The following is a 57,671-nucleotide window of genomic DNA, read 5'->3' on the forward strand; positions in this document are numbered from 1 at the left end:
ATTGTAAAGTCATGCACAGCATCGATGAAATCAAATCATTAACAGACGCTGAGCCAAATAAAGAGTGGTTTGTTATTGGTGGAGAAGAAATCTTTCAACAGGTATTACCTTTTACTGATCGTATTTACATGACTTATATTGATCACGAATTTGAAGGGGATACTTTTTTCCCTAAGCTTAAGGAAGCAGAATGGAAGACTACAAAGAAGACAAAAGGTATCAGGGATGAACGAAATCGTTATGATTATTATTTCATGCAATATGACCGTATAAAAGACCAATAATTTTAGCATTATTTCAAGACAAGCCTTTTAAAACGTGATAAGATAGAAAAAGAGTGTTATTATCGTGTTAAAAGATACTATAAAGGTGGGGCAAAGATATGTTATCCTCAATTGGAATACCTGGCTTGATTTTAATTTTAATTATTGCATTAGTTATCTTCGGACCAAAAAAACTACCCGAAATCGGGAAAGCAACTGGTCAAACCTTACGAGAATTTAAGAAATCTGCCAGAGAAGATAAGCAAGACGATCAAAAATAGTCATACGCCAGAGGTGAGAGTATATGTTATCTAATATAGGATTTCCAGGTTTAATCCTCATATTAATTATTGCTTTAGTCATTTTTGGACCTTCAAAGCTTCCGGAAATTGGAAAGGCAGTCGGAAGTTCCTTGCGAGAATTTAAAAAGGCTACCAATGATTTAATGAACGAGGATAAAGAGGAAAAAAAAGATCCATCAAGCAAGTAAGGAAGGTGTAAAAGTGCATACTTTTACATCTTTTTCCTCTATAAGAGAAAGTTTGACGAAGTAGGACGAAAACCTATTCAATATATAGGTTAAATATGAAGGAGTTTTCTAATGAAAGAACAGGATAAATCGTTACCTAATGAAAAGGAGATGGGGTATCTCGACCATTTTGCTGAATTAAGGAAAAGGCTTATATGGACCGCTTTTTTCTTTATTCTCTTCTTTGGATTAGGGCTATATTATGTCAACGATATCCGTAATTTCTTTTTAAACGATATTGATATTACCTTAAATCTAATATCACCTGAAGAGATTATTTGGATCATCCTTACGATTGCATTCACTGTTGCTATTGCAGGCACCTTACCTTTTTTATGCTTACAAATTTGGTTATTTGTGAAACCTGGCTTAACAAAGCAGGAACAACGAGTGTCTTTAGCCTATATCCCGGCTGTTTTTCTATTGTTTGTGGTAGGAATGAGCTTTGGTTACTACATTTTTGTAAAATTAATCTTACCCTTTGTTTTATCATTAAATGATGGCGTATTTGACACCATGTTTACAGTCGAAAATTATTTTCGGTTTATTTTTCGTGTCACACTTCCTTTTGCTATCTTTTTTGAATTACCGATCATTATTATGTTCTTAACAAGCTTAGGGATTCTTACACCACGCTTCTTAAGTAAAACAAGAAAATATGGTTATTTTATTCTTGTGATTATTGGAACTATGATTTCACCACCTGATTTTATTTTGCAAATCGTTGTCGCTATTCCGTTAATTATTATCTATGAGATTAGTATAATGCTATCACGGTTCGTTTATCGAAAAAAACAAGAGAAACATCAAGATTTTATGGAAGATAATTTGACAGAAGGGGAATAGTGGATGAAATCTTTTTATCAATTTATGATGAGGTATCGCGGAAACAAACAATTAGATCATCAAAGGAAATTAGCAGACTGGATGTTTATCGATCATGATTTTCCAAAGCACTCAAGTAGTTATGATGAAATTAGTCGCTATTTAGAATGGAATATTCCTTTTCCAGAGGCTATTCAAACCTTTGATCAATTATGGGATTTATATCAAGAGGAGGGATAAACCATGAAAGGATATGGTTTATCTCTTGTACCGAAGACGCTAAATCTATTTTATTGCAACAATATCACGAATGGATAGATGCTTTTTCTTTTTTGAGCTATCCAGAACGATGGTAATTTGAGCTGTATATGGCTTCACGGTGTCTATCGTACCTTGAATGGAGTGAATCCTTCTATTTTGATAATAATCAATCGTTAGCTTCGTTTTGTTTAGAATAGCTTGTTGAATTTGATGTTCCATTTCCTCTAATATATCAGATTCTAAAAGCGGCTTGTTCACTAGATTATCCTCTTTCTCTAGTTGCTCTAACATGATCACATGCTCTGGTAACATAAGGGATGCCCACTTTTTATGCCCTCGATCATTAACCATTATCATCACCTCAAGTTCTATTATACACAAACAAACGTTCTTCATCCAGTTCTTTTAACTCGAGATCGAAATTACCAAGAAAGGATTAGTGATATTAATGAAAATTATTCATACTGCAGACTGGCATTTAGGCAAATTAGTACATGGAATCCATGCAACAGCAGATCAAGCCTATGTGTTAGAACAACTAACTTCATTAATAAAGGAGGAAAAACCAGACGTACTTATCATCGCAGGAGATTTATATGACCGTTCGATTCCACCAAAGGAAGCTGTCGAATTATTAAATCATGTTATTAGCGATTTATGTATGAATTTTAAAATCCCTATCCTAGCCATAGCAGGTAATCATGACAGTCCTGATCGCTTAGGATTCGGTACATCAATTTTCCGTTCACAGCAATTTTATTTACATACAACGGTAGAGGAGGCACTTCAACCAGTACCAATTGAGGATAACTATGGCATGATTTATTTTCATTTGATTCCATACTTGGAACCATCACAAATCAGCGCCTATTTCAAGGATGACACCATTGAGACACATCATCAAGCAATGGAAAAAATAATTCAAGAAATAAAAATGAGAACTCCTTTACACGAAGGGAGACACATTTTAGTAGGACATGCATTTGTTGCTGGTGGAATGGAAACAGACTCCGAGGAACGTCTTACCATGATTGGCGGAACTCCTTACGTTGGCGCCGATTTATTTGATGAGATTGACTATGTGGCTTTAGGCCATTTACATCGACCACAAAAAATAAAGAGGGAAACGATTAGATATAGTGGGTCCATTTTAAAATACTCCTTTTCAGAGGCGGACCATACTAAATCCGTTACGATGGTGGAAATGGATGAAACAGGAGCCTGTGAGATTGAGCAAAGGGCGCTTACTCCGATGAAAGATATGCGAATTATAAAGGGATATTTCGATGATTTAATTCAAGAAAAAATAATCCCGAGAACAGAGGATTATTTACAAATTCAGCTATTAGACGATGGTCAAATTATGGATCCAGTTTCTAAATTACGAAAACTATTTCCGAACATATTACGTTTAGAGCGAAAGCAATATATGGTAAACACCGTTCTTAAGGACAAAGAAAATATTCGCCAAAAACAGGAGATGTCCCATGAACAACTATTTCATGCTTTCTATCAGGAAATGAAGGGAGAAAAAATCCCAGAAACGAGAGCCCAGTATTTTAACAAAGTGATGCAATCGATTGTAACAGAAGAGAGGGGAAAATAGAATGCGAGTCATTTCTCTGGAACTAGCTGCCTTTGGTCCTTATCGTAAGAGACAGAGGATCGATTTTGATCGACTTGGTCAAGAAATGATTTTTTTAATAACAGGACCAACAGGTGCAGGAAAAACAACTTTGTTCGATGCGATTTGTTATAGTTTATATGGTAAGGCTAGTGGGACAGATCGTGATCATGATAGTTTTCGAAGTCATTTTGCCACAGAAGTAGAGTCCACCTTTGTTTCCTTAACATTCCAGCTTCACGAAAAGTTATATAAGGTAACAAGGACTCCTAGGCAGTTAAAGCCAAAAACAAAGGGGAAAGGATACACCGATGATCCAGCATCTGCCTCTCTGTACATCATGAAACAAAACGACGATTGGGAATTAATTGAATCCAAAATCAAAGAAGTCAATGAGACCATTCAGGCAATGATAGGTTTAGACTATGAGCAATTTCGAAAAATGATAATGATCCCACAGGGGGAATTTCGTAAGCTGATTTCAGAGAATAGTCGCGAACGAGAAGAAGTGCTTCAAAAAATATTCCGAACTTATTTTTATCGGGATATAACAGAAAAGCTAAAAGACGAAGCAAAACAACTGAAAAACTCCCTTATACAAATCGAATGGAAAATGGAACAAGAAATGGAACATTTAGATAGTAAATATATAAACAAAGAGAGCACTCAGTCGATAACAGATCAATTATCTAATGAACTCTACAGTTTAAAGAAGGAAAAAGAAGAAGTAATAAAAAGGATCGAGGAATTTGATCAAGCATATAAGAGTATGCAGGAGCAGATGTATCGAAAGCAAAAATTACTTGAATTATTTGATGAATATGATCAGAGAAAGATAGAAAAAGAAGAGTTAAAAAAGAAAGCACCACAAATGAAAGAAAAAGAAACAACATTCCAGCAAGCTGTGCAAGCAAAGGCTGTAGAACCATTCGAAGAACAGGTGCAGAGGCGAAAAAATGAATGGCAAGAACAACTAAAAAAATCGGAATATTTGAAGGAACAGCATAACCAAGTGAGTCAACAATTTCAACAAGCAGCAGATGCGTTAGAAAACAGTGAAAAAATGGAAACAGAGATGGATGAGCTACGCCTCCGATTAAAAGAATATGAAGCGACTTTAGAAAAACTCAATGACTTCCAAAAAGGTTTAGAACAATTTCAGACAGTCCAACAAAAATTAGCGGAGAAAGAATTACGGCTACGTCACCTAGAAGATAACTTAACAAAGGAACAGCAGAGAAAAGAAGATAGCTTTCAGGCACAAGAAAAGATTCATCAATTAAAACAATCAGTTCTCGTCAATAAGCATAAAGAAGAGCAACTCTCTCAACAAGTACAAACCTATGAAAAAATCTTAGAGGAAGGGGAACAAGAGCTAAAGTTACAGGAAAAATATCAGGTTCTTTTGTTAAAAGCTCAAAAACTCGAACTTGAATTAGACGAGCAAAAAACGAAATGGAAAAAAAACCAAGAAGAAAAACAGCTAAATATCATCGGGCACATAGTAGATGAACTTGTAGAAGGAGAGCCTTGTCCTGTATGCGGTTCTCCGCATCACCCTAATAAAGCAAAAAGCACTATAGCTTCTATCTCTGAGGAGTCCATTGCATTAGAGCAGAAAAAACTGCAGGAACTGGAAATAAGCTCTCAATCGCTTTCTTCAGAAATCAATCAATTATACAATGAAATGCATGTAAAAAAAGAAATGATCCATTATCTTTTCCAGTCCTTGAATATCGAAGTTACTAAACTCTCTCTACCTGAAATAAGAGGAAAAAGAAAAGAAGTAGCGGAAAAGCAAAAGCAACTAAATTTACAGGTAAGAGAAGAAACGGAACAAATAAAAGCAATAGAGGCTACCTATCAGGATCCAGCTAATGTTCAAACAGGCATTGATCAATTATTAAAGAAACAAAAAGAATGGAGAGCAGACCATGAACAAACGCTTCAGCAATTTCAACAAATACAAATTTCACTAGAAACCCTTAAAGAAAGATTACCGAAGGATTTTGATACGGTTGAACAATTTAAAGCAAAAGTCACGGCCATTAAAGAGGAACTAAAAGATAATCTAGCAAAATGGGAGGAACTGCAGAAACACTATGCAAAAATTAGAGATCAGAAAAATCAGATAGAAACCAAAATGATGCAAAGTGTGGAATTTCAGAAGCAGCTAGAAGCTAGTTATGACAAACAAAAAGAAATATTTTTAGTCAAATTGGAAAAGTATGGATTTCCTGATATTGCATCATACCAGAATGCTCGATTAAATGAGGAAAATATGAGGAAACTCGAAGCTGAAGTAATACAATTTAAGGAATATTACCAATTCACCAATCAACGAATGGAAGAATTAGAGGAATTACTACGAGGAAAAACAGCTCCTGACCTAACGCTATTAAGAGAAGAATTAAACAAACTTGAAGTAGAAAAGCATACAGTAATGCAACGTAAACAAGCAATTGAATTAGAATACCAACAGTTATTAAAGGTAAAAGATAAACTAATTGGATTGCAATCCGAGTATCAGAAAATAGCTAATCAATATTATGATATTGGTGAATTGGCAGATCTAGCTAGAGGGGAAAATTCGAAGAAACTATCCTTTGAACGATACGTTTTAGCCACTTTTCTTGATGAAATTTTATTACAGGCTAATGTGCGCTTAGATAGAATGACGGATCACCGCTTTCAGCTTTTGCGTAGTGAAGAATTGGCAAAACGTGGTGCACAAAGTGGCTTAGATTTAGAAGTGCTCGATCATTTTACTGGTCGTAAACGCTCGGTTCGCACACTATCTGGAGGTGAAGGATTTAAAGCTGCATTAAGCTTAGCATTAGGGATGGCAGATATAATTCAATCACATGCAGGTGGTGTGCAGCTTGATACGTTATTTATTGATGAAGGATTCGGAACACTTGATGAAGTATCTCTCGAGCAAGCCATCGAATGCTTAAAGGATTTACAACAGGATCACCGTGTGATTGGAGTCATTTCTCATGTTTCCCAATTAAAGGAGGAAATAAAAGCAAAACTCACCATTGACAGCTCGAATGAAGGCTCTATTGCTTCCTTTCACATTGGATAAAGATACTTCAACCAATAGTAGCCGAATATCGAGTAAAACTGTCATATCTCAACAAACGATTAGCGCGAATCGTTCATTTCCTGTCAGTTTCTGCGCTTGCCCAGGAAATATTATGAATGATATTTCCGAAGATGGTTAGAAAAACGCATTCGCTCGTCTTTTGGATGTGTTAGCTTTTCTTATACTTTGAACTTCATAATTTTAGCTTCGTCGCTTACTTCCTGCAAAAAACTTATATTTCCTAACGTATAAAAAAGAAGGCTCTCGTGAGTAGACCACGAAAAAGCCTTCTTTTTATCTACTTAGAAGCGATAAAAGCCTATACCACCTAACCTATAGAGACATATAGTGTTAGCAAGGGAGACTTTTACTAGCAGAGAGAGGATGTGAAATATGTTTCGACCAACTAATCATCAAACACCATTCATGAATCAGCAACCACCGTTTCAACAAGGTAATTTTTTATCTGGAGCACCTCAGCGCGGATTATTTCCACATGCACCAACAACTAACCCTACAGGATTGCAAGGTCTGATCCAACGCTTTTTACCTTCTTCAAGTGGAATGCAGGCAGGTGGAATAGCAAGTGGAGGAGGGGGATCGAATTTAATGGGAACACTAAATAATGTCCAACAAGTACTAAAAGTGGCCCAACAAGCGACACCACTTATTAAAGAATATGGACCAATGATCAAAAACGCCCCTAAATTAATCAATATGATGAAAGCAATTAACGAAATAAATAGTGAAGAGGAAGATAATACAGACGAGATTCAAGTAGATGATTCGAGCTTATCACCAGATGAGATAGAAGAAAATACAAGGGAAGAGCATGAAACACACAGATCCAGTCAACCAAAAAAATCACAACCTAAATTATTTATTTAGTCCAAACAGACCACTTGCAATTTTACAGTAGGAGAAGCAAAATAAGGGTAACACGTTTTTTTAGGAGGTTGTTTTGATGGAAAAACAATCAAAAGAAAGAGCTATATTTGCAGGTGGCTGTTTTTGGTGTATGGTAGAACCCTTCGATCAACAGCCAGGGATTATTCAAGTAGAATCAGGTTATACAGGTGGAGATAAGCCAAATCCAACCTATGAAGAAGTGTGTTCCAATACAACAGGACATCGGGAAGCGGTAGAGATTACCTTTGATCCAACGATATTTCCTTATGAAAAACTTTTACAAATATTTTGGCAACAAATTGATCCAACCGATTCAGGTGGTCAGTTTCATGATCGAGGCGAATCCTATAAAACAGCTATTTATTATACAAACGAGCGACAAAAAGAGCTTGCAGAGGCTTCAAAACAACAGTTAGAAGCATCAGGGAAATTTACTAAGCCTATTGTGACTGATATTCTTCCAGCAAAAACATTCTACCCGGCAGAAGAAAAGCATCAGGATTATTATAGAAAACAAACATTTCATTATCAGCTCTATAAAAAGGGTTCAGGTAGAGCTGATTTTATCAAAAAACATTGGAACAAGCAGCCAGACCAAACAGAATTAAAACGCAAATTAACTCCATTACAGTATCACGTCACACAGGAAAATGGCACAGAAAGACCGTTTGATAATGAATATTGGGACAACAATGAGGAAGGAATTTATGTTGATATTGTTAGTGGGGTACCTTTATTCTCTACCAAAGATCAATATGACGCAGGGTGTGGTTGGCCAAGCTTTACTAAACCTATCAATCGAAATGCCCTAAAAGAAAATCTCGATACTTCTCATGGCATGCGTAGAATAGAAATTCGAAGCGACCAGGCTGATTCACATTTAGGTCACGTATTTGATGATGGACCGAGGGACAAGGGTGGTATGCGATACTGTATTAATTCCGCTGCCTTGAAATTCATACCAAAAAGTGAGCTTGAGAAAGAGGGATTAAAGGAATATTTGGCTCTATTTGAGTAACTTTTAAGCAGCAAAAGCTTGGCCAAATGCCAGGCTTTTGCTTTCTAAATATGTTCAAGGGAGCTTTAAGCATGAAACAACTTGTCTTTCATTATATATGGATGTATCTTGTATCCTTACTGTCCACAATGATATTCCTATCTTTAGATCTTCCATTGCCTTGGATTTTAGGTCCATTATTAGCAGTATTTATTTTAAAGACGGTTCACGAAAGAGACTATCAATTACACCAATCCATTCGAAATGTAAGCTTTGCTATAACTGGTGTTCAAATCGGAATGACGTTTACTGCAGCAACTATAGGTAAGGTAGTGCCTTATTTTATTCCGTTTTTGCTTTTTACCTTTTTCATTATGATTATTTCGATAGCTAGTGGAATATTACTAGCTAGGATAGCAAAGATAAGTAAAAAAACAGGTGTACTTGGCAGTATACCCGGAGGATTATCCGTAATGGTTGCTATGAGCGATTCAATGGAGGCTAACACTGGGCTTGTAGCTATTTTTCATACGATTCGATTAATGGCGGTTCTCTTTATCGTACCAATTATTGCCTCTTTTTTATTTTCATCAAGCAGCAATAATGCCGGTAGTATAGTAGAGGAACCAATGATTTCTGGTCAATATTGGACCATTGCTATTTATGGATTGCTTTTTTACTTCGCTTATTTATTAAGACATAAAGTTCCGGCATCTTTTGTGCTTATACCTATGACTATCATCGCTATACTAAAAATTTTTTCGATACCAGTGATGGACTTACCTAGTTCGTTCTATCATTTTGCTCAGCTTTCTATTGGCATCCATTTAGGTTTATCTATCGATTATCGAGATGTGAAAAAAGCTGGTAAATATACTGGTTTGTTCTTTTTAATAACCTGTTTCATTATCTTATTATCGATCTTATTTGGTTATATTTTTGCTTCTTTTTCGAATTTGAGCTTTGCGACAGCCATGCTAAGTCTTGCGCCAGGAGGATTAGTAGAAATGGCACTGACAGCCCATGAAGTAGACGCAGACCCTGCAATTGTTGGTTCCTTACAATTAGTGAGGATGCTTATCATTATTTTATTATTACCTATAGTTTTAAGTAAATATTGGAAAACAAGAACATAAGTATACCATAAGTTTATTATGTAAACTAAACAGTTACTTGTATTTATCTACCAAAATGTTTATCATAGAAAGTAAGGAGGTTAGTTAGAATGATTCATCATACTTGGGAAAAAAATGAAACCATGAAACACATTAAATGTGTACATACAAACGCTAAAAAATATAAAGTGAATTCCGTTTTGACCGTTGGAAATGTATATGAAGTAAAAAACGAAACAGAGGAGTTTTACTTTGTTATAGATAACACGAAACGTATTGCTGGATTTAAAAAAGATTATTTTGAATTAGTCGAAAATGTTTAATTGAAATTCATATTGGATAAAATAAATGGTAGGCTTTTTCTGATATTCTATTAAAGATCTTTCAAAGATTCCGCCTAGGAGCTGATAAAATGAAAAGAATTCTATTGATACGTCACTGTCACGCAGTGGGACAACACAAGGATTCTCCTTTGTCTAAACAAGGAAATCTTCAGGCCTATGAATTAGCAAACCTATTAGAAAATCTTAGTTTTCCAATTGATCGGATCATCACAAGTCCTTTTTTACGTGCAAAGGAAACCATTAAACCATTTGCCAATCGTACTGGTTTACCAATTGAATGTGATGAAAGGTTAAAAGAAAGACTTTTAAGTGAACAGCCAATTGATGATTGGATGGATGTGTTGGAGGAATCTTTTCATAATGATCAGTTTAAATTACCTGGTGGGGAATCATCTAGAGATGCTTACGAACGAGCTGATCAACTCCTTACTGATTGTTTAAATAATGATGATTTTGAGAATACTATCATCGTAACACATGGAAACTTGCTAGCACTCATGCTAAAAAAATTCCAGATTGAATTTGGCTTTCATGAATGGAAAACCTTGACCAATCCGGATGTCTTTTTCGTTCAACGTGTTGGAGGCGAGTTCATAGTGGAAAGGCTTTGGAAGGATCGGGATTAGAGAGCTTATCAGTAGATCCATGCTAAGATGTTGACGTGCCATTCCTTGAATTTATTGTGAAATCATCGATATTGGCATGCGAAGTTTTTATAATTATGATAAAATATAGGTGAAATAGAGATACTTAGGAAATTGACCAAAGGAGGGGACAGTCATGGCGTTTGTAATAACTTCACCTTGTAAAGAAGAAAAAGCAGGCGAATGTGTTGAAGTTTGTCCTGTTGATTGTATAGAAGAAGGAAAAGATATGTTCTATATTGATCCAGATATCTGTATAGATTGTGGAGCTTGTGAAGCAGTTTGTCCAGTAGAAGCTATCTATATGGAAGACGAGGTTCCAGATAATGAGCATGAATATATTGCATTGAATCGTAAATTCTTCGAGGAAAACTAATACATATTAAAACCGCTATTTCGATAGCGGTTTTAATATTTTATCTCGAATCGTTGATAATCATGATCTTCTAATGGCAATTCTTCTATATCAATACTACTAACCTTTGCAAACATGGAAGGACCTTGTCTTATCTTTTGTAAAAACCTCTCAATATTACCCACATCACCTTTTGCTTTGATTTCAACAGATCCGTTTGAGAGATTTTTCACCCAACCAACAATTTGGTATTCTGCTGCGGTAGCTTGAGTGAAATACCGAAAACCAACTCCTTGTACTCTCCCATTCACGATAGCATGTATATGTCTCATCTGTTCATCACTCCCTTCTGTAAATGGTATCACGTGTAAAAATAGATCGCAAAGTAATCGCTAAAATCCAATTCATAAACTTTTATACAATGGGGAAGCTATACATAACAAAAACGTGAAGGTTTATGGAGGTATAATATGAAGCAAAAGCATTTTCCGATATGGCAAGAGGGAGATATAATGCCAGCCTTTCCTCAATTAAAAGAAAATATTAAAACAGAGGTAACAGTAGTTGGTGGGGGAATAACAGGGATCACCACTGCCTATTTATTAGCTAAAAAAGGGGTTAAAGTTGTGTTGATTGACCGTGGTAAATTGACGAATGCTACAACTGGCCATACAACAGCTAAAATAACCGCACAGCATGGTATCATCTATCATGAGTTCATGTCTCATTTTAGCCATGAAGAGGCAGCATTATATTACGAAAGTCAATCAGAAGCGTTAAAATCTATCCGAAATATTATCCAAGAAAATCAGATAGAGTGTCATTTCGAAGAGCAGGATGCTATCCTTTTAACAAACAATGATAAAAACCGAAGAAAATTGGAGCAAGAATTCGAAGCATATACTGCATTAAATATTGATGGGGAAGAGTTAACACAATTACCTGTAGCATTCCCTATGAAATATGCGATAAAGATGAAGAATCAAGCACAATTTCATCCGATCTCCTACTTAAAATCTTTAGTCGATGAAATTATCGAAAATGGCGGAGAAATTTATGAGAACACATCTGCCTATGATATTGAAAATGCTGATCATCGAATAGTGAGAACAAAGGATCAACACAGTATAATTTGTGATCAAGTGGTGATTGCTACACAATTTCCATTCTTTGAAGGAGAAGCTTTTTATAGTGCACGTATGTATCCTTCTCGTTCATATGCTGTTGCATTCACTTCTAAAAATCCATATCCAGGGGGGATGTATCTAGATGTAGATGAACCAGTTCATTCCTTACGTACCTTAAAGTTAGATGGAGAGGAATACTGGATATTTGGTGGACAAAATCATAAAACAGGTCAATACAAGCATGATGTAGCCCCTTTACAAAAATTAAAGGAGTTTGCTTCTAAACATCTAAAGTTGACAGATTGGCAATATGAATGGTCTGCCCAGGATTATACTACGTTAGATAAATTACCATATATAGGGAGACTTAATAAGAATCGTCCCGAGATTCTAGTTGCAACAGGTTATCGTAAATGGGGTATGACAAACAGTATGGTTGCGGCAAAAGTTCTAACAGACCTGATCTTAAATAAAGAAAATCCATATATCGACTTATACCGGCCTACGAGATTCCATGCAGATCCAGATTTAAAACAATTTATAAGTACAAATACAAATGTAGCCAAAGAGCTAGTATCTGGAAAGTTAATGCAAGACAAACATACACCAAAAGAAATTCCAGCAGGTTCAGCAATTAAAACGAAACAACATGGTCAGACTATTGGGATCTATAAGGATCATGAAGGAAAAGTTCATGCATTGGATACCACATGTACACATCTAGGCTGTGAGGTTACTTGGAATGACGAAGAAAAGACATGGGATTGTCCTTGTCATGGATCACGATTTGCTTGTGATGGTAAAGTGATCGAAGGCCCGGCATTAGAGGATCTAAAAAAGGTCGAGTATCGAAAATAATTTTTATCTCACTATCTTAAGTATACTTATATTTTGAGATAGTGAGCTTTTTTTATTTTACAACTTCCTATAATATATATTATGTTAACTAGAATCAAGTAAATAATATATGTAGATAATTTCTGTACTTATACTCTTCTTTTCCTGTTTCCTTTGATGTGAAAACCAAGGACATGCTGTGAACTTCATCAGATCTCACACATGCCCTTGTCTTGCTTTTGCTATTCCACCTCTAAAATGATCACATTCACTGAATTGGCATGTAATGTAACCACAGTATGATTATCTTGCCATTTAATCTCTTTTTTCTTTGGAACAACTTGTTCTGCGTTCTTTTTATTTACATTCGGTGTATGCACGATCGATTCTTCTCCTGTAACGGTGATCATGCTTGCAGTTTTACTCACATTTAAATTTTTCAAGGCAACTTCTGTTGTTTTTTCAAACGGATCGGCATTCACAAGCTTCACATATACATAGTTATCGTCCTTCGTTACCGAGTTGAAAATTTCACGATTATAAGCTTCTAGCTTGTAATCTAATGTTTTACTCGTGAATGATCCATCAGTGTAAGAGCAAATAAGTCGATCACCATTATCTCCACCATAATTAACGGAGATAGTATAAGGATTATTGTCTAATAGTGGCTCATAACAGCTTGCTCGCAAATTACCTGCTGCTGTACTGGAAGAATAATCTCCTAGCATATAACCCTCTATTCCTTGTTTATGCACCTTCACCCCAGTTGCATTTCCATCATATCCAATCGCGTATTCGGTTACATCTTTCTTATCTGGTGAAATATCTGTTAAACCAACACCGACATAAAAACCGTCATTGCCACTTATCTTTGTTGCATTTACTTCTACTTTATAATTGCTCCAGTTTTTGTTCATTAAATATAATCCATTTAATCCATCTGTTTGTGCTTTTAATACTAAACCATGTTCTGGATCTAATTCATATCCATGGGAGCCTGGTATTACCTTCCAATTAGAATCTAGTTCTTTAGTGAAATCCTGTTCGAATAATATGTTTCCACTATGATTGTCAATTACCTTCACTGCCCTAACCTGGATTTCCGCATCTCCCGTAGCAATCTCAATTCCACCATGTGGAGCGATTTTAGTTAATGTACCATTGTTATAGGCGGAAAATGATGTGTCTAACACTTTGGATCCTAGGTATTTTGCGAAGAGCTTTTGGACATAGTAATTTGGTGTGAACCAAACATCTTCATCATCGAACCAGATTAAATCAGGTGTCCACCTATAAGTACCGTCTGTTAACACTTTATTAAATAAAGGTGCATAAGCGACTAATCTCACAATATCTGCATTATTCTCAAAACCTGTCATGATCGCTGCTTCTGCCACAGCTCCTGCTAACGTATTTTTGTCAGTAGAAGCAAACTCTCCAACAAACACTTTAGAGGTTTCTCGCTCATCAAGATTTCCGTCAGATTGATAGGCACGATAATAATAATTGTATCTATCAACATTGTTTAATAAATATTCATTGGAACGATAATAGTGTTCATCCGCAATGGTATCCATATAGTTAGCCTGCTTGTTATACCAAGTAACTTTTTCCTCCAGTGTCTTTTGTCCATCCGTAAATTGCACATTGGCTGTACCTGTAAGATTTCCACTTAAAAACTTCCAGCCTTCTTGGTAAGCATCGTCATCAGCTTGAGCACCAACAGTAGAAATTATGTGTAATTCATACCCAGGATAATGCTTATCCATATATGAATCAATCTCTGTCTTAAAGTATTCAAAGTTTGCAAAAAACTCTGTTCCCCAGTTTTCATTACCAACACCTAAGTAGTGCAAATCAAAAGGTGCCTCATGCCCCATTTCTTTACGAAGTTTTGCCCATTCATTATGATCAAAATCTGTATTGATCGCAAAATCAATTAAATCAGTAAAGCTTTTCACATAATAATCTCTCAATTCTCCACCAGCAGGGTTGACATAATCTGAGCGTGCTTGACAGAGTACACCACAGGCCATAACAGGCAGTGGGGTAGCATTTAAGTCTTCTGCTAATTGGAAATATTCCATATAGCCAAGCCCCATTGTCATCATATAACCCCAAACATTGAAGTTTTCCTTCCGCAATTCAATCGCACCAACAGAGTCCTTCCATTCGTAGACATTTTCCCAGATAAATGATCCTTCTGAAATACAGCCACCAGGGAAGCGAAGGAATTTCGGATGTAGATCTACTAATGCCTGAACTAAATCCTTGCGTAGTCGATAGTTAGGATTTGCTTTATAATTAATGTGAGCAGTTTGTGAACTTTGTTCTTCCGCTGCTCCCCAAACATCTCTCGGCATTAAGGAAACCATATCAATAGCTACTTCCCCATCAAAGGTTAATGAAAGTTGTCCAAGAGTGGTTTTAGAACCAGTTAGGACAAGCTCTGAATCGATTCCATATTTCTTCCATTTATTATTCCCTGCCACTGTAACCGTAATTTTGTCACTTATAGGCTCACTAGAATCATCCTGTAGCTGTACGGTAATGTTTGCTGTCTTTTTCGCCTTTGCCCATATGGTGAAATCATATAAATCACCTTGTCTAATCGACATCGCACAAGCGTGATTAGAATCGGTAAATCCTTTGTTTTTAATAGTTGTTTCATTTGGTACGGTAATATAATAGGAATTAATATCTTTATCGTCTATCCCAAAAAATTCATTCAAACCACCAGTATTTTTGACTTCTACTTTGTCTAAATCACCAAACCATGCATGTAAGGGGACATGATTTCTACCTGTAGAACATCCACAGGCTCCTGAATGATGAGAATAAGTATCGAATTCAAATGATTCGAATGATCGGTTCTGAACAAGCTCTGCATAAATCCCCCCATCTGCGGCATTATTAATATCTTCATAGAACAAACCATACATGATGTCACTTACATCTAACAATTCATTATCTCCCTCAATAGTTAGATGATGGGACGGAACCCCCTCTGGTAAAACGGTTAACGTAAATTGCTTTTCGGTTGTACTATCTTTTTTGCTTAAGGTTGCAGTAAGTGTTACACCTTTTGGCTCAGCTACATTCCCTACTGTCCCTTGATTAGATAATGCATCCATATCACTGGATCGCCACGTGACTGCTACCTTCCCACCCATTAAAGACGAAGGTAACGAAACATCCCGAGACACAACAGTGATCGGAAAAGACAAATATTTATCCTTAGCTAGTTCTATTATTTCCTTATCAGTTAGAGATTCACACATAACTTCAATCACTTCATCTTCAGTTAATCCAGCCTCATAAATGCGAAAATCTGCTAGAGCACCATGGAAATCGGAATCAGGGGCGTGCTGTGATCTGCCGATATAATTATTGCTGTAATTCTTTTCTTCAGAAAATGTCTCAAACCAATTTCGCAGTTGTTTATAAGTACCACTTGAGGTCTGACTGATAGAACCATCTGCTACGATTTCACCATTGACATAAATAACTGGACCAGCACTACTTAGGGTGCCACCTTCTGTTCCTTTGACTGACATAGCAACATGAATCCACTCTCCTAGTGAACATGTTTTTCCAGCATCTGCAAAGAGATCAGAGCCTGAGAAGCAAACACCTCTTAAGTTCCTGGATAAAAATATGTATGGCCCATCTGGCCCTTTACCAAAATCAAAAATTCGTTCCCAAACATCTGTCCCTTTTTTCAAGTAAATCCAGCTACTAATGGTAATTCCAGTACGATCACTGATGTTTTTAAATAATCCAGAAGGCAGTTTTAAATAGGAGCTACCATTCTTTCCACCAGAAAATGTTGCCGCTTTCCTTTCAGCCATCACTTCAATCTTTGGTTTTACTTCCCCTTCTGTTATTGCATCATAGCCGTTCCCTGAACTATCTTTTCCAACACAGTCTGGATCATCGAAAAGATAATGTGCAATGATGCGATCCTTAGGTGAATAATTCTTATCGTTCATTGTTCCCCCTCATTTCTATCTGTAATATAAATACAACTTTAAACAGTAAACCAATATTTTTTAACATGTACTGACAACTATTATAATATGAAATAAATATTTTACAAATTATTTCGCTGACATTTGTACATTTAAGTCAAATATTTTTTAGAGCTTCCTTCTACTCATTGAGCTTCATCTATCGGTATCACGCTTTAAAGTATACGTATAACTTCACGATCAAGTGTTATTTGCACGGATAATTACAGTTGAAATGAAATAAGAAAAAGCAGGTCAACTAGGCTACATTTTTGTAACACCTAAACTGATCTGCTTACCCCTTAAGTTTATTTTCTTGTTTCCGCAAACTTCTTAATTCTATCCCCTATTTCATCTCGAACTCTTTGAAATACTTGCCACTTTTCCTCTTCCGTTCCGGTTGCATTCGCAGGGTCATCGAACCCCCAGTGCTCCCGTTTTACGTTTTGCGGAGTTATGGGACACTTGTCGGCTGCATCTCCGCAAAGTGTTACAGCCAGCGTTGATTCATTAAGAATTTCAGATGAGATGATCTCAGACTGTTGATTAGAAATATCAATGCCGACTTCCTTCATTGCACGCACTGCGTTTGGATTCAATCCATGTGCTTCAATCCCCGCACTATAAACTTCCCAATCATCACCTAAGTATTTTTTTGCCCATCCTTCTGCCATTTGGCTTCGACATGAATTTCCAGTACATAAGAAGTAGACTATTTTTTTTGCCATCTTTTATCTTCCTTTCTTTGATCATTTGGTTAAAAAACTACTAGTGTCAGATAGAGACCGAGTAATGTTATAAATAATATTGGAATCGTTAATATAATCCCTGTTTTAAAATAGGTTCCCCACGATATTTTTACCCCTTTTTGGGATAACACATGAAGCCATAATAAGGTTGCTAGGGAACCAATTGGTGTGATCTTCGGGCCAAGATCAGAGCCGATAACATTCGCATAAATCAATGCTTCTCTCATAACCCCCGATGTATTGGTTTCCGCAATAGCGATCGCATCAATCATGACAGTTGGCATATTATTCATGATGGATGACAGTATAGCAGCAATGAACCCCATGGAGATTGTCGCTATAAATAAACCTTGCTCTGCACTTTCTTGAATGGTTTTTGCCAATAAATCTGTTAATCCTGCGTTCCGTAATCCGAATACGACTACGTACATTCCAATGGAAAAGAAAACAATTTCCCACGGTGCCCCTTTAATAACAGATGTCGTATGAACCGCTTTACTATTTTTTGCCATCCACAGGAAGAATATAGCGATTAGACCCGCTACAATAGAAACAGGCATTCCAATAAACTCACTCAAAAAATAACCTATTAATAAAACCACTAATACATACCATGACAAATAGAACATCTTCAGATCCTTTATAGCATCAGAAGGTTGCTTTAACTGGGTTACATTATATTGTCTAGGAATGCTCTTCTTAAAATAAACAAATAATACCGCAATGGTTGCAATTAATGAAAATAAGTTAGGAATAATCATTCGTGAAGCATATTCCACAAAGCCAATATTAAAAAAGTCTGCTGATACAATATTAACTAGATTACTAACAATGAGTGGTAATGATGTAGTATCGGCAATAAAACCACTTGCCATTATAAATGGAAAAACCATTTTTTCTTGAAAATTCAGATTACGAACCATTGCTAATACGATAGGTGTAAGTATCAGTGCTGCCCCATCATTAGCAAAAAATGCCGCAACGACCGCTCCTAGTAAACTGATATACACAAACATCTTCCATCCATTACCCTTTGCAGCTCTAGCCATATGTAAAGCTGCCCATTCAAAAAATCCTATTTCATCTAAAATTAAGGAAATAATAATAATGGCAACAAATGCAAGAGTGGCATTCCAAACAATACCTGTTACTTCTAGTACGTCCTGAAGGCTCACCACTCCAAATATTAAGGCAAGGAGAGCACCACCAGAGGCAGACCATCCAATGGATAATCCTTTTGGTTGCCAGATTACCAATACTAAGGTAACCAAAAATATAAGTGATGCAAATAAAACGGTCAAAGACAAAACACTTCCCCCTTTAACAACATGAAATTCTAGTTCCTTTTTTCTCTAATTCTATTAATTTATCCTTTTGACTCGGGAGCTCCTGCAGAATTTGTTCAACAAAATGAAAATAATCATTTTCTGTATTTAAGGAGTAAAAAATCCATTGCCCCCTCCTTTGTTCTTTAACAATGCCTGCATCTTTTAATTTTCGAAGATGCTGGCTAATAGACGGTTGACTCATTTGAAAAATTTCTACAAATTCGCAAACACAGCATGTATGATTTTCTAATAATTTTACTATCATTAGTCGGGTTTTATCTCCAAGTAATTTTAGAATAGTTGCCGCATTCTCAATGTTAACGGTTGTTGTAATCACTACATACACCTCCATTTCTTTTATTAATATATAATAATATGCTTATATATTGCAAGCTAAGATTTCCTAAATGCGAAAAGGAAACGTTTGTAAATATGGATATGTAAAAAGCCTGCCCTATTAAATGAGAGGGCAAGCATTGTTATCTTAATTATCTTTCACTAAACCATTTCACCAGCTTTGTCCCAACACCGACAAAGGTTTCTAATATCGCCTGTCCACCAGCGATTGATAAAATAAATATAACAGGCCATGAAAAATCCGGTATCCATATAAACGCAATCGTAATAAATATCGCACTCCAGATTCCTGCACACCAATAACAATTCAACAGATAGCCAAATTTCGATGTAGGTACTTTCTTAACATGCTCCTCCCCTTTCTCATCTGTTACTATTTCCTTTTTTAAAAATGGATTTCGAATAAATTCGGTGATCTTATCAAAAACGATTAGATGTGTTAAACGGTAACTTGCTAACAGGAGGATGAGATAAGTCAACCAGTCAATATCTATACTTTTCATACAATTCCTTTCCCATGCTAAAAATGATTATCATTAGTTTGGTGTACTAATTAGTAGTTTATACATCCATTCCCCATTATTTACTTATCACGTTAACCTATGTTATAATATTCTTCTACCCAAAAAATTTCATTCCCTTTAAATAAATTATTTTCTAAAGAAAGGAGTTGGATACGATGGCTAAAACATCAATGGTAGCAAAGCAAAAAAGACCACCAAAGTTTAAAGTGCAGGAATATACTCGCTGTGAGAAGTGCGGTCGTCCACACTCTGTTTTTCGTAAATTTAAGCTCTGTCGGATTTGCTTTCGAGAGCTAGCGTACAAAGGCCAAATCCCTGGCGTCAAAAAAGCAAGTTGGTAAAAGAGAAGAAGCCAGCCTAAAACGGTTGGCTTTTTTGTATTCTTGGAGACTATTTCTTCCATAAACTCTATGTATCTCATCTTGACATAGTTGTCCATACTATTAAAAGTTGCTACAATATTTTCGTAGATGTAGACAGGAGGTAATTCCGTTCAAAATACGTAGTATATTAAGTCTATTACTGATAATTGGTGTTATTTGGTATTTTTATGGTGATGATTATGAAAGGGCCGGCTTTCAAGGAGTTACTAGTGAGATCCAATCAGATCTCCAATCGATAAAAGAAAATCCGATTATAACAAATACGATTGATACGATAAGTACAGGAATTAAAGAATTATTCCATGAGGTTTTGCCTGAAGAGCGATCAGAAGGCCAACAAGTGGAAGAGAAACCAAATTTAGAATCCCCTTCCACTGAAATCTTTTCTATCCACAATGTAGAGCTAAAGGATAGCCGTGCAGATGTGGAAGCAGAAGCTGGTCCACCTAAGCGCTCCTCTTTAAATGAGTACGGAGTCAATTGGGTAGCCTATCACGAGAACTATCAAAACTTCTTTATGGTTGCTTATGATGATAAAAATCAAATCGTTGGATTATTTACAAACCAGGATTTGTTCACCTCATCCGAAGAAATTTCTATGAAAAGCAATCAAAAAGAAGTAATAGCAGCACTTGGTGAACCTCTAGATTCCATTGATAAAGGGCTTGTGCGTTACCAAATAAACAAAGAACAAGCATATGATGTTTTCTTATTAGATGAAAGTTATGTAACTATTTTCTATGATAAGCATGAAAACAATACGATTACAGCCATTCAAATGATTAGTAAAGATCTTGAGCAACAAAAGCAAAAATATTTTGCCGAGCCTAGTGAACAACTAAAAGAAGGCTTTGAGCTTCAATTATTTGATCTAACAAATGCTGCTCGGGTGCATCACGGACTTCCTGTTCTAGCATGGAACGAAGAGGTTCGACAAACTGCTAGAGACCATAGTACAGATATGGCTGATCATAATTATTTTAGTCATACGAATTTAGCGGGTTTATCCCCATTTGATAGAATGAAGGAGGATCATATTCGCTTTCAAATAGCCGGAGAGAACCTAGCGTCTGGTCAGCCTAGTAGTATTTTCGCACATGAAGGCTTAATGAATTCAGAAGGACATAGAGAAAATATTTTAAATAATAAATTCGAAACACTCGGTATCGGGGTTGCCTTTAATCAAGATTCCCAACCATTTTATACAGAAAATTTTGTAACGAATTAGCGATATTTCAAAAATATCGCTAATTCATATGCGTCCAATTCAGCAGTTTGTTGTAATAAACAACTGATTGGCGACTTCGAGTCCCTTAGATTACTGATCCATTTTGTCCATCTTCCATGTGAAGGCATCGTTATCTGATGTTTTATGTTGGTTGGATTAATGACAATAACGAAATCCTTCTTCTCTCCTAAGAGAAGATAACCTACTAAAGGGACAGGAACCTGGATAAAGTGAACTCTCTCCTTTATCTCCTTAGCTGTCTGTAATCGAAAATGATCGTGCTGTTTACGTAATTGAATTAGCTTCCGTATCCATTGAATATTCTCGTCTTCCCTTCCCCGCTTTCTCCACTCCATTTGGTTAACCTTATCTCCAGAAAGATAACTATTTTCATCACCATTTTTCGATCGGAAGAATTCTTGACCTGCGTGTAGAAAAGGAACACCTTGGCTTAATAACACTAAACCAGTCGCAAGCTGATGCATCTTCCTTCTATCCTCTTCACTTATTGTTGGATTCGATAACTGTAATTTGTCTAGTAATGTATGGTTATCATGACACTCCACATAGTTGACAGATTGAAGTGGACAGGAAAACATGGGTGTATGAAATCGATGATCACACGAGGCGGTAATTAGTGCCGGGAGGAAAGATTCGTTTCTTCCTTCTCCATTTACATAACCTGTACTGGTACTGTAAAAGGTATTTCCCTTTATTTGGTCTCTAAAATGATCATTGAAATAACTCACTTCTGGTAGCTGATCTGCTTTTTTTAACGTGGATAGCTGTGATTTATCCAATGCCGTGTCAAGCTCCCATCCTTCTCCTAAAAGTAGGATGGGTCTATTTTCTTGACTACATCTCGACTGAATCTGTTTCATTGTTTCTAAATCCACTAATCCCATTAAATCGAAACGAAAACCATCCACAAGATATTCCTTTAACCAGAAATCTACGACATCAAGAATGAATTTTCTCGCCATTTTTCTCTCTGTTGCGAGGTCATTGCCAGTTCCACTCCCATTGCTTACTGAACCATTCTCATGAAAACGAAAATAATATTCTGGAACGAGTTTCTCAAAAGTAGAGTTCTCATACTGGAAAACATGATTAAAGACTACATCGATAATAACGGACATTCCCGCTTCATGGATCGATTGGATCATTTGCTTACATTCTATTATTCGAGTTATCGGATTAGATAGATTACTTGCATAGCTTCCCTCTGGCACAAAATAAAATAATGGATCATATCCCCAATTATAATCCTTTTCTGGTTCGGTTTCGTCCACCCGTGCAAAATCCATAATTGGCAAGAGCTGAAGGTGCGTGATACCTAATTCCTTTAAATAAGCTAATCCTGTTGAATAACCTTCTGCATTTCGCGAATGCCGTTCCGTAAAACTAAGAAATTTCCCTTTATTTTTTATCCCACTTTCAGAACACATCGACAAATCCCGAACATGAACCTCATAAATGATAGCCTTATCCTTTGTAATTTTCGGATAAGTTATTTCCCTGAAATGAACTGGATCTGTCTTTGCCATATCCACCACTACGCTAGCATTGCTATTTGCTGTAAGACCTCTTGCATAAGGGTCATTTACGATTCTCTCTTTTCCGGCAATGGTTACAGCAAATTGATAGATGTTCCCATGTAAGTCCCCAGGTAACCAGATATCCCATACTCCCCTATCGTTTCTCCTCATTAGGCGTCTTTCACCCTCCATTATTATTTCTATATTGGATGCGGTTGGTGCCCATAATGTAAAAGCTGTCCCATCCTTTTTATAAAGAGGGCCAAGTGTTGTCTCACTAGCTGTATACTTATTTTCAAACCATGTAGTACGAACAATGTTTCTAGGAAAGATTGGATACTTCTTGTTCTGAATAGCTACAAATGCCTCTTGAATAAGGGAAATGTTATCCACTAAATAAACGAATAATTGGTCCTCTCCTACTTTGACGACATCTTTTATTGGCATAAATTGGTTAGAGATAAATATACTTAGTGATGGGCTGACCAAATCATGATCTTTCATTCCTTCGAGCGTTATTTTATTGATATCATCTATCCAAGCAGCTATATTCATCTTACATTCCCTTTCTGTTTAGCTATTAATTTTTTGTAAAAGAACCTTACGTAAGGTTATATAAAATGGAACTAATCATAGATTAAGAAAAGACTCTACCTGAATTATATACAAGAATATGGATGTTTGACTGGAAAGGAGTTAATATGACTAAGCAAATCTCTGAAGAGGATGTTTACCTTTTTCATCAAGGTACTCATTATTTTAGTTATCAATTTCTTGGCTGCCATAGAGATGGTGTCAAAACGAGGTTTGTTGTCTGGGCTCCCCATGCTAAAAAAGTAGAATTAGCTGGTGATTTTAACGATTGGTCTGGAAAAGGTTATGCCCTAACTAAGCTTGATAATGCAGAACTCTGGTACGGAAGCTTCCCAGATATACAGGAAAATACTCGATACAAATATCGGATAACTGCACCAAACGGCGATACATTTTTAAAGGCAGACCCCTATGCCTTCCGAGCAGAGCTTCGACCTTTAACCGCATCTGTAATCCCTTCTTGGAAACAGTATATGTGGGGAGATCAAGAATGGGAATTGCTTAAAGCAGAAAGCGATCCTTATCATTCACCACTTTTGATCTATGAGCTTCATGCGGGCTCGTGGAAAAGAGATGATCAAAATCTACCTATATCCTATCGTGTATTAGCATCACAATTAATCCCATATGTTAAAGAGTTGGGCTATACCCACATTGAATTATTACCCTTGGCTGAACACCCACTTGATGCGTCATGGGGCTATCAAATTACGAGTTATTATGCCCCAACATCTCGCCATGGATCCATAAATGATTTAAAATATTTCATCGACCAATGCCACCAGCATCAGATCGGGGTGATCATCGATTGGGTTCCAGGGCATTTTTGTAAGGATGATCACGGACTTAGACAATTCGATGGGGAAGCATTATATGAATATAAGGATCCAAAAAAAGCGGAAAAACCACTATGGGGAACCCTCACCTTTGACTATGGAAAGCCTGAGGTTCAAAGCTTTTTAATTTCCAATGCAATTTATTGGTTAAAAGAATTTCATGTTGATGGTCTAAGGGTAGATGCTGTTGCAAGTATGACTTCATTGAATTTTGATCGCCCTGACTCAGAAGAAAAACTTGTCAACAGCTTTGGTAATGAACTAAATTTAGAAGCTATCGCCTTTTTACAAAAATTAAATGAGGTTGTATTCCACTATTTTCCTAAGGCACTGATGATGGCAGAAGATAGTTCAGATCTCCCTCTTATCACTCACCCTACCTCTAAGGGTGGAATTGGCTTTAATTTTAAATGGAATATGGGTTGGATGAATGACTTACTAAAATACATGGAGCTAGATCCCATTTATCGAAAGTGGCACCACCAGCTACTAACCTTTTCAATGATGTACCATTATAGTGAAAACTTTGTTCTTCCACTATCTCATGACGAAGTCGTACACGGAAAAAAGTCATTATTAAATAAAATGCCTGGAGATCAGTGGCAGCAATTTGCAAATTTACGGCTATTATATGGTTATATGATGGTACATCCAGGAAAGAAGCTGCTCTTTATGGGTGGAGAATTTGGACAATATATAGAATGGCGCTTTCAGCAAGCGTTAGATTGGCATTTATTCGATTATCCCTTTCACCATGCCCTCTTTCATTATTTAACTGAATTACATAAATTTTATCACCATCAACCATCTCTTTATCAATTAGACTATCATCCATCAGGTTTTCAATGGATTGATCCTGATAATCATGAACAGAGTATTTTCATTTTTATTCGTAAAGCTCTTGATTTAGAGAACCATTTATTAATTGTTTGTAATTTCACACCAGTGGTCTACTATGATTTTAACATCGGTGTTCCCACTCCTGGAACCTATCGAGAGTTATTTAATTCTGATGCGGCCTGCTATGGTGGTTCAGATCAAAACAATACTGAGATCCATTTTAGTTTTCCAGAGGGATGGCACGGCCAAGATCAACATATAAAAATAAAGGTTCCACCACTTGCGATTTGTATTTTCCAACAAGTACTGGAATCCACAGAGGAGGAACTGGAATGAAAAAAGAATGTGTCACAATGCTCTTAGCAGGAGGAGCTGGTACGAGATTAGGCATGTTAACGAAAAATTTAGCAAAACCAGCTGTCCCTTTTGGTGGAAGATATCGAGTTATTGATTTCGCCTTAAGTAATTGCTTGAATTCAGGCATGAACACAGTAGGAGTAGTTACACAGTATTCTCCTCTCGTATTACACCGACATATTGGAGTGGGAAAGGCTTGGGGGTTAGATCGATTAGAGGACGGATTAACTATACTTTCCCCTTTTACAACCTGTGATGGAGGATGTTGGTATCTCGGGACAGCAGATGCTATTTTTAAAAATTGTCATTTTATTGACCAGTATCACCCTGATTATGTTTTAATTCTATCTGGTGATCATATCTACCAAATGGATTACAACCAGATATTAGCACAACATAAGGAAACGGAGGCAGATGTAACGATTGCTACTATGGAAGTACCATGGGAGGAAACCTCTCGATTCGGCATTTTAAATACAACGAAAAATTTAAGAATCTACGAATTCGAAGAAAAGCCTTCTCAAGCAAAAAATAACCTTGCCTCTATGGGAATTTACGTCTTTAATTGGGAGGTTTTGAAGCTTTTCTTAGAAAAGGATGCAACAAAGGATCATTCGGATCATGATTTTGGGAAGGATATTATCCCTGCCATGCTTGCAGATGAGCTTCATTTGTATGCTTACGTATTCGAAGGATATTGGAAGGACGTTGGTACTATCCAAAGCTATTGGGAGGCACATATGGATTTATTAAATCCTAACAGTACAACAATACTCGAGCATGGTAAATGGAAAAATTATTCCCGTGATTCCTATCTTGCTCCTCAATTAATTGGTGAAAATGCCGTTATTCGTCATTCCTTAATTAGTAATGGTTGTATCGTTGATGGGACTGTGGAGGAATCTGTTCTCTTTGAGAAGGTGCAAATTCATCAACATGCGATTATCCATCAATCCATTCTACATCCAAATGCTCAGATCGGGGAGCATGTCCTATTAGATCGTGTTATTGTTCAAGAAAATGTGACGATCCCTGATCATACCAAGATTGCAGCGAATGAAGAAGAAGAACCAATTGTCGTATCTAACGAAAATATAAACTCCATTCTATTAATGAGGTGATATTAGTGGCATCTATGATTGGATTAATCAATTTAGAACACGAAAATGATCAATTTAAAGAATTAACCTATCATCGTCCCATAGCTTCTATCCCATTTGCTGGTAGATACCGTTTGATAGATTTTACATTGTCTAATATGGTTCAATCTCAAATTCACGAGGTTGCTATTTTTACTCAGAATAAATATCGTTCCCTTATAGGACACTTAGGTTCAGGTGCTGATTGGGAATTAAATAAAACACATGGCGGTTTATTCCTCTTCCCTCCTCAAGCGCATCATTCTACAAACATTTCCCAAGGGGATGTAGGTCATTTTTATTATAATCGAGATTTCTTTGAAAACAGCTCTGCAGAATATGTGCTAATTAGCGGCAGTCAATTTGTTGCCAATTTGAATTATTTACCACTGTTCCATTATCACCTAGAAACCGGTGCTGATGTTACATTACTAACTACCCAACACGACATAATACAAGAGCTTAAGAACTGCTTGAAGTTAGAACTGGACAAAAACAATAAGGTAATTGCGATTACGAATGATAAACAGAATCAAGAAACCTTTTGTGGTGTTTATCTATTACATAAATCTCTGTTGTTAGAGCTTGTAGATGAATGTGTCGCTAATCATAAAAGCTATTTCTTCTGGGATGGTATTAGAGCGAATCTAGAAAAGTTACATATAGCAGCCTATCATTACGATGGTTATCATTCGATTATCCATGATGTTGCTGGCTATTTTAGACAAAGCATGAAGCTAATTAAACCCGAAAACTATAGACAGCTTTTCCGAAACTATCCACCTGTTTTTACAAAAGTAAGTAACCACCCTCCAACAAGATATCAGCATACAGCTATTGTTAAAGATTCACTTATTGCAACTGGGGCACTTATTGAAGGTACTGTCGAAAATAGTATCCTTTTTCGTGGGGTGAAAGTGAAGAAGGGTGCCGTTGTAAAAAACTCGATTATTATGCAAGATGGCGAGATTTCCACCGATAGTCAGCTGGAAAATGTCATTCTTGATAAACAAGTAGTCATAACGAAGAATCAGATGCTAAAAGGTTCGATAAAGCATCCTTATATCATCGAAAAGAAATCTATTATTTGAGGAGTGCTGAAACCATGGAGAAAAAAATTTTGTTTGTCGCTTCTGAATGTACCCCCTTTGTCAAAACTGGTGGCTTAGCAGATGTTATTGGTTCCTTACCACAATCGTTAAACCAGCTTCCAACGATAGAAACAAGCGTCATTCTCCCCTATTATGAACCCGTTATGAAACCATGGATGAATAAATTAGAAGAATTATTCACCATTCCCATAGAGGTCGGTTGGAGAAAGCATTCGTTCACACTATATCAATTAGTGCATAAAAATGTTCGCTATTACTTTATAAAAAATCATTATTACTTCTCTCGTGATGAGATTTATGGTTATGAAGATGATGGAGAACGCTTTATTTTTTTTAGTCAAGCTGTCTCGGAAGCTCTAACTTGGATTGATTTTAAGCCAGACATCGTTCATGCTCATGACTGGCAAACAGGTTTAGTGATGGCATTTTTGAAAATTCTCTATCCCAAATCAGATTATAACACCGTCTTTACCATTCACAATTTAAAATACCAAGGAGCGGTACTGAAAAAGGATTTTCCTGATCTATTTCAAATCAGTCGGGAGCATATTGGTGGTATGGAATGGAATGGTCATATTAATTGCATGAAAGCAGGAATTTTTCATGCAGATAAAATAACTACCGTTAGCCCAACCTATGCAGAAGAAATCAAAACAGCCTATTTTGGAGAAGGCCTTGCTCCATTACTTAAAGGAAGACAAAGGGATTTGTACGGTATCCTAAATGGTATTGATATAAACGAATACAATCCTGCAAAAGACCCTTTTCTTTATCGGAATTATACGAATGAACGTGAGCGAAAAAAAGAAAATAAAATATTTCTCCAAAAAAAATTGGGCCTACCTGAAAATGGTAATGTACCTATGTATATATTGATATCTAGATTAGTTGAGCAAAAAGGACTTCACTTGCTACAAGCTATTATAGATGAGTTCTTACAAGAAGATGTTCAATTTGTCCTACTTGGTACAGGAGATTATTTATTTGAAGATTTTTTTTACCATGCTGCAGAACGTAATAAGGATAAAATGGTTTGTTTTTTGGGGTTTGAAGAGAAATTGGCAAGGGAGATGTATGCTGCAAGCGATTTTTTTGTCATGCCATCCAAATTTGAACCATGCGGTCTCACACAAATGATTGCACTTCATTATAAAGTTGTTCCAATTGTCAGAGAAACCGGTGGATTACAGGATTCGGTTCTCCCTTTTAATGAATACACATTAGAAGGCACTGGTTTTAGCTTTGCAAATTACAATGCACATGACCTCTTACATGTTTTAAGATATTCCTTATCTGTCTATGAAGATGAGCATAAGTGGAATAGCCTATTACGTAATGTTGAAACCTGTGACTTCAGCTGGGAAGCATCTGCTAAAAAATATGATGCATTATACGATGAGATCATGATTTCGGAGGGGACTTGAACATGATGGAATGGGACGTAAAACAGCTAAGAGAAAAGATCCAAACAACAATAAGCGAGAACCATTCTGACCAAAACAGCCCCATTTCTGTACCTAAAGTGTATGAAGCTATTTGTCAAATCTTAATGGAACTAATCGAAAAAGATTGGTCTCGTACTAATCAAAAATACGATGAAACGAAGCCAAAGCAAGTCTTTTATTTCTCGATGGAATTCCTACTTGGACGTCTTTTACAAAGTTATTTATTAAATTACCAGTTACTCAACACGTGTAACCAAGCAATAAAGGAACTCGGCTTTGATCCTGAAGAGATCTATTATTGCGAACAGGATCCCGGTCTTGGTAACGGAGGTCTTGGAAGGCTGGCAGCATGTTTTCTCGATTCCACCGCCTCACTCTCGTACCCAGGTCATGGTTATGGCATCCGTTTTCGCTATGGGTTATTTGAACAACGTATTATTAATGGCTATCAAACAGAGTTACCAGACTATTGGCTGAAGGATCGCTATCCTTGGGAAATACGACGAGCAGATGAAGCGGTGACTATTCAGCTTGCCGGACATTGTTACTTAAAGGAACGTGAGGATGGCTCTCTGATTTGTCTATATGAAAATCAAGAAAAGATAATGGCCGTCCCCTACGATATACCGATTGTAGGCTATGATAACCAAACCATCAATACACTTAGACTTTGGAGTGCGGAACCAATAGCAGACATAGAGGAACAAGAAGAGGATCAATACTATCATCAATTAGAGCAGGAGCATTCCTCCTGGCAGATCTCTGGGTTTCTTTATCCAGATGACTCTCACTACGAAGGAAAACAGCTTCGGTTGAAACAGCAATACTTTCTCGTTTCTGCAAGTCTACAGGATATTCTAAGAAAATATTCATCTATTTCCTCCGCTACATTGCCAAAGAAGCTAGTCATTCAAATTAATGACACGCATCCCAGTCTAGCCATTCCAGAATTGCTGCGAATATTATTAGATGAAAAAAGATTAGAATGGGAGGTTGCTTGGGAAATCACGCGAAAGATTTTTGCTTATACCAATCATACGCTCATGTCTGAAGCACTGGAGACTTGGCCGGTTGATATGTTTCGAGAGCTATTGCCTCGTATTTATATGTTAATAGAAGAAATTAATGAACGGTTTTGTCAGGATATTTGGTTGAACCAACCTCATCTAAGACAAAAAATCCCATCACTTGCCATCATAGCAGATCATCAAATTCATATGGCTCGACTTGCTGTTGTTGGTAGCTTTAGTGTGAATGGTGTGGCAAAAATTCATTCAGAAATTTTAAAAACAAGGGAAATGAAAGACTTTTATCATTTATATCCTAAAAGGTTCAATAACAAAACAAATGGTATTTCTCATCGTCGTTGGCTCGTTATGGTAAATCCAAGACTGACTCATTTGATTTCCGATACGATTGGAACGAGCTGGGTAAGACATCCAAGGGAATTAACTCATCTGTTACGCTATACAAAAGATACTTTCTTTTTAGAACAATTACACTCGATCAAACAAGAGAATAAACGGAAATTGGCGGCAATTATCCATCAGAGGACAGGAATATTAGTAGATGATCAGTCAATATTTGATGTTCAAATTAAGCGAATGCATGAATATAAGAGACAGCTATTAAATGTTTTTCATATCCTATACTTATACAATGAATTAAAACAAAACCCAAAACTAGATATCACCCCTCGAACCTTTATCTTTGCAGCAAAAGCTGCGCCTAATTATTACTTCGCCAAAGAAGTAATCAAACTAATTCATACGGTGGCTTCTATCGTTAATTATGACCACACCATACACGGTAAATTAAAAGTGGTTTTTTTAGAGAATTATAATGTTAGCCTTGCCGAAAAGATCATACCTGCTACGGATTTGAGTGAACAAATATCAACTGCAGGAAAAGAAGCGTCAGGAACAGGTAATATGAAAATGATGATGAATGGCGCTCTAACGATAGGTACATTAGATGGTGCGAATATTGAAATGAAAAATGTAGTGCAGAAAGAGAATATGTTTATTTTTGGATTGAAAGCAGATGAAGTCTACCACATCTATCAGAATAACGACTACTTTGCTAATGAAGTCTATCAAAATGATGAAAGATTAGTGCGAATTTTACATCAATTACGTGACGGCTTATTTGGCCATCAGGAATGTAAAAACATATACTACCATCTCCTTTCCACGAACGATCCATTTTTCATTTTGAAAGACTTTTCAGATTATGTCGAGACACAGCAATTAGTAGATCATTCCTATACAGAAAAACAAAGATGGTTAGCAAAAAGCTTGATTAATATCGCTCATTCAGGTAAATTTTCAAGCGACCAGACGATTCAAGAATATGCAACTGGTATCTGGAAATTGAGAAAGGGCTAACGTTTGTAAGAGCTGACTACCTAACTTAAGACCCGGAACTTCCTACAAATCATAGGGAGATCCGGGATGTTCCGTATGGAATAATGATTCAGCCACTCTTAGCTAACGACCTTTAAACTGATCACTGTAAGGATCATTCCGATAATACAACAAATGCGGAGAAAATTTTTAGGCTCATGAAAGAAAATAATTCCAATGATTGCTGAACCAAGTGTACCAATTCCTGTCCAAATTGCGTATGCAGTCGATAACTGGATCTCCTGTAAAGCCATAGATAAATATTGAAAACTAATAATAAAACTACCAATTAGCCTCACATTGTTCCAGAAGTTATTTTTTTCTGATACTTTCTTACCCCAATAACTCCTATCACTTCAAATAAGCCTGCAATAATCAAAAAACTCTTTGTCTAATATACTGAAATATATTTTTCCAACTATCGTTTTGTTCAATCACCGATAGATGCTTAAATAGCCGCAATTCCTTAGTAACAAGTGCTAGTTGTTCCTCAAATACATCTTCCCATTTTTCTGATTTAAGATTGTTTCTATTTGATTTAATTGAAAATTTAGTTCCTTTTATGCAATAATTCGCTGTAATGTGATAATATCTTTTTTTGAGTAATAACGATATCCTGATTCCGAGATATAAGATGGCTTCAACAAATTAATTTCATCATAATACCTTAATGTTCGAACCGTAATATTCATTTCTTTTGCAATCTTTCCGATACTATACATTGCGAGCCTCCTAAAAATATCTTCCCTACTATCATAAGCCTAACGTATGCGTAAGAGTCAACAAAAAAGAGCATTACTAATGATGATAGTAATGCTCGATTCATTCTCTTTTACAAGGAAAGGACGTCCTTTACTTGCAAAATAGGAAGTTGTTCACTCATATAAAAGGTAATAAGCAGTGTTGCTAATAAGAAGATAACAAAATAAGTATCATACCTCGTAAACCCTATTTGATAATAAAAGGTTCTGTCTCTATTACCTGTAAATTGTTTAGCTTCCATTGCAATTGCAATCCGATATGCTCTGCGTATACTTTGTGCAAGGACTGGAATGGTAAAAAGCTGAATCTTTTGATAAAAACCATGAATTCCTTTCTTATATTCCATGCCACGAATCTTTAATCCTTTTTTAAGATGACTAAACTCTTCCGCGATCATCGGTAACAAGCGGATCGCTGTCATAAAACTGTAGGCAATCTTCGGAGGGAGCTTCAACTGCTGCATCATGGAATAAAACATCGATACAGGTCTTGTGGTTAAAGCAAATAATAGCCCTAATAACCCGAAAACGATACTCCTCATTCCTAAATGAATACCTCGATAGAAGCTTTCTTCTGTTACATGGATAACACCATATTGAAACAATGTCGTCTGCCCTTCCCCAAATAACATCATTGTAATAGTAGAGGAAAGAAAAATGATGAGGAATGGAGATGCAAAAAGCAGTAATAACACAAAGGGATAGCCTGTCAAAAGAAAATATACCAATAATAACCCTATACAAGTATAAAACAAGATATTCGGATTATGAATCAGCAGAAGGCCAATAAATAATCCTACAAAAATAATAAATTTCATACTTGGATTAATGTGATGGAGGAATGTTTTTTTATAGGATAATTCGATCGCCAACCTGTCCTACCTCCTCTTCTTCCCTAAGATTCACTTTATCCCTTATATGTATTATTTTCCCTTGTTTGATTTGCCACACAATGGTTGCGTGTAATTCAGTGATCATCGGATCGTGCGTCACCATCACAATCGTCATCCCTTCTTTCCACAATCGAGTCAACTTTTCTAAAATTCTAAAAGTATTTCGAGCATCCTGACCAAAGGTTGGTTCGTCTAATAGAAGTATGTCAGGTGACGTTATCGTAACAGTTGCAAGACTTAGTCTTTTCATCTGACCAGTTGAAAGCTGAAAGGGATGCTTATGAATTTCGTTCAAGAGATGGAAATCCTTTAATTGAGCTTCAATTTTTTTCTTATTTTCTTCTTCAGAGAGTTTCTCTTTACGTAGAGAAAAGGCTAATTCTTCGTAAACCGTATTTTCTACAAATTGCAATTCAGGGTTTTGAAACACATAGCCGATTCGTTGGTATAAATCACTATGATTTTTCACAAGTGGATAGTCTATTTTTCCGTTCGTCTTAATTAGCTTCATAATAGCCTGCAACAATGTACTCTTTCCTGCACCATTCTCTCCTGTAACAGAAATCCAATCCCCTTTCTTTATTTCTACATTCGAAACTTCTATTTTGGGCTGTTTATGATGATAACCGATAAAATCCTCCATTTTCATTAAAGTCTCAGCTGATTGATTGATGGGTTGATTGATTTCTGTTTTAGCATGCCTATATTCGTGCCAAACGGAAGGATACCAAATGCCGAATTCCTTTAGCTTTTGCTTAGATTGTTCAAAAATGACTTTGGGAGTATCATCCATCATAATGTTCCCTTTTTCATCAAGTAAGACGACACGGTCGATAAAATCAATCACATGCTCGATTTTATGCTCAACAATGATCACGGTTTTGTCTCTAGCAACCCTTTGCATCGTTTCCCAAACCTGTGCCGTCCCTTCTAGATCAAGCATGGCAGTCGGTTCATCTAGAAATATTGTGTTTGGCTGTAATGCTAGAATGCAAGCAATTGCAAGCCTTTGTTTCATACCACCAGATAACCTTTCTATTTTAATATGGACATCTTCTAGTTCTAATCCGACCTCTACTAGGTAACGATGTAATAATTCCTTCATTTGATCATGCGGTATCCCGAGATTTTCTAACACAAAACCAAGCTCTTCATCGACATAGGGCATACAAAATTGAGAATCCGGATCTTGAAAGACAAAACCCCAGGAATTTGAGATCTCTCGTGATGTATATTTAATGGGGATTTCCATCGATTTTGGTACCAACCCTGATAAAATTTTTAATAAAGTCGATTTTCCCGATCCTGAAGGACCAAGGATGAGTACTTTTTCCCCTTTTCGAATGGAGAGAGAGAAATCCTTAAATAAAAAGGATTCCTCTTCAGGAAATTTCACACGTAGTTTTTCGATAGCAATGGTACTCATTCTTTCACCTAATCTCCTCATCTAGCGCTTCGTAATGCTTGTTGGACAATGGTCGAACTAGTCTTGTTACACCCGTTTTTTCTAATGCCTTTACAAGGTAGTATGCAAAGATTCCTGTGATTACGATAGACCCCAATATTCTAGCAAAAACGAGCAAACTCAGATTCCATAAAGCTAATTCCGTGATATACCCATAATAAATATCGAGCCATAAAGAGCCGATTGCCGCACCAACTGCAGCTAAGCACATGACCAAAATATGATAGCTTCGGTAACGGAAAATAGCGAATATTATTTCACAACCAAGACCTTGAACGAGGCCGTATAATAATAATGAAATACCCCATTGACCACCAAATAAGAATTCTCCTTGTGCAGCAGCCAATTCTGCTAACAAAGCGACGCCAGGCTTACGAATAATTAAAAATGCAACGGTTGCCGCCATAAACCACATTCCGTACAGTAATTGATCGATATGTAAGCCTAAAACCGAAACCGCGCTATAGAGGGGTCCCCAGATTTTATATATGACACTGAAGACTAATGCAATAACAACTGTAACAAGAATATCGGTAAGTGTTAGCTTTTTAAACATATTTTCCCTCTTTTCTTCCTATTGATTGCCAGGATTCAAGTTGATAGGCCATCTCCCAGAACATAAGTTCATAACGACTACTTATGACAAAGTGCTGTTTCATTCTTTTTAGATCTGAATCTGTAACGGATAAAGCAATTTCATCTAACCGATTAATTTGTTCCTCCACTGACCGCTTGAACCACTCTCCGCCATAAGTAGAAATCCATTTTTGATAAACAGGATGATCTGGAGTACAATTCTTCAAAACCTCTCCAACCTCATAATAAAGCCAATAACACGGTAGAATAGCTGCAATCACATCCCCTAAATGCCCGTCATATGCTGCTCGATATAAATGAGAGGTGTAGGCATAAGCAGTTGGAGAAGGCTGAAATGCTTTGATCTCTTCCTCCGTAATCCCTAAAATCTCTGTAAATGATTCATGTAACGCATGTTCTGCTTCATAAGTGCTTTGGGCATGTGCGGCCATTCGGTTTGTCGTTTCAAAAGAATTTGCTTTAGCTGCACCGAGTGCTTGAACTTTTGCAAAATGGGATAAATAATAAGCATCCTGTAGGACATAGTACTTAAAGTTCTCTACCGGTAATGTTCCCTCTCCAATTCCTTGGACAAATGGATGCTGGAAGCTCTCCTGCCAAATAGGGTCTACTTCCTTTCTTAGTTTTTCTGAAAATTTCATTTTTCTTCTCCTCCCAGGAAACACAAAAACCACTATCCTACCAAATACGTAAGGATAGTGGTTATACCTGCAGAAAATAACGGATATCGTACCACTTCCCTACGCTGGTATAAACCAGATCAGGTTCTAAGGGTCTTAAAGTAAAACTTTAATCTCAGTCTTTAGAAGACACCCCTAGTGGAATGCGTTTTTATTTAATTCGTGTATAACTATATCAAATTTTTCCAGTTTGTCAAGCTATTCTTTAAATTTGTTTCAATAAGAGAGAATCCATTATTTTCTATTCATCTTTTAAACTTTTTATCTATTGCATCTATGGATAAACTTTGTTATAGTAGTAACCAACATTTAAAACAATTGAATAGTTTGAGAATAGAGGTGCAATGACCATTAGTATGTAATCGGAGGAGATGTCGCCTGTGATGATTACAGAAAGGGGGATTTGCCGAAGTGATTAGGAATGCATCATCTTAGTCACTGGTCCTTCATTTAAGAAATGTCGGGCTGTCATATAGTCGAAGAAGCTATATGGAGGGCTATCTCACGCATCATTATCAAATAACGGTGCAACAATGATACCCTTTCATTGTTGCATTTTTTGCTGTCTAACCTGATAGTTATTAGGCGAAAACTTAATGATCTGTTATTAGTTTTCCAAAAAGGTTTGATGATGGGATAAGCTCTATTCATTTTACGTAGCGAAATTGTTTTAAAAATATGAATAGAGGTGAAGGCTAAAATGAATTTTGGACGTGTCGTAACAGCAATGGTCACACCATTTGATCAAAACGGACAAATTGATTTTAACAAAGCAGAACATTTAATTAATTATTTAATTAGTAATGGAACAGAAGGATTAGTAGTCGCTGGTACAACAGGAGAATCACCAACATTATCCAAAGACGAAATTCTTTCTCTCCTTCAATTTACTGTAAAAGTTGTGAATAAACGGATTCCTGTTATAGCAGGTACTGGTTCGAATAATACACAAGCATCCATCGAGTTAACAAAACAAACCGAAATGTTAGGTGTCGATGCCGTAATGCTTGTTACTCCGTATTACAACAAGCCATCACAGGCTGGGATGTATGCACACTTTGAAGCTATCGCTAAAGCAACTACCTTACCAGTTATGTTATATAACATTCCAGGACGTTCGAGTGTGAATCTATTACCTGAAACTATTATTGAATTAGCCAAAATCAAAAACATAGTAGCTGTAAAAGAAGCTAGTGGTGATTTAGATGCCATGACGAGAATCATTCATGAAACATCTGAAGATTTTTCTCTTTATAGTGGAGATGATAGTCTAACACTACCAATGCTTGCAATAGGTGGAAGAGGAATTATCTCGGTTTCCTCCCATATTATTGGGAATGAAATGAAGGAGATGATTACACAATATCAAACAGGGAACCCGAAGAAGGCAGCACGTCTACATCAAGAGCTATTACCGATCATGAAAGCATTGTTTAAAGCACCAAATCCCGTACCCGTTAAATCAGCATTAGCCATGCTTGGAATGGATGTTGGCTCCGTAAGACTTCCACTCATACCTTTAGACGAAGAAGAATTGAATACATTACATCAGGATTTACATTATCTGCAAAAGAATTATTTTGTAGGATAAAGGATCTATTGGACATAAAAATACTCCCCTCAAGTAACAGATTTTTTATTTTTAACCTGTCTACTTAAAGGGGAGCATATCATTCATGATTGTGGCTTTTTCGTTTGATTTATTTTTCGATGTAATTGTTTTATCACTTCTGCTAACAAGATTGTTCTAGGTAAGAATGAATCTATTTCTAAATATTCATCCTCACGGTGTGCATTTCCACCCACTGGTCCCAATCCATCAACCGTTGGTATTCCGATCGCCGCAGTAAAAGAAGCATCTGAACCACCACCAGTTTCGGTGTCTGTTATCTTTATGTGAAGCTCATCCCCTACCTTGCGGATAATACGAAGAAGACTTTCGGTTTTCGCCGTTTTCTCCATTGGAGGACGGTTAATCTCCCCTTCTAATCGTACCTTTGTTCCTTCAATATCTGCATGAGAGGTAATGTCTTCTATCTTCTGCTCAATTTGATCCGCTTGCTCCTGTTTTCGAAATCTTACATCAATCTCCGCAGAAGCATGGTCAGATATAGTATTAACAGAGCTACCTCCTTCAATGATCCCGACATTGACATGAATACCTTTCTCTTCATCGGTAATATCATGTAATTGAATAATTTTATGAGCAAGCTCCTCTATCGCACTTCTCCCTTTTTCTGGTTCGATACCAGAATGAGCTGCCTTCCCAAATACCTCCAATGTATAATGAGCCTTCCCTCTTCTAGCTGACACAATAGCACCATTTTTTCGAGCTGGCTCCATCACTAAAGCAAATTTTTTATCCTTGGCATGGGATTCAATCAACGATTTCGAAGTAACTGAACCAATTTCTTCATCACTAGTTAATAAAATTTCTACATCATAGAAGGCCTTACTTTTTATTTCCTTCAAAGCTTTCATTGCAAAATAGACAGCAACGAGACTTGCTTTCATGTCAATAACACCAGGTCCATATGCACGGTTGTCTTTCACTAGAAATGGACGCAATTTTGCCGTTCCTTTTTCAAAAACTGTGTCCATATGTGTAATAATTAGGATAGTTGGTTTATGTTGTTGGGAAGCCCTTACAACTAAATGGTTTCCATAATCAGCTTCCGGAAATACATTAACCTTTAGCCCTAAGGCTCGATATAATGTTGCCATTAATGCCCCTATCCTATCCACCCCTGCTTTGTCAGAAGTCCCACTATCTATATTGACCAATTGTTCTAGTAAATAAAGCATATTTTCTTGTTGTTTTTCTAAATAATCGTTCATCCTATACCCTGACTTTCCACTTATAATAAGAAAATAATACTATAACCACTACAAAATTGCTATACTATTCTTAAAATCAATTTATGGAGAGGAAGGTTCATATGGAAATTTACGTGGATGCAGATGCATGCCCTGTTGTGGATACAATATTAGAGGAAGTAATAGGAAAGAATATAACCGTTCATTTAGTTCGAAGCTACAGCCACTACAGCCACCAAGACTATCCGTCTTTTGTTAAGGTAACCTATGTTGACACAGGTTCTGATGCAGTGGACTACCGAATCATAGGCATGGCAAAAGCGAAGGATATCATAGTAACACAAGATTATGGTCTTGCTGCTTTAGGATTAGAAAAAAATTGTTATGTCATTCATCATATTGGCTTCCTATATTCCAAGAAAAAAATCGACCAAATGTTAGAAGAAAGACATTTAAAAGCAAAAGCTAGAAAAGCAGGATTGCGAACAAAAGGTCCGAAGAAGCTAAGCAATGATCAAAAAGAAAGCTTCCGCCATCAATTGCGAAAGCTCATTCAAACATCTTGTTAGAAACTTATTTCTCTTCATATTTTTGTGCAATTTTACTAATAATCCAACGTTTTGCTGTGTCATCAGGAATATCGTACACTTTCCCTTCCCTCAGCAATTCGTTTTTGTAAGTGGTTTGGACAAGCATTTTTACTTTTGTCATGCAAATAACTCCTTCCTGTTGACTATTTATGATGGTTTTATGTATGTATCAAGCCAACTAATACATTCTTCTTTCCAATTTATTGTATGGAATTGATCATCCGCTAAACCAAGGCCATGTCTTCCATCTTGATAAATATGTAGATCATATTCTATCTGATGCTCTTGGAGTGCTTGCGCATATAATAAACTGTTCATCACTGGAACTGCTTGATCATTTGCAGTAGACCAAATAAACGCTGGTGAGGTTTGAGAGGTTACCAACCTTTCACAAGAGTGATTAAGTACTAATGCTTCCTCAGGATTTTCTCCTAATAGATTATTCTTACTTCCTTCATGTGTATAATCCCCCATCGAAATAACTGGATAGCAGAGTAGATGAAAATCAGGTCTTGATGTATATCGTAAAACTGGATCATTACTATCTTCTTTTGCCTCATCAAAGTCATTACTTATCATTGCGGCTAAATGTCCTCCTGCAGAAAAGCCTAGAACTCCTAACTTTTGCCCTTTGATTCCTTTCGATTCCGCATAGTAACGTGCATATTGGATCGCATATTTGGACTTATAGATGACTTCTTGATCTTTTATAGGGGCTACATTATACCGTAAAACATAGGCGTGATAGCCGTTTTTATTTAACCATTCTGCTACCGGCACCCCTTCATGATAAGCACGATGTCCATACCCACCTCCAGGAATAACTACAATAATTGGAGCCTTTCGTTTGTCTTTTAAGAAATATGGTGTTAAGCTTGGACAATCTTCATGTAATGAATCATCTTTCCAATTGATTTCTTCTTTTGTTTTCAGAAACATCAATCTCATCCTTTCTAATTTAACGCATGCATATCAACCATAAATCACCGAAAAACATCTGCTTACAAACGTAATCGACAATCATATTTTGATTTGTATACTCTACTAGTTCTATTTTACATGGAAAAGTAATTTTAGGAAATAGCCTAAAATTTTCTTAAAATCTGGGTGAATATCCCTTTCACATTTCTCCTTTAAGCATAGGCTACTATCAGTACGATAATTGCTTAGGAAAGGAGCATCCATCATGCATCCACATGGATTTCAAGAACCTCTTCATCAAGGTTATCACTATCCTGAACATGATCAACGATTTTTTGGACCAGGACCAGGGTTTGGACCGTTAGGTGCTGGATTATTAGGCTTTGGATTGGGCTTTTTAGGTGGAGAATTAATTGATGGCCCGCCAAGACCATATCCTTATGCATATCCACCATATCCGCCATATTATGGACCAACACCTTATCCACCATATGGCCCGTATGGACCTTATGGCCCGTATTAATCTGAAGCGCTACCTTGGTAGTAATCACGATGTCTTCGTCTGGATACCCTCTATTCTACATCTGCTTACTGAATGTTGATAGGTTAATCTTCCAGTATTAATGCCTAACTATCCAACGACTATCACCCAATTGGTGATAGTCGTAGCTTTATTATCACCATAAAAAATAAAATAGATCTCTATTTAGCTAGCTTTATAATAGCCGGAGATAGAGACCTACTTTTTAAAGAATAAAATATAATTGCCTAATCAATAAACCTATAGCCTAAGAAAAAGATTGATTGTTCTTTTGTAGTTTTTTTATTTTACTTAACATATCCTGATGTCTTTTCTCCTCACGAGACTTCCCTTTCCATTGAGTAACTTTCTGGATATTACTTGTTTTGATGAGATAGGGGCTTTTTTTCTTTTCTTCTGACATTAATTACCATCTCTCCTCATCCATCACCTACCATTTAATTCATATTCATAAAGTCATCTATGGAAGCAAGGCACTCAGATTACAATTGCTTTAAAGCCTTTTTCCTTAATTCTTCCAAATCTTTCGTATACCTAGTCTTAGATGACTCTGATAATTTTGTAATCGGTGATTTTCTATGATGTAAAATATCACGTATTGGTGTTGGTAATAATGTATTCGATTTCTGTGTTATTTGTTCCTTTTCTTGATTTTTTTGGGGCCTAAATTCCATTACTGTCTGAATCACAAAATTCCTCCTCCGCCACTGTTTATTTTCTCGTTTTAAAATACTCTTCATCATTTTACGGAGGAATCACATCAAATATTACCTCTTTATTCATTTTGTTTTTCAAAAAAACAAAACAAACAAGCTAGATTCGTTAAAAACAAGGCGTCCATTTCATACACTCTTTGATGATGCTCCTCGATAAATAGAAGAAATATCTCATCCTCACCAACAAATACCGGACATAGGTGAGCCATTCCTTTCCCATGCTTCTCTTCTCGATCTAATGCTACAATATCCCCATTCCATAAGGTTTCAATAACTATCGTTTCACTTGAAGCGGTTTCATCAGGTTTCACTAGGTTATCTGGCATGGTACTCCAATCTAATGTATGAGTTTGTTTAATGATTTGTATGGTTTCAATGAACAGGTCAATCGTTTCATATGGCTGCTCTTCGTTTTGTCGATTTGCTTCCACTTGATATAAATGAATACGTAGACCAAAGGCTTCCGCATAATAGCTCAAAAAGATGCTTAATGCTTCTGAGAATTCTAAGTCTCTACTGTCAATATCTGATTTGATTAAAGGAGCAATTTGAATCAATTGCGAAAAATAATTTAACTTATCCTTCTGTCTTTCTTCTAACAAACTATTTTCTTGTATATAGCTTTTTAATGGGTCGAAGGCTTGAAATTCTGTTCTCCAGATTTTTTTAATGGTAGGTGTAGAAAATACCGATATATCGATAAAAACAACTATTACAGCAAGGATTAATAGTGTCTGCCAATCTTTAATTGATAGAATTTGAACGATCCATAGAATTCCTAGACATAATACAAATAAAAAATAAAGTGTTTTTCGATATTGATAGAGGTTTTCATTGAATCGGTTATCCTCTTTATTACGGAAACTTCTCCAGCTCTGGATGTAAACATATAATATGAATAGGAGGAGAATACCTATAAGGATTGAAAAACCTAATGCTTCTTTCTCCAAATTATTCACAACCTTTCCACCAAAGAAGAAATGTAAAATATCCCATCCCCTAATTTTTCCATTTGCTAATTCCTATTTTATGCATGAGCAGGATAAATAGTACATTTCTCCAATTTTTCTTCTATTACTAGTTGACTTTTAATAATGAGAAAAGGTTGTATAAGGAAAACTAATAGAATGTCTGAAAAGAAATGTGCTCTATGCCTATAAAGAATTGCTAAAAAAATAGTACAGACTACTTTGTCTGTACTACGAATCCTTATATTAAATTCATACTTAAGTATCTTTCACCAGTGTCTGGGGCGATACAGACGACTTTTTTACCTTTCCCTAATTTTTGAGCTACTTGCATCGCAGCGAATACAGCAGCTCCTGCAGATGGTCCTACAAATATCCCCTCTTCTTTTGCTAGCTTCTTAAAGGTTTGTAATGCATCTTCGTCACTAACTTGAATAATCTCATCATAAACAGAAGTATTCAATATTTCTGGTATAAATCCTGGACTTGTTCCGACTAATTTATGTTTTCCTGGTTTTCCTCCGGATAATACAGGTGAACCTTTGGGCTCAGCTACAGCTACATGTATATTCGGTAGTTTTTCCTTCAAGGTTTCCCCTGTTCCGGTGATCGTGCCACCTGTTCCTGCAGTAGCAACAAAACCGTCAAACTGGCCCTCCATTTGGTCGAGGATTTCTAAAGCGGTAGTCTTTCGATGGATATCAGGATTGGCATGATTTTCAAATTGTTGTGGCATAAAGCTATTAGGAATTTGCTCTAATAATTCTTTTGCTCTCTTAATGGCACCAGGCATTTTCTCTTCACTAGGCGTTAGAACTACCTGAGCACCAAATGCTTTGAGAATGTTTATTCTTTCTTTCGTCATATTATCAGGCATAACGAGTATTGCCTGATATCCTTTTGCTGCTGCTGTCATCGCTAGACCAATACCTGTGTTGCCGCTTGTTGGCTCAATGATCGTAGCATTTTCAGATAATAATCCCGCTTTTTCTGCTTCTACTATCATGTTGTATGCGGCACGGTCCTTTACACTTCTTGATGGGTTAAACATCTCTAATTTAACATATACTTCTGCTATATTATCTGGAACCATTTTATTAAGCTTTACCATTGGTGTTTGACCAATTAACTCTGTCATATTTTGATAAATTTTCATCCTGCAAGTCCTCCCAACTTCTACGCTTTATCATACCAAGATATTTAGAATCTTCACAATAAACATGCTCATTTTCGCTAAAAGAAATAGGGCTTGAACAAACGTGTAGGAAAGAAGTAAAATCCGAATATTAAGCACGGAAACCGCTCTGTCAAAATACATTGCTTTATCCATAGGGCATCAGTCAATATCTGCTCAAGTAAAATTTTTCAGTCAGGTGCAACGATTTGTTAACTACTCATACTGTTTTCCACGGGAGCTTTCGTCTTTTGAAGAGCGAATAAAGACAAAACACTGAAAGTCTAGTTCTCAAAATGGTCTTTATAAAAGGTATAAAGGCCAAAATGCAAGAGACGTGCTCTCATAATGGTCTTTATCATACGAATAAAGGCCAAAATACAAGAGCCGTGCTCTCATAATGGTCTTTATCATACGAATAAAGACCAAAATACAAGAGCCGCGCTCTCATAATGGTCTTTATCTTGTGAAACTGCGATCTGTCAGAAATTTGCATGGATTTTTCTTATTCCTATTTAGTTATGTCTTCTTCGCTTTTCTCTTACTTATCCTCAACGACAATATAAGCAGCTCGTATCGGTCCATGAACACCAACAACAAGATTCATTTCAATATCTGCGCTGTTACTCGGTCCTGTGATGAAATTAATACAGGAAGAAATCTCCTCACCCTTCTCAACTTGTTGATGTACATAATCAGTTGCCTGCGTCATCCTAGGGACGATGGTTGATTTAGGGACAATCGCAATATAATCTCTTGGCAATAGACTCACCGAACGTCCTTGTCCTTTCCTATTAAATAAAACAATGGTACCAGATTCCGCCAATGTTATGTCACTAAAGGTAATCCCCACATCTGCACGCTCCGAAAATGAAATGGACTCCTCGCTATTTTCATCATTCCATTTAAACACTTCATGTTCTGGTTTTTTAGCAAAATTCTTGAAAAATTCAGGAAGCTGATACGTATGAAAACGATTGTCAGAAGAATAGACAATCGATCTTGTTTGATACGATGCTAGCACTTGATCAAGTGTTTCCTGTAAGGATTCACTATTAGTCAAAAAAAAGTCAGTATGAATATGGTGACATTGTTTGTCTAATACCTCGACTAATTGGTCCTGATCAAAATCTTTCATTACCCTTCTTTGTGGATTTACCGTCCAGTCTGGTTTTTCTACTGGCTTATCGGGAGAAATGCCACCAATTTTACCTCTAATATTCTTCAAAAACTTTCCTCTATTCGTTATCGTACCCTTGCTCATTCACTATCACCTCGTTCACTTCGCTGCTTAAACCAATCACGAAATCTTTCTTGTGTTGGTTGGGGTAAATCTCTAGCATCGGTCCAATATCGCAATGGACCTGGTCCCTTCGAAATGACATTATTCTTTGAAAATGGCGTCGTTAAGAATGGTGCCATCTTTGTTGCTGTTCGATATAAATTAGCGGATTGAACGATTTGCTCAAACCCTTTCATTGCAAGACGTTCCGAAAGCGTTGATTTTTTCTCATCTTCGACGATTTTACGTCGGTGCATGATCAGTTGTTCATGTAGCGGAATTTTAACTGGACAAACTTCTGTACAGGCTCCACATAAAGAGGAAGCATAAGGCAATTCTTTGTATTCATCATAGTCTGATAACAGAGGAGATAGAACGGCTCCAATCGGTCCAGGATAAATCGATCCATAGGCATGACCACCAACATGACGATAAACAGGACAAACGTTAATACAAGCTGCACAACGGATACAATGCAGTGCTTCTTGGAATTCTGTTCCTAATATTCTAGATCTGCCATTGTCAACGATAACGAGATGAAACTCCTCTGGTCCATCTGCTTCTCCAATTTGTTTCGGCCCTGTCAGTGCTGTAATATAACTCGTTAGCTTTTGACCTACCGCTGCTCGAGTGAGTAGACTCACGACAATATCTAGTTCTTCCCAGCCTGGAACAATACGTTCCATCCCCATTACGGTTATTTGCGTTTTTGGCAAGGTGGAAACCATTCTAGCATTTCCTTCATTAGTAACGAGAGCAAAGGAACCAGATTCTGCTACAGCAAAGTTACAGCCGGTTATTCCTATATCTGCTGACAAAAATTCTTCTCTTAATTTCTCCCGCGCAAATAATGCAAGCTCTTCTGGTTGTTCTGTTTTAGCATAGCCTAATCGTTCGTGAAATACATCTCTGATTTGCTCTTTATTTTTATGCAGTGCTGGTGCGACGATATGAGAAGGTGGATCATGGTCGTCAATTTGTAAAATATACTCACCTAAATCTGTTTCAATCACTTCACACCCTATATCTTCTAACGCATCATTCATGGAAATTTCTTCTGTCACCATTGATTTTGATTTGGCGATTTTTTTGGCGTTTTTATCTTTGGCAACCTGCTGTATATACGCATTTGCTTCTTCGCCAGTCTCTGCGAAGAAAACGTGTCCACCTAGCTCTGCAACCTTCTCACTTAATTGATGTAAATAATAGTCTAAATGTTCGACAGTATGCTGACGAATTTGCTGTCCAAGTGTTCTCCACTCTTCCCAATCACCTAATTCTTCTGCAGCGTTAGCTCGGTTATTTTGTAATCTTCCTTGTGCAGACCGAACAGCACCTCGCATAAAATCATCTTGTAAACCTTTTGATACCCTTGCTTTAAAATCCTTTTCTCCTATATGCATAGGCATTATGCTTCACCTCTGCTGTTTAAGATTTCGGCAATATGTTTTACTTTTACTGGGATACCTTTCCGTGTCAAACGACCGCCTATATTCATGAGACAGCTTCCATCAGCACCTAGTAAAAGGTCAGCCTCCGTCTCTTGAATATGGGAAACTTTTTCATCAACCATTTGCTCTGAAATGTTCGACATCTTTACGGAAAAAGTACCTCCGAATCCACAGCAATCCTGACGATTCGGTAAATCTACTAATTTCAATCCTTTTACATTACTCAATAATTTAAAGGGAGCTTCCTTGACGCCTAACAATCTAGTCATATGACAAGAAGTGTGATAGGTTGCAACAGCTTGATAGCTTGCCCCCACGTCTTCAATACCCAATACATCGACGATAAATTGGGTGAATTCATAGGTTTTATTCTTTAAATCGATCGCTCGTTTTTGCCATTCGGATCCATCTTCAAATAAATGAACATATTCATGTATCATGTAAACACAAGACCCCGAAATCCCCACTACATACTCTGAATGATCAAAGGTCTCAATTAGATGCTTTGCCACCTCTATCGTTTCTTTCCGATAGCCACTATTGTATGCCGGCTGGCCACAGCAAGTCTGCGCTCTTGGAAAATCAATCTCACATCCAAGCCTTTCTAATAACTCAACAGCTGCTTTGCCTGCATTCACATAAAAAATGTCTCCTAGGCATGTAATAAAAAAGGATACCTTCATTTTCAACGCCCCTTTTAGATGATACCAATCCATAATCTTATCTTTCTATTCTATCATTCTTTTATCTGATATAGTAGAAAGGATAAACCCTTATGAAAGAGTTTATCCTACCAAAACTTCACCAATATTATCTCGTAAATGCTGCAGCAACTCCGCCATCAACAGTGACCATACATCCAGTAGTTTTTGCTGCCTTGGATGATGCTAAGAATGCAACAGATTCTGCGATATCCTCTGGTAAAATATTTACATTTAGAATTGTTCGTTTGCGATAGTGTTCTTCCAAGTCATCTGTGCCAATTCCATAAGAGGAAGCACGCTCTTTCTTCCACGAAGAATCCCAGATTTTAGAACCACGAATGACAGCATCAGGTAATACGGAATTAACACGGATGCCCAATGCTCCACCATCTGCAGCTACTGTTCTCGCTAAGTGAACTTCTGCAGCCTTTGCCGTGCTGTATGCTGCTGCATTTTTTCCTGCATAAATGGAATTTTTGGATCCAATAAAGACCATATTCCCGCCTATTTCTTGGTTCTTCATTAACTTAAACACTTCTCTTGCCACTAAGAAATAACCAGTGACTAGAACATTTATATTCAAGTTCCATTGATCCATCGTCGTTTCTTCGAATGGACTGGAGCTTGCCAGACCTGCATTGTTTACAAGAATATCTAAACCACCATATTGAAGGATCGAATCACGAATACCTTTTTGAACTTCCTCTTCTTTTGTTACATCCATCTTCACCGCAAATGCACGATTTTCCCCATACTGGCTGTTTACATTTTTCACAAGCTCTTGGGCACCTTCTAAATTAATATCTGCTACAACAACATGTGCCCCTTCCTCTAATAAACGATAAGCCGTTGCTGTACCGATACCACCAGCACCACCAGTAACAAAAGCTACTTGACGAGAAAATTCTGCCTCTGGTGGGGCCAAGCTAAGCTTATAAAGCTCTAATGGCCAGTACTCAATTAAGTAAGATTCCTCTTCATTTAATGAAACAAAATTACCTAAGACGGTCGCACCACTCATTACAGCAATTGCTCGGTGATATAGCTGTTCGCTAATATTAGCTGCTGACCAGCTTTTTCCTGTATTCACCATCCCAAGACCTGGAATCAAAATGATACGTGGTGCGGTTTCCACAATTTGATCACCTTCACTTTTATTTCTTTCAAAATAGGCAACATATTCCTCCTGGTAGACTGCTAAACCTTCTTTAATTTTTTCTTTTAAGCTTTCAGCATTCTCTACCTGAGGATTCCAATCAATATAGAGAGGAACACGTTTTGTATGAACTAAATGATCAGGGCATGCAGCACCTATTTGAGACAGTTCTTTCGCATCGTGACTGTTCACAAACTCTAACACCTTATCGTCATCGGTATAGGTTGCAAGCATTTTCTTATCTTTACTCACTTGTCCACGAATAACTGGTAATACTTCGGCAAAGATGTTTTTTCTCTCTTCTTCTGCTAGAGTGTCGTATTTCGCTCCACCAAATAAACTTTTTCCTGCTTTTTGTTCTTCAATATATGTCTCGGCTTCGTTAATAATAGCAATTGTTTTATCATAGCTCTCTTTCGATGTTTCGCCCCATGTCACAAGCCCGTGTTTTTCCATTATGACAAGCTCTGCATTCGGATTATTTTGTACACCCTCCGCTATCATTTTAGACAATTGGAAGCCTGGACGAATATATGGAACCCATACAAAACGGTCTCCGTAAATTTCCTTTGCAATCTCCTGCCCATTATCTGCGCAAGCGATACTAATAATCGCATCTGGATGAGTATGGTCTACTTGCTTAAAGGGTAAAAAAGCATGTAACAGTGTTTCGATAGAAGATCTTGGGTGTTTTGCATCGATCATACAGTGGGAAAGATATTCCACCATCTCTTCATCCGACATCGTATCCCTTTCAAGCAGTGGTCGGATATCATCTAGCTTTAAACCAGTAAAGTTAGCAGCTTTCATGGAGGCAAGGTCTGATCCACTACCCTTTACCCACATTACTTCGATATCGTCACCTTTAAAATCCTTTTCAATTGTCTTCGTTGAAGTATTTCCACCACCAATATTAACAACAGAACGATCAGAACCTAACAGGTTAGACCGATAGACCAATGATTCTAAACCATTTAAGTCGTTAGCTTTTGTTTCATCCCATTTATTTTGCACCAATCTAATTCCTCCTCTTCCCTTATCTTTGTTTTGTTTGGTTTTCGATGTGTTTCTGTTTTAATTATACTATAAAACAAAGATAAATCAACACAAACAAATAAAAATAAATTAGATGAGGTCTATCTTATGCCTCTCTTTTTGCTAAGACTGATTGTTCATATGTCTTTACTTCATCTAACCAGTTTTCTTGTACAGGTACACCTTGCATCTCACAGTAATAATCCCAAATCGCACCAAAAGGATAAGTTTTAAACTCTTCCATTAAAGCTAAACGATCAGTGAAATTTCCCTTTTCCTGTAGTTCTTTTAATTTTTCATTTGGTAAAAGACTTGCATATAGTAATGCCTTAATCATATTTCTTGTACCAATTGTCCATGCCGCTACACGGTTAATACTAGCATCAAAGAAATCTAAGCCAATCATTACTTTATCCAATGCGTTATTTCGTACTATTTCTAGACCAATTTCTCTTAACTCATCATCGAATATGACGACATGGTCACTATCCCAGCGAACAGGACGGGATACGTGTAAGGCAAGCTTATCACTGTATAGCAACATTGCTGATATTTTATTGGAGACCATTTCTGTTGGATGATAATGTCCTGTATCCAATAAGCATAATTTATTATTTTTCAAGGCATATCCCATATAAAATTCGTGGGAACCAACTACATATGCCTCTGAACCAATACCAAAAAGCTTGCTCTCTACGGCATCAACGTTGTGTGATTCATTGATCTCTACGGAAAAAATTTCATCTAAAGAATCCTTTAAACGTTGTCTTGGTGTTAAGCGATCACTTGGAATGTCTTTATAACCATCTGGAATCCAAATATTTGTTAAAGCTTGGGTACCGAGTTCTTTTCCGAAATAGGCAGCAATCTTTCGTGATTGAATACAATGTCTAATCCAAAAATCACGCACTTCTTTATCTGGATGTGCAAGTGTTAGACCATCCTCTGCCATAGGATGAGAGAATAGGGTAGGATTGAAATCCAATCCAAGTTCATGCTCCTTTGCCCAATCCACCCAATTTTGAAAATGTTTTGGTTCTAAAGCGTCACGGTCGACCACTTCTCCCTCAGTTTCTGCATAAATGGCGTGTAGGTTTATCCGATGTTTTCCCGGGATCAGGGACAAGGCTTTTTCTAAATCGCTTCGTAATTCCTCAGGAGTTGTTGCCTTACCTGGATAATTACCAGTCACATCAATTCCCCCTGACAATTCTTGTTGATTCACTTCAAATCCTCCGATATCATCACCCTGCCAGCAATGGATAGATACGGGAACCTTTTTAACCTTCTCGAAGGCATCTTCTACGGAAATCCCCCATTTTTCATATTGTTTTTTTGCGCTTTTAAAATTATCTCTGATACTCATTTTTCTCACCTCGTATTAAATATTTTTGAATCTCAAAGGAACGATTGATCATTAATTTTGACGTTTCTCTGGAATCGATCTCTCCTGTAGTATGCATTTGTGCGATCAGATTTCCAATAGCCGTTGCTTCAGTCGGACCTGTGTAAACAGCTTTACCAGTTGCTTTAGCTAATTGCTCGTTCATATATTGGTTTTTACTTCCACCACCAATGATATTAATGGATGCATATTTCTTTCCTGTCATTTCCTCGATTTCCTTCACTGCTTGTTGATAGCTTTTAACAAGACTATTGAAAATACAAACAGCTAGTTCAGCAGGTGAATGCGGAATGGCTTGATTCGTTTCCTGACAAAATGTTTGAATGGAATGAATCATGCTTTTAGGACTTAAAAAACGTTCGTCATTGACATCGACAATGGAATCAAACGCTTTCAATTGATACGCTAGATCCACAAATTCTTGAAAGCTGTATTGATCTTTTAGTTCCTTCTTTACTTCTTGAATCATCCACATGCCCATAATGTTCTTTAAAAAGCGGATATTTTCATACACACCGCCTTCATTGGTAAAATTGTACCTCATCGCTTGTTCACTAGTAATCGGTGTATCATGCTCTACGCCAATTAAGGACCAAGTTCCTGAACTAATATAAATCGACTCATCATTTGGTACAGCAACAACAGCAGAAGCCGTATCATGCGTACCAGGTAAGACAACCTTCACATCGAATCCTATATCTTTTTGGAGCTCTGGCTTTAAATACCCTAGTGTTTGCATAGGCATTTTAGGCTCTAAAAACAACTCAAGAGGAATATCTAATGCTTCAGCTATTGATTGATTCCATGTTTTGCTGTTTGCGGATAACAACTGCGTGGATGTTGCATTGGTATATTCATTTGATAACGTACCTGTTAGTAAATAATTCAAATAATCCGGTATCATGAGAAAGTGCTTTGCTTTCTCCATTAACTCAGGGTTCTCTTTTTTAAATGCATATAATTGATAAATGGTGTTAAATGGTTGAAATTGAATCCCTGTTTGTTGATAAAGCTTCCTTCGGTCAAGGATTTTAAGAATGTCATCCATTACGCCATCTGTGCGATGATCACGATAAGCGACGAAATCCGTGATACGATTTTTTTCTTTGTCCAACAGAACAAAATCTACTGCCCAAGTATCAATACCAATTGTTGTCGGTTGGTAATTTTTTTGTACACTTTTTCTTAATCCAATAACCAATTCTTGATATAAGCCATCAATATCCCAGCACAAATGACCATTTTTCATTTCCATTCCATTATCAAAACGGTGGATTTCATCAAGCTTTAGTTTACCATTAGCTAAATAGCCTGCTATGACTCTACCACTTGATGCACCAATATCTACAGCTAGATTACATTTTTGCACATTATCCCTCCCCTTATGTAAGCGGTTAATAATTTATATGTTATAGCATAAGAAAACAAAATAATATAACGTAAATTATTTATTTATTGTCCATTTTTGCAAGTGCAATTTTTTCCGATAGATGAATATTTTTCGTGTAATGTAGCAGTTTAAACACAATATGAAATAGTTTAGGAGATGAGATCGATGAAGGCAGTAACTTACCAAGGAAAATATGCAGTAATGGTGAAGAAAGTAGCATTTCCAACGATTCAAGATCCAGAAGATGTGATTATTCGCATTACTTCCACCGCAATTTGTGGATCAGACTTACATTTATATCAAGGGAACTTTCCTCTTCCTATTGGTTACCAGATCGGTCATGAGCCGATGGGAATCGTGGAGGAGATTGGACCGAAGGTAACGAAGGTGAAAGTTGGGGATCGTGTCGTTGTTCCTTTTACAATGGCATGCGGAAAATGTCCATATTGTCAAAATCATCATGAGAGCCAATGTGACGAAGCAAACCCACATTATGATTCTGGTGGATATTTAGGTTATTCTGAGAAGTTTGGAAATTATCCTGGGGGACAAGCAGAGTATTTGCGTATTCCTTTTGGAAATTATACTCCATTTATCATACCAGAGGACTGTGAGGTGGAGGATGAATCTCTGCTACTGCTATCAGATGTTTTACCAACCGCCTATTGGAGCATCGAAAATGCAGAGGTGAAGCCAGGAGATACCGTTATCGTATTAGGTTGTGGGCCTGTCGGGCTGATGACACAACAATTTGCTTGGAAAAAGGGAGCAGAAAGAGTCATTGCCGTGGATTATATCCCCTACCGACTCGCGTTTGCAAAAAAATGGAATAACTGTGAAACCTATGATTTCACCCAATATGAAGACATGGGAGAATACCTAAAAGAGATCACCAAAGGGGGCGCAGATAAAGTCATTGATTGTGTGGGGATGGATGGTAAAAAATCACCATTAGAATTTATGGAGCAAAAATTTAAACTTCAAGGGGGAACACTTGGACCAATTCAAATAGCAACCAAGGCAATCAAAAAATGTGGAACGGTACAACTTACGGGAGTTTATGGTGGGAACTACAACGCTTTTCCACTTGGAGCATTTTTCTCGAGAAATATTCAACTTAAAATGGGGCAAGCCCATGCTCGGGCATATATGTCTACTATTTATGAACAATTGGTAAATGGTAAAATTAATCCTAGCGAAATGATTACACATAAGCTCCCATTAGATGATGCCACAAAAGGCTATCAAATGTTTCAAAATAAAGAAGATCAATGCATCAAGGTTGTTTTAAAACCATAGTGTTATTCTGTTTTCATTAGTTCTAATTTATATGCTCTTGGGGTCATGCCATATTTTTGCTTGAAAATTCGATAGAAATAGCTAACATTTTCATACCCTACTTCCTCCGCAATGGCCTGCATAGATAAATCGGTGTATAAGAGTAGGTTTTTGGTGACTAATAATCGTTTTTCTTGAACTAGATCTTTAAAATTTTGGTTGGTCAATTGCTTTATTAGTCTACTTACCCAATAAACATTTTGATTAAATTTGGTGGCTAATGATTGAAGGTTGGCATCTCGATAATTTTCCTCAATGTATAGGAATACATCATTCAAAAAAGAATGTTGTTCATTTTTGATCGGAGTAGCCGTTTGGTTCTTTTTTTGTTCGATCAATTCAATAATGAGGAGTCCCATTAGAAACTTAATCTTTGATTTTGCTAACAATGATTGGTTCATCATTTCCAACAGCAATTGATTCATAATGTCTTGAATTCGATTTGAATCGGAAACGGGATAATACAGGAATTCTCCCTTTTGATTAAAATCAAACATGCTGTTTACTAAAAATTGTAGCATCTGGTTCTGAATAAAACCCGTAGATAAATTGGTTACAATATAATCAAAGAATGCCGGATGAATGATAAAGTTAATAATAATATCTTCTTTCTTGCATGCCTTCAGTTCATGCTCAATATGCTGATTAAGCAATAGGATTTCTCCCTTTTTTAGTCGAATTGGCTGATCCGCAACCTTTTGAAAAAATTCGCCATGATAGACGTAATTCATTTCAATATAGTCATGGGAATGTTTAGGGAAATCAATATATCTTGGATGCTTTCGAATCATGATGAGATCATCTTTTAGGAACTTCTCGCTCTGTATTACGAAGTCGGAGGTTAAATTGGTATAAATTGCTTTGTTGATGCTTTGATTTCCTCTCAAAATCGAGCGTTCTTCTTCGGTTTCTTCCATTAACTTTTTGAAGATTCCTTCCATTATCAATCACCCTTTGCCTCTCGAAACGTCTCTAGCTCTATATGTAAGAAGGAAGCAGAAATTCTGCTTCCTTTCCCTCAAATTAGTAAATGAAAGAGCTGTTCATCCTTGTTTATTTCGATATAGGTAAAACCATTTTGCTCCATTCTAGATAATAAAGCATAATAATCCTCTGAACGGTTTAATTCAATGCCAACTAACACAGGGCCTTTATCCCGATTGTTTTTTTTCGTATATTCAAATCTTGTAATATCGTCATTTTCTCCAAGTACCTTTTCCATAAATTCTCGCAAAGCACCCGCTCTTTGTGGGAAATTAACAATAAAATAATGCTTGTATCCTTCGTATATCATCGATCTTTCCTTAAATTCCTGCATCCGATCGATATCGTTATTTCCACCACTTACGATACAGACGACATTCTTTCCTTTTATTTCATCCTTATAATAATCGAGTGCTGATATCGGTAAAGCACCAGCTGGTTCGGCTACAATGGCATTTTCATTATATAGGTCGAGCAATGTCGTGCAGAGCTTCCCTTCTGGGATTATGGCAATATCATCGATAAATTCCTTTGCAATGTCATAGGTGATATCACCGACTTGTTTCACACTTGCCCCATCAACAAATTTATCAATTTTGTTTAGCTTAACAACTTCTCCTTTTTTCAGTGCTTCCTTCATCGATGCAGCACCCTCAGGCTCTACCCCAATAATTTTAGTGTCAGGACTAATGCTATTTATGTAGGAACCTACACCAGAAATTAATCCCCCACCACCTACAGCCATAAATACGTGGGAGATTGGCTCTTCCATGCTGTCGAGTATTTCTAAGCCAATCGTTCCTTGCCCAGTGATGGTTCTCGTATCATTGAATGGGTGAATAAAAGAAGCATTGTGTTCATTACAGTATGCCATTGCTTCATCGAAGGAATCATCAAATGTATCACCAGTTAATCTAATTTCTACAAATTCCCCACCAAAGAATTCAACACGATTTACCTTTTGTCTAGGCGTAGTGCTTGGCATAAAAATGACCCCTTTTACTCCTAACGCTTTACAGGAGTAGGCAACACCTTGCGCATGATTACCTGCACTGGCACATACCACACCATTTGCTAATTCTTCCTTAGATAAACCTTGCATTAAATTGTATGCACCACGAATTTTAAAGGAACGAACTACTTGTAAGTCCTCTCGCTTTAAATAAACATTGCACTGATATTTTTCTGATAAAATACTGTCTAATTGTAATGGTGTTTTGATGACTACATCCTTTAATACTTGATTTGCAATAATGATATCTCTCACTTGGATTGGATTAACTTTTGTACTCATAATACGAACCCTTCCTACTTCAATTGTTAGAATAATACTAACATAAAGAAAGGAAATAGAAAATAATTTTACACGAGAAGGCTCTCAATCCGTTACTAAAATGACCACATCTTTCTTATTTATCGTTATTTCGTTCTTTACTTTTTCCTTTGTTAACCCATTTTGATATGTTTTTGCAGTATCTAATAATAGATTAACCGGTTCCTCTAGATGGTTTAATAAAAAGAGGAATTGCTTGTTACCTTTTACTCTTTCGACCACTTCAACACCTTTCGGAGCTTCTAACGGTGCGTCTATCTTTAATTGTTGGGTTACACCCTTAAGAAAATGATGTAAATAATCCTCCTCAAGACTTGTCCCAATATAAATAGCTGTGCCTTGACCAAACCTATTGGTCGTTATAGCTGGCTTTCCAGCATACCAATTTTCCTTAAAGTGAGCTAGAGATTTCGCCCCTTCCAATGTAATAATATCTGCCCATGTAGTTACTGTTGCATGTTGACCATTGGCGACAATACTATTGGATTCTTCCATTGCCATTGGTGCGAATTCTTCTACTGTCAACCCGAGCAATTTTCGAAATGGTGCAGGATATCCTCCTAAATGGATATGATCCTGTTCATCCGCTATACCACTAAAAAACGTAACAAGGAGTGTGCCGCCATCGTCGACAAAGCGCTCGAGATTCTCTCTATATCCTGTCTTCACCATATAAAGCATTGGAGCTAGGACTAGCGAATATTTCTTTAGATTGGCCATTGGTGTTACAAAATCTACCGCAATATTATTATCGTAGAAAAATTTGTAATAGGCATAAACCTGATTCAAATATGATAATTGATTATGTGGCTTTCCTTCCAATTCCACAGCCCACCAATTTTCCCAATCGAAAATAATCGCGACTCTAGCTTTTACTTCTGCACCGACTAAGGCATCTAATTTTTTCAATTCATTACCTAATTGCTTCACTTCTTGATATGTTCTGCTTTTAGGATTATTGGAATGAGGTACCATTGCACCATGGAACTTTTCCGCACCTGTTCTACCTTGACGCCATTGGAAGTACATTATACCATCTCCACCACGTGCCACAGTAGAATAGCTCCATAGACGCATTTCACCTGGTTTTTTGGTCAAATTAATATCTCTCCAATTCACATGAGAAGTAACCTGCTCCATTAAGTAAAATGGTGCACCATCTTTTAAGCTACGCATTAAATCATGGTGCATGGCATGACGAAATGGTCTACCCTCCCTAGGATCCGGATAAGAATCCCATGTTACTAAATCCGTTTCTTTTGCCCATTTAAAATAATTTAATGGTTTAAATTCATACATAAAATTTGTGAAAACTGGCATTTCAGGAGTTTTTTCTCTTAATATTTCTTTTTCTAGTAAATACAGATCAAAAATAGCGTCATCCATAAACCTTTTATAATCTAGCTTTTGACTAGGATTATAAAAGGTTGGTAGATTCACTGGAAATTGAATTTCATCCCAATGGTTATAACGTTGACTCCAGAAGGCAGTTCCCCACTTTTGGTTCAATTGATCAATCGATACATATCGCTTTTTAAGCCATTGACGGAATGCATCTAGACTTTCATCACTATAGCATTCGGAAAGGTGACACCCATATTCATTGTTAATATGCCACATTTTAAGAGCGGGATGGTGTTTATATCGTTCTGCCAGTTCCTCCACTAATCGTCTTATCGCTAGCTTAAAGCGCTTACTATTCGGAGA

General features: G+C 36.8%; 53 protein-coding genes, 2 pseudogenes and 2 riboswitches (2 of these 57 only partly in view). Of the genes and pseudogenes, 25 read left to right on the plus strand and 30 right to left on the minus strand.

Annotated elements, in window-relative coordinates; genetic code table 11:
• From DLJ74_RS09665 to DLJ74_RS09685, 5 genes are all read left to right on the plus strand, one after another.
• Positions 1-284, plus strand: the 3' portion of a protein-coding gene (locus tag DLJ74_RS09665; protein WP_109984296.1) for a dihydrofolate reductase. 214 nt of this gene lie to the left of the window's left edge; 284 of the gene's 498 nt are visible here — the last part of the coding sequence; its start codon lies off the left edge, out of view; its stop codon occupies positions 282-284.
• Positions 285-382: 98 nt separating this feature from the next.
• Complete coding sequence (tatA, locus tag DLJ74_RS09670) at positions 383-544, plus strand: twin-arginine translocase TatA/TatE family subunit (RefSeq protein ID WP_109984297.1); 162 nt, start codon at positions 383-385, stop codon at positions 542-544.
• 23 nt (positions 545-567) lie between these two features.
• On the plus strand, positions 568-753 hold the full coding sequence (gene tatA, locus DLJ74_RS09675) for a twin-arginine translocase TatA/TatE family subunit (protein WP_054788961.1): 186 nt from the start codon (positions 568-570) through the stop codon (positions 751-753).
• A 111-nt stretch (positions 754-864) separates the two neighbouring features.
• The gene (tatC, locus tag DLJ74_RS09680) at positions 865-1,638 is read left to right on the plus strand and encodes a twin-arginine translocase subunit TatC (protein WP_109984298.1); all 774 of its coding nucleotides are present in this window, start codon (positions 865-867) and stop codon (positions 1,636-1,638) included.
• A 3-nt stretch (positions 1,639-1,641) separates the two neighbouring features.
• On the plus strand, positions 1,642-1,857 hold the full coding sequence (locus DLJ74_RS09685) for a YozE family protein (protein ID WP_054788962.1): 216 nt from the start codon (positions 1,642-1,644) through the stop codon (positions 1,855-1,857).
• Between the two features lie 45 nt (positions 1,858-1,902).
• Here the strand turns inward: DLJ74_RS09685 and DLJ74_RS09690 are convergent, their stop codons facing one another.
• Positions 1,903-2,229 (minus strand): YolD-like family protein, encoded by a 327-nt coding sequence (locus DLJ74_RS09690; protein ID WP_181397490.1) that lies wholly within the window; start codon positions 2,227-2,229, stop codon positions 1,903-1,905.
• 97 nt (positions 2,230-2,326) lie between these two features.
• On the opposite strand from DLJ74_RS09690, the gene DLJ74_RS09695 reads away from it, so the two are divergent.
• The 8 genes from DLJ74_RS09695 to DLJ74_RS09730 all read left to right on the plus strand — a co-directional run bounded on the left by DLJ74_RS09695 (position 2,327) and on the right by DLJ74_RS09730 (position 10,975).
• Positions 2,327-3,484 carry an exonuclease SbcCD subunit D gene (locus DLJ74_RS09695; RefSeq protein ID WP_054859393.1) on the plus strand — a complete coding sequence of 386 codons (1,158 nt, stop codon included), beginning with the start codon at positions 2,327-2,329 and terminating at the stop codon, positions 3,482-3,484.
• Position 3,485: 1 nt separating this feature from the next.
• Positions 3,486-6,590 (plus strand): AAA family ATPase, encoded by a 3,105-nt coding sequence (locus DLJ74_RS09700; RefSeq protein WP_109984300.1) that lies wholly within the window; start codon positions 3,486-3,488, stop codon positions 6,588-6,590.
• A gap of 393 nt (positions 6,591-6,983) precedes the next feature.
• Positions 6,984-7,478, plus strand: coding sequence for a VrrA/YqfQ family protein (gene vrrA / locus DLJ74_RS09705; protein ID WP_109984301.1), 495 nt, complete (start codon positions 6,984-6,986; stop codon positions 7,476-7,478).
• A gap of 76 nt (positions 7,479-7,554) precedes the next feature.
• On the plus strand, positions 7,555-8,517 hold the full coding sequence (gene msrB / locus DLJ74_RS09710; protein ID WP_109984302.1) for a peptide-methionine (R)-S-oxide reductase MsrB: 963 nt from the start codon (positions 7,555-7,557) through the stop codon (positions 8,515-8,517).
• 71 nt (positions 8,518-8,588) lie between these two features.
• On the plus strand, positions 8,589-9,632 hold the full coding sequence (locus tag DLJ74_RS09715; RefSeq protein ID WP_109984303.1) for an AbrB family transcriptional regulator: 1,044 nt from the start codon (positions 8,589-8,591) through the stop codon (positions 9,630-9,632).
• 89 nt (positions 9,633-9,721) lie between these two features.
• Positions 9,722-9,934 (plus strand): DUF6501 family protein, encoded by a 213-nt coding sequence (locus DLJ74_RS09720; protein WP_054859399.1) that lies wholly within the window; start codon positions 9,722-9,724, stop codon positions 9,932-9,934.
• Between the two features lie 89 nt (positions 9,935-10,023).
• On the plus strand, positions 10,024-10,581 hold the full coding sequence (locus DLJ74_RS09725; protein ID WP_109984304.1) for a histidine phosphatase family protein: 558 nt from the start codon (positions 10,024-10,026) through the stop codon (positions 10,579-10,581).
• Between the two features lie 154 nt (positions 10,582-10,735).
• Positions 10,736-10,975: a ferredoxin family protein gene (locus DLJ74_RS09730; protein WP_054788972.1), complete on the plus strand. Its 240-nt coding sequence runs from the start codon at positions 10,736-10,738 to the stop codon at positions 10,973-10,975.
• A gap of 32 nt (positions 10,976-11,007) precedes the next feature.
• On the opposite strand, the gene DLJ74_RS09735 is transcribed toward DLJ74_RS09730, so the two are convergent.
• Positions 11,008-11,286, minus strand: a complete 279-nt coding sequence (locus DLJ74_RS09735) for an acylphosphatase (RefSeq protein ID WP_109984305.1) — start codon at positions 11,284-11,286, stop codon at positions 11,008-11,010.
• 138 nt (positions 11,287-11,424) lie between these two features.
• Between DLJ74_RS09735 and DLJ74_RS09740 the strand changes: the two genes are divergently transcribed.
• Entirely contained in the window at positions 11,425-12,939 is a 1,515-nt protein-coding gene (locus DLJ74_RS09740) for an FAD-dependent oxidoreductase (RefSeq protein ID WP_109984306.1), read from the plus strand.
• A 221-nt stretch (positions 12,940-13,160) separates the two neighbouring features.
• Here DLJ74_RS09740 and DLJ74_RS09745 read toward each other — a convergent pair whose 3' ends face one another.
• The 5 genes from DLJ74_RS09745 to DLJ74_RS09765 all read right to left on the minus strand — a co-directional run bounded on the left by DLJ74_RS09745 (position 13,161) and on the right by DLJ74_RS09765 (position 19,865).
• The gene (locus DLJ74_RS09745; RefSeq protein ID WP_109984307.1) at positions 13,161-16,910 is read right to left on the minus strand and encodes an alpha-L-arabinofuranosidase C-terminal domain-containing protein; all 3,750 of its coding nucleotides are present in this window, start codon (positions 16,908-16,910) and stop codon (positions 13,161-13,163) included.
• 326 nt (positions 16,911-17,236) lie between these two features.
• Positions 17,237-17,656, minus strand: a complete 420-nt coding sequence (gene arsC / locus DLJ74_RS09750) for an arsenate reductase (thioredoxin) (RefSeq protein ID WP_109984308.1) — start codon at positions 17,654-17,656, stop codon at positions 17,237-17,239.
• A gap of 29 nt (positions 17,657-17,685) precedes the next feature.
• Positions 17,686-18,984: an arsenic transporter gene (locus tag DLJ74_RS09755; protein WP_109984309.1), complete on the minus strand. Its 1,299-nt coding sequence runs from the start codon at positions 18,982-18,984 to the stop codon at positions 17,686-17,688.
• Between the two features lie 13 nt (positions 18,985-18,997).
• Positions 18,998-19,342, minus strand: coding sequence for an ArsR/SmtB family transcription factor (locus DLJ74_RS09760; protein ID WP_109984310.1), 345 nt, complete (start codon positions 19,340-19,342; stop codon positions 18,998-19,000).
• Positions 19,343-19,493: 151 nt separating this feature from the next.
• Positions 19,494-19,865, minus strand: coding sequence for a DUF1360 domain-containing protein (locus DLJ74_RS09765; RefSeq protein WP_109984311.1), 372 nt, complete (start codon positions 19,863-19,865; stop codon positions 19,494-19,496).
• 176 nt (positions 19,866-20,041) lie between these two features.
• On the opposite strand from DLJ74_RS09765, the gene DLJ74_RS09770 reads away from it, so the two are divergent.
• Together DLJ74_RS09770 and DLJ74_RS09775 are read left to right on the plus strand one after the other, a co-directional pair.
• Positions 20,042-20,227, plus strand: coding sequence for a type Z 30S ribosomal protein S14 (locus DLJ74_RS09770; RefSeq protein ID WP_109984312.1), 186 nt, complete (start codon positions 20,042-20,044; stop codon positions 20,225-20,227).
• Between the two features lie 109 nt (positions 20,228-20,336).
• Positions 20,337-21,497, plus strand: a complete 1,161-nt coding sequence (locus tag DLJ74_RS09775; RefSeq protein ID WP_245902307.1) for a CAP domain-containing protein — start codon at positions 20,337-20,339, stop codon at positions 21,495-21,497.
• Here the strand turns inward: DLJ74_RS09775 and pulA are convergent.
• Positions 21,494-23,590, minus strand: a complete 2,097-nt coding sequence (pulA, locus tag DLJ74_RS09780) for a type I pullulanase (protein WP_109984313.1) — start codon at positions 23,588-23,590, stop codon at positions 21,494-21,496. The genes DLJ74_RS09775 and pulA overlap by 4 nt on opposite strands.
• Positions 23,591-23,736: 146 nt before the next feature.
• Between pulA and glgB the strand changes: the two genes are divergently transcribed.
• The 5 genes from glgB to DLJ74_RS09805 are packed head-to-tail and all read left to right on the plus strand — an operon-like array spanning position 23,737 to position 31,745.
• Positions 23,737-25,641, plus strand: coding sequence for a 1,4-alpha-glucan branching protein GlgB (glgB, locus tag DLJ74_RS09785; RefSeq protein ID WP_109984314.1), 1,905 nt, complete (start codon positions 23,737-23,739; stop codon positions 25,639-25,641).
• Complete coding sequence (locus DLJ74_RS09790) at positions 25,638-26,783, plus strand: glucose-1-phosphate adenylyltransferase (RefSeq protein WP_109984315.1); 1,146 nt, start codon at positions 25,638-25,640, stop codon at positions 26,781-26,783. The genes glgB and DLJ74_RS09790 overlap by 4 nt, the downstream gene beginning before the upstream one ends.
• A gap of 14 nt (positions 26,784-26,797) precedes the next feature.
• Positions 26,798-27,892 carry a glucose-1-phosphate adenylyltransferase subunit GlgD gene (gene glgD, locus DLJ74_RS09795; RefSeq protein ID WP_245902323.1) on the plus strand — a complete coding sequence of 365 codons (1,095 nt, stop codon included), beginning with the start codon at positions 26,798-26,800 and terminating at the stop codon, positions 27,890-27,892.
• A 14-nt stretch (positions 27,893-27,906) separates the two neighbouring features.
• Complete coding sequence (locus DLJ74_RS09800; RefSeq protein WP_109984317.1) at positions 27,907-29,337, plus strand: glycogen synthase; 1,431 nt, start codon at positions 27,907-27,909, stop codon at positions 29,335-29,337.
• 2 nt (positions 29,338-29,339) lie between these two features.
• Complete coding sequence (locus DLJ74_RS09805) at positions 29,340-31,745, plus strand: glycogen/starch/alpha-glucan phosphorylase (RefSeq protein WP_245902308.1); 2,406 nt, start codon at positions 29,340-29,342, stop codon at positions 31,743-31,745.
• A 98-nt stretch (positions 31,746-31,843) separates the two neighbouring features.
• Here DLJ74_RS09805 and DLJ74_RS09810 read toward each other — a convergent pair.
• From DLJ74_RS09810 to tenA, 6 genes and pseudogenes are all read right to left on the minus strand, one after another.
• Positions 31,844-32,142, minus strand: a pseudogene (locus DLJ74_RS09810) (DMT family transporter).
• 184 nt (positions 32,143-32,326) lie between these two features.
• Positions 32,327-32,485, minus strand: a pseudogene (locus tag DLJ74_RS09815) (MerR family transcriptional regulator); the annotation flags it as partial.
• A gap of 110 nt (positions 32,486-32,595) precedes the next feature.
• Positions 32,596-33,396, minus strand: a complete 801-nt coding sequence (locus DLJ74_RS09820; protein ID WP_109984319.1) for an energy-coupling factor transporter transmembrane component T family protein — start codon at positions 33,394-33,396, stop codon at positions 32,596-32,598.
• Entirely contained in the window at positions 33,374-34,843 is a 1,470-nt protein-coding gene (locus tag DLJ74_RS09825) for an ABC transporter ATP-binding protein (RefSeq protein ID WP_109984320.1), read from the minus strand. The genes DLJ74_RS09820 and DLJ74_RS09825 overlap by 23 nt, the downstream gene beginning before the upstream one ends.
• A gap of 4 nt (positions 34,844-34,847) precedes the next feature.
• The gene (locus DLJ74_RS09830; RefSeq protein ID WP_109984321.1) at positions 34,848-35,438 is read right to left on the minus strand and encodes an ECF transporter S component; all 591 of its coding nucleotides are present in this window, start codon (positions 35,436-35,438) and stop codon (positions 34,848-34,850) included.
• Positions 35,431-36,120: a thiaminase II gene (gene tenA, locus DLJ74_RS09835; RefSeq protein ID WP_109984322.1), complete on the minus strand. Its 690-nt coding sequence runs from the start codon at positions 36,118-36,120 to the stop codon at positions 35,431-35,433. Before tenA ends, DLJ74_RS09830 begins: the two co-directional genes overlap by 8 nt.
• Positions 36,121-36,199: 79 nt before the next feature.
• Positions 36,200-36,306, minus strand: a riboswitch (TPP riboswitch).
• A 179-nt stretch (positions 36,307-36,485) separates the two neighbouring features.
• Positions 36,486-36,667: riboswitch (Lysine riboswitch) on the plus strand.
• A gap of 192 nt (positions 36,668-36,859) precedes the next feature.
• Here tenA and dapA point away from each other — a divergent pair.
• Entirely contained in the window at positions 36,860-37,750 is an 891-nt protein-coding gene (gene dapA / locus DLJ74_RS09840) for a 4-hydroxy-tetrahydrodipicolinate synthase (protein ID WP_109984323.1), read from the plus strand.
• Between the two features lie 83 nt (positions 37,751-37,833).
• On the opposite strand, the gene DLJ74_RS09845 is transcribed toward dapA, so the two are convergent.
• Positions 37,834-38,997 (minus strand): M20 family metallopeptidase, encoded by a 1,164-nt coding sequence (locus tag DLJ74_RS09845; protein WP_109984324.1) that lies wholly within the window; start codon positions 38,995-38,997, stop codon positions 37,834-37,836.
• 101 nt (positions 38,998-39,098) lie between these two features.
• On the opposite strand from DLJ74_RS09845, the gene DLJ74_RS09850 reads away from it, so the two are divergent.
• A complete protein-coding gene (locus DLJ74_RS09850) occupies positions 39,099-39,545 on the plus strand; it encodes a YaiI/YqxD family protein (protein WP_054859415.1) in 447 nt (148 codons plus the stop codon).
• A 4-nt stretch (positions 39,546-39,549) separates the two neighbouring features.
• Here the strand turns inward: DLJ74_RS09850 and DLJ74_RS20435 are convergent, their stop codons facing one another.
• Positions 39,550-39,687, minus strand: a complete 138-nt coding sequence (locus tag DLJ74_RS20435) for a hypothetical protein (RefSeq protein ID WP_181397492.1) — start codon at positions 39,685-39,687, stop codon at positions 39,550-39,552.
• 26 nt (positions 39,688-39,713) lie between these two features.
• Complete coding sequence (locus tag DLJ74_RS09855; RefSeq protein WP_054788451.1) at positions 39,714-40,505, minus strand: alpha/beta hydrolase; 792 nt, start codon at positions 40,503-40,505, stop codon at positions 39,714-39,716.
• Positions 40,506-40,752: 247 nt separating this feature from the next.
• Here DLJ74_RS09855 and DLJ74_RS09860 point away from each other — a divergent pair, with 247 nt between their 5' ends.
• Positions 40,753-41,010: a hypothetical protein gene (locus DLJ74_RS09860; protein WP_054788450.1), complete on the plus strand. Its 258-nt coding sequence runs from the start codon at positions 40,753-40,755 to the stop codon at positions 41,008-41,010.
• Between the two features lie 265 nt (positions 41,011-41,275).
• Here DLJ74_RS09860 and DLJ74_RS20440 read toward each other — a convergent pair whose 3' ends face one another.
• From DLJ74_RS20440 to rhaB, 10 genes are all read right to left on the minus strand, one after another.
• Positions 41,276-41,431, minus strand: coding sequence for a hypothetical protein (locus DLJ74_RS20440; protein ID WP_181397494.1), 156 nt, complete (start codon positions 41,429-41,431; stop codon positions 41,276-41,278).
• Between the two features lie 79 nt (positions 41,432-41,510).
• Positions 41,511-41,717 carry a hypothetical protein gene (locus tag DLJ74_RS09865; protein ID WP_109984325.1) on the minus strand — a complete coding sequence of 69 codons (207 nt, stop codon included), beginning with the start codon at positions 41,715-41,717 and terminating at the stop codon, positions 41,511-41,513.
• A gap of 86 nt (positions 41,718-41,803) precedes the next feature.
• Positions 41,804-42,703, minus strand: coding sequence for a type II toxin-antitoxin system SpoIISA family toxin (locus DLJ74_RS09870; RefSeq protein WP_245902309.1), 900 nt, complete (start codon positions 42,701-42,703; stop codon positions 41,804-41,806).
• A 250-nt stretch (positions 42,704-42,953) separates the two neighbouring features.
• Positions 42,954-43,868: a cysteine synthase A gene (gene cysK / locus DLJ74_RS09875; RefSeq protein WP_109984326.1), complete on the minus strand. Its 915-nt coding sequence runs from the start codon at positions 43,866-43,868 to the stop codon at positions 42,954-42,956.
• A 559-nt stretch (positions 43,869-44,427) separates the two neighbouring features.
• The gene (locus tag DLJ74_RS09880) at positions 44,428-45,150 is read right to left on the minus strand and encodes a LutC/YkgG family protein (RefSeq protein WP_109984327.1); all 723 of its coding nucleotides are present in this window, start codon (positions 45,148-45,150) and stop codon (positions 44,428-44,430) included.
• On the minus strand, positions 45,147-46,577 hold the full coding sequence (locus DLJ74_RS09885) for a LutB/LldF family L-lactate oxidation iron-sulfur protein (RefSeq protein ID WP_109984328.1): 1,431 nt from the start codon (positions 46,575-46,577) through the stop codon (positions 45,147-45,149). The genes DLJ74_RS09880 and DLJ74_RS09885 overlap by 4 nt, the downstream gene beginning before the upstream one ends.
• Positions 46,577-47,302 (minus strand): (Fe-S)-binding protein, encoded by a 726-nt coding sequence (locus DLJ74_RS09890; protein ID WP_109984329.1) that lies wholly within the window; start codon positions 47,300-47,302, stop codon positions 46,577-46,579. The genes DLJ74_RS09885 and DLJ74_RS09890 overlap by 1 nt, the downstream gene beginning before the upstream one ends.
• Positions 47,303-47,429: 127 nt before the next feature.
• Positions 47,430-49,496, minus strand: coding sequence for a bifunctional aldolase/short-chain dehydrogenase (locus DLJ74_RS09895; protein WP_109984330.1), 2,067 nt, complete (start codon positions 49,494-49,496; stop codon positions 47,430-47,432).
• A 124-nt stretch (positions 49,497-49,620) separates the two neighbouring features.
• Positions 49,621-50,880, minus strand: coding sequence for an L-rhamnose isomerase (gene rhaA, locus DLJ74_RS09900; protein WP_054788449.1), 1,260 nt, complete (start codon positions 50,878-50,880; stop codon positions 49,621-49,623).
• Entirely contained in the window at positions 50,864-52,288 is a 1,425-nt protein-coding gene (gene rhaB, locus DLJ74_RS09905; RefSeq protein WP_109984331.1) for a rhamnulokinase, read from the minus strand. The genes rhaA and rhaB overlap by 17 nt, the downstream gene beginning before the upstream one ends.
• Before the next feature lie 186 nt (positions 52,289-52,474).
• Here rhaB and DLJ74_RS09910 point away from each other — a divergent pair, with 186 nt between their 5' ends.
• Positions 52,475-53,608, plus strand: coding sequence for a zinc-dependent alcohol dehydrogenase (locus DLJ74_RS09910; RefSeq protein ID WP_109984332.1), 1,134 nt, complete (start codon positions 52,475-52,477; stop codon positions 53,606-53,608).
• Positions 53,609-53,610: 2 nt separating this feature from the next.
• On the opposite strand, the gene DLJ74_RS09915 is transcribed toward DLJ74_RS09910, so the two are convergent.
• From DLJ74_RS09915 to DLJ74_RS09925, 3 genes are all read right to left on the minus strand, one after another.
• Positions 53,611-54,588: an AraC family transcriptional regulator gene (locus tag DLJ74_RS09915; protein ID WP_054859420.1), complete on the minus strand. Its 978-nt coding sequence runs from the start codon at positions 54,586-54,588 to the stop codon at positions 53,611-53,613.
• Between the two features lie 77 nt (positions 54,589-54,665).
• Positions 54,666-55,925, minus strand: a complete 1,260-nt coding sequence (gene ilvA / locus DLJ74_RS09920; RefSeq protein WP_109984333.1) for a threonine ammonia-lyase IlvA — start codon at positions 55,923-55,925, stop codon at positions 54,666-54,668.
• 84 nt (positions 55,926-56,009) lie between these two features.
• Positions 56,010-57,671, minus strand: the 3' portion of a protein-coding gene (locus DLJ74_RS09925) for a beta-galactosidase (RefSeq protein WP_109984334.1). Its footprint extends 351 nt past the window's final position; the window shows 1,662 of its 2,013 coding nt (coding positions 352-2,013); its start codon lies beyond the right edge, outside the window — the gene reads right to left on this strand; its stop codon occupies positions 56,010-56,012.

Origin of the sequence: Gracilibacillus dipsosauri, assembly GCF_003176895.1 — a bacterium.
Taxonomy (GTDB): Bacteria; Bacillota; Bacilli; order Bacillales; family Amphibacillaceae; genus Gracilibacillus; species Gracilibacillus dipsosauri.

What these genes read in the sequence shown, in the direction of transcription:
- tatA (WP_109984297.1), top strand. Translation starts at nt 383, where the DNA reads ATGTTATCCTCAATTGGAATACCTGGCTTGATTTTAATTTTAATTATT.
- tatA (WP_054788961.1), top strand. Translation starts at nt 568, where the DNA reads ATGTTATCTAATATAGGATTTCCAGGTTTAATCCTCATATTAATTATT.
- tatC (WP_109984298.1), top strand. Translation starts at nt 865, where the DNA reads ATGAAAGAACAGGATAAATCGTTACCTAATGAAAAGGAGATGGGGTAT.
- DLJ74_RS09685 (WP_054788962.1), top strand. Translation starts at nt 1,642, where the DNA reads ATGAAATCTTTTTATCAATTTATGATGAGGTATCGCGGAAACAAACAA.
- DLJ74_RS09690 (WP_181397490.1), bottom strand. Translation starts at nt 2,229, where the DNA reads ATGGTTAATGATCGAGGGCATAAAAAGTGGGCATCCCTTATGTTACCA.
- DLJ74_RS09695 (WP_054859393.1), top strand. Translation starts at nt 2,327, where the DNA reads ATGAAAATTATTCATACTGCAGACTGGCATTTAGGCAAATTAGTACAT.
- DLJ74_RS09700 (WP_109984300.1), top strand. Translation starts at nt 3,486, where the DNA reads ATGCGAGTCATTTCTCTGGAACTAGCTGCCTTTGGTCCTTATCGTAAG.
- vrrA (WP_109984301.1), top strand. Translation starts at nt 6,984, where the DNA reads ATGTTTCGACCAACTAATCATCAAACACCATTCATGAATCAGCAACCA.
- msrB (WP_109984302.1), top strand. Translation starts at nt 7,555, where the DNA reads ATGGAAAAACAATCAAAAGAAAGAGCTATATTTGCAGGTGGCTGTTTT.
- DLJ74_RS09715 (WP_109984303.1), top strand. Translation starts at nt 8,589, where the DNA reads ATGAAACAACTTGTCTTTCATTATATATGGATGTATCTTGTATCCTTA.
- DLJ74_RS09720 (WP_054859399.1), top strand. Translation starts at nt 9,722, where the DNA reads ATGATTCATCATACTTGGGAAAAAAATGAAACCATGAAACACATTAAA.
- DLJ74_RS09725 (WP_109984304.1), top strand. Translation starts at nt 10,024, where the DNA reads ATGAAAAGAATTCTATTGATACGTCACTGTCACGCAGTGGGACAACAC.
- DLJ74_RS09730 (WP_054788972.1), top strand. Translation starts at nt 10,736, where the DNA reads ATGGCGTTTGTAATAACTTCACCTTGTAAAGAAGAAAAAGCAGGCGAA.
- DLJ74_RS09735 (WP_109984305.1), bottom strand. Translation starts at nt 11,286, where the DNA reads ATGAGACATATACATGCTATCGTGAATGGGAGAGTACAAGGAGTTGGT.
- DLJ74_RS09740 (WP_109984306.1), top strand. Translation starts at nt 11,425, where the DNA reads ATGAAGCAAAAGCATTTTCCGATATGGCAAGAGGGAGATATAATGCCA.
- DLJ74_RS09745 (WP_109984307.1), bottom strand. Translation starts at nt 16,910, where the DNA reads ATGAACGATAAGAATTATTCACCTAAGGATCGCATCATTGCACATTAT.
- arsC (WP_109984308.1), bottom strand. Translation starts at nt 17,656, where the DNA reads ATGGCAAAAAAAATAGTCTACTTCTTATGTACTGGAAATTCATGTCGA.
- DLJ74_RS09765 (WP_109984311.1), bottom strand. Translation starts at nt 19,865, where the DNA reads ATGAAAAGTATAGATATTGACTGGTTGACTTATCTCATCCTCCTGTTA.
- DLJ74_RS09770 (WP_109984312.1), top strand. Translation starts at nt 20,042, where the DNA reads ATGGCTAAAACATCAATGGTAGCAAAGCAAAAAAGACCACCAAAGTTT.
- pulA (WP_109984313.1), bottom strand. Translation starts at nt 23,590, where the DNA reads ATGAATATAGCTGCTTGGATAGATGATATCAATAAAATAACGCTCGAA.
- glgB (WP_109984314.1), top strand. Translation starts at nt 23,737, where the DNA reads ATGACTAAGCAAATCTCTGAAGAGGATGTTTACCTTTTTCATCAAGGT.
- DLJ74_RS09790 (WP_109984315.1), top strand. Translation starts at nt 25,638, where the DNA reads ATGAAAAAAGAATGTGTCACAATGCTCTTAGCAGGAGGAGCTGGTACG.
- glgD (WP_245902323.1), top strand. Translation starts at nt 26,798, where the DNA reads ATGATTGGATTAATCAATTTAGAACACGAAAATGATCAATTTAAAGAA.
- DLJ74_RS09800 (WP_109984317.1), top strand. Translation starts at nt 27,907, where the DNA reads ATGGAGAAAAAAATTTTGTTTGTCGCTTCTGAATGTACCCCCTTTGTC.
- DLJ74_RS09805 (WP_245902308.1), top strand. Translation starts at nt 29,340, where the DNA reads ATGATGGAATGGGACGTAAAACAGCTAAGAGAAAAGATCCAAACAACA.
- DLJ74_RS09825 (WP_109984320.1), bottom strand. Translation starts at nt 34,843, where the DNA reads ATGAGTACCATTGCTATCGAAAAACTACGTGTGAAATTTCCTGAAGAG.
- DLJ74_RS09830 (WP_109984321.1), bottom strand. Translation starts at nt 35,438, where the DNA reads ATGTTTAAAAAGCTAACACTTACCGATATTCTTGTTACAGTTGTTATT.
- tenA (WP_109984322.1), bottom strand. Translation starts at nt 36,120, where the DNA reads ATGAAATTTTCAGAAAAACTAAGAAAGGAAGTAGACCCTATTTGGCAG.
- dapA (WP_109984323.1), top strand. Translation starts at nt 36,860, where the DNA reads ATGAATTTTGGACGTGTCGTAACAGCAATGGTCACACCATTTGATCAA.
- DLJ74_RS09845 (WP_109984324.1), bottom strand. Translation starts at nt 38,997, where the DNA reads ATGAACGATTATTTAGAAAAACAACAAGAAAATATGCTTTATTTACTA.
- DLJ74_RS09850 (WP_054859415.1), top strand. Translation starts at nt 39,099, where the DNA reads ATGGAAATTTACGTGGATGCAGATGCATGCCCTGTTGTGGATACAATA.
- DLJ74_RS20435 (WP_181397492.1), bottom strand. Translation starts at nt 39,687, where the DNA reads ATGACAAAAGTAAAAATGCTTGTCCAAACCACTTACAAAAACGAATTG.
- DLJ74_RS09855 (WP_054788451.1), bottom strand. Translation starts at nt 40,505, where the DNA reads ATGTTTCTGAAAACAAAAGAAGAAATCAATTGGAAAGATGATTCATTA.
- DLJ74_RS09860 (WP_054788450.1), top strand. Translation starts at nt 40,753, where the DNA reads ATGCATCCACATGGATTTCAAGAACCTCTTCATCAAGGTTATCACTAT.
- DLJ74_RS20440 (WP_181397494.1), bottom strand. Translation starts at nt 41,431, where the DNA reads ATGTCAGAAGAAAAGAAAAAAAGCCCCTATCTCATCAAAACAAGTAAT.
- cysK (WP_109984326.1), bottom strand. Translation starts at nt 43,868, where the DNA reads ATGAAAATTTATCAAAATATGACAGAGTTAATTGGTCAAACACCAATG.
- DLJ74_RS09880 (WP_109984327.1), bottom strand. Translation starts at nt 45,150, where the DNA reads ATGAGCAAGGGTACGATAACGAATAGAGGAAAGTTTTTGAAGAATATT.
- DLJ74_RS09885 (WP_109984328.1), bottom strand. Translation starts at nt 46,577, where the DNA reads ATGCCTATGCATATAGGAGAAAAGGATTTTAAAGCAAGGGTATCAAAA.
- DLJ74_RS09890 (WP_109984329.1), bottom strand. Translation starts at nt 47,302, where the DNA reads ATGAAGGTATCCTTTTTTATTACATGCCTAGGAGACATTTTTTATGTG.
- rhaA (WP_054788449.1), bottom strand. Translation starts at nt 50,880, where the DNA reads ATGAGTATCAGAGATAATTTTAAAAGCGCAAAAAAACAATATGAAAAA.
- DLJ74_RS09910 (WP_109984332.1), top strand. Translation starts at nt 52,475, where the DNA reads ATGAAGGCAGTAACTTACCAAGGAAAATATGCAGTAATGGTGAAGAAA.
- DLJ74_RS09915 (WP_054859420.1), bottom strand. Translation starts at nt 54,588, where the DNA reads ATGGAAGGAATCTTCAAAAAGTTAATGGAAGAAACCGAAGAAGAACGC.
- ilvA (WP_109984333.1), bottom strand. Translation starts at nt 55,925, where the DNA reads ATGAGTACAAAAGTTAATCCAATCCAAGTGAGAGATATCATTATTGCA.